The sequence below is a fragment of the Hymenobacter elongatus genome, from assembly GCF_004745955.1.
GTDB classification, from domain to species: domain Bacteria; phylum Bacteroidota; class Bacteroidia; order Cytophagales; family Hymenobacteraceae; genus Hymenobacter; species Hymenobacter elongatus.
Map to the genome: position 1 here is coordinate 1 of NZ_SRLD01000023.1, position 55,517 is coordinate 55,517.

55 protein-coding genes and 1 other RNA gene (1 of these 56 running past the window's edge) are annotated in these 55,517 nt (G+C 58.6%); 28 read left to right on the forward strand and 28 right to left on the reverse strand.

Going from position 1 to position 55,517, the window contains the following annotated elements; all coding sequences use genetic code 11:
• Positions 1-206, reverse strand: a 206-nt coding sequence (locus E5J99_RS12395; RefSeq protein WP_167852107.1) for a transposase, incomplete at its 3' end; no start/stop codon positions are given.
• 330 nt (positions 207-536) lie between these two features.
• Here E5J99_RS12395 and E5J99_RS12400 point away from each other — a divergent pair.
• From E5J99_RS12400 to E5J99_RS12415, 4 genes are all read left to right on the forward strand, one after another.
• Positions 537-1,868, forward strand: coding sequence for a helix-turn-helix domain-containing protein (locus tag E5J99_RS12400; RefSeq protein WP_135498126.1), 1,332 nt, complete (start codon positions 537-539; stop codon positions 1,866-1,868).
• A 114-nt stretch (positions 1,869-1,982) separates the two neighbouring features.
• Positions 1,983-2,369: a hypothetical protein gene (locus tag E5J99_RS12405; RefSeq protein ID WP_135498127.1), complete on the forward strand. Its 387-nt coding sequence runs from the start codon at positions 1,983-1,985 to the stop codon at positions 2,367-2,369.
• A 31-nt stretch (positions 2,370-2,400) separates the two neighbouring features.
• Positions 2,401-3,411 carry a DoxX family protein gene (locus tag E5J99_RS12410; RefSeq protein ID WP_135498128.1) on the forward strand — a complete coding sequence of 337 codons (1,011 nt, stop codon included), beginning with the start codon at positions 2,401-2,403 and terminating at the stop codon, positions 3,409-3,411.
• 365 nt (positions 3,412-3,776) lie between these two features.
• A complete protein-coding gene (locus E5J99_RS12415) occupies positions 3,777-4,520 on the forward strand; it encodes a phenylalanine 4-monooxygenase (RefSeq protein ID WP_135498129.1) in 744 nt (247 codons plus the stop codon).
• 186 nt (positions 4,521-4,706) lie between these two features.
• Here the strand turns inward: E5J99_RS12415 and E5J99_RS12420 are convergent, their stop codons facing one another.
• The 6 genes from E5J99_RS12420 to E5J99_RS12445 all read right to left on the reverse strand — a co-directional run bounded on the left by E5J99_RS12420 (position 4,707) and on the right by E5J99_RS12445 (position 10,514).
• Complete coding sequence (locus E5J99_RS12420) at positions 4,707-5,177, reverse strand: Mpo1 family 2-hydroxy fatty acid dioxygenase (protein ID WP_135498130.1); 471 nt, start codon at positions 5,175-5,177, stop codon at positions 4,707-4,709.
• Between the two features lie 144 nt (positions 5,178-5,321).
• Complete coding sequence (locus E5J99_RS12425) at positions 5,322-6,188, reverse strand: dienelactone hydrolase family protein (protein WP_245318931.1); 867 nt, start codon at positions 6,186-6,188, stop codon at positions 5,322-5,324.
• Between the two features lie 127 nt (positions 6,189-6,315).
• Positions 6,316-7,665: an ABC1 kinase family protein gene (locus tag E5J99_RS12430; protein ID WP_135498131.1), complete on the reverse strand. Its 1,350-nt coding sequence runs from the start codon at positions 7,663-7,665 to the stop codon at positions 6,316-6,318.
• Between the two features lies 1 nt (position 7,666).
• Positions 7,667-8,308: a TetR/AcrR family transcriptional regulator gene (locus E5J99_RS12435; RefSeq protein ID WP_135498132.1), complete on the reverse strand. Its 642-nt coding sequence runs from the start codon at positions 8,306-8,308 to the stop codon at positions 7,667-7,669.
• 117 nt (positions 8,309-8,425) lie between these two features.
• Entirely contained in the window at positions 8,426-9,748 is a 1,323-nt protein-coding gene (locus E5J99_RS12440) for a cryptochrome/photolyase family protein (RefSeq protein ID WP_135498133.1), read from the reverse strand.
• Between the two features lie 49 nt (positions 9,749-9,797).
• Positions 9,798-10,514, reverse strand: coding sequence for an SDR family NAD(P)-dependent oxidoreductase (locus tag E5J99_RS12445; RefSeq protein ID WP_135498134.1), 717 nt, complete (start codon positions 10,512-10,514; stop codon positions 9,798-9,800).
• Positions 10,515-10,724: 210 nt separating this feature from the next.
• Here E5J99_RS12445 and E5J99_RS12450 point away from each other — a divergent pair, with 210 nt between their 5' ends.
• Positions 10,725-14,174 carry a pyruvate carboxylase gene (locus tag E5J99_RS12450; protein WP_135498135.1) on the forward strand — a complete coding sequence of 1,150 codons (3,450 nt, stop codon included), beginning with the start codon at positions 10,725-10,727 and terminating at the stop codon, positions 14,172-14,174.
• Between the two features lie 60 nt (positions 14,175-14,234).
• Here E5J99_RS12450 and E5J99_RS12455 read toward each other — a convergent pair whose 3' ends face one another.
• Together E5J99_RS12455 and E5J99_RS12460 are read right to left on the reverse strand one after the other, a co-directional pair.
• A complete protein-coding gene (locus tag E5J99_RS12455) occupies positions 14,235-16,538 on the reverse strand; it encodes a zinc-dependent metalloprotease (RefSeq protein ID WP_135498136.1) in 2,304 nt (767 codons plus the stop codon).
• A 53-nt stretch (positions 16,539-16,591) separates the two neighbouring features.
• Positions 16,592-17,524 (reverse strand): hypothetical protein, encoded by a 933-nt coding sequence (locus E5J99_RS12460; protein WP_135498137.1) that lies wholly within the window; start codon positions 17,522-17,524, stop codon positions 16,592-16,594.
• 460 nt (positions 17,525-17,984) lie between these two features.
• Here E5J99_RS12460 and E5J99_RS12465 point away from each other — a divergent pair, with 460 nt between their 5' ends.
• Positions 17,985-19,331 carry a M20/M25/M40 family metallo-hydrolase gene (locus tag E5J99_RS12465; RefSeq protein WP_135498138.1) on the forward strand — a complete coding sequence of 449 codons (1,347 nt, stop codon included), beginning with the start codon at positions 17,985-17,987 and terminating at the stop codon, positions 19,329-19,331.
• A gap of 122 nt (positions 19,332-19,453) precedes the next feature.
• Here the strand turns inward: E5J99_RS12465 and E5J99_RS12470 are convergent, their stop codons facing one another.
• The 3 genes from E5J99_RS12470 to E5J99_RS12480 all read right to left on the reverse strand — a co-directional run bounded on the left by E5J99_RS12470 (position 19,454) and on the right by E5J99_RS12480 (position 21,252).
• On the reverse strand, positions 19,454-19,870 hold the full coding sequence (locus E5J99_RS12470) for a hypothetical protein (protein ID WP_135498139.1): 417 nt from the start codon (positions 19,868-19,870) through the stop codon (positions 19,454-19,456).
• 43 nt (positions 19,871-19,913) lie between these two features.
• Entirely contained in the window at positions 19,914-20,759 is an 846-nt protein-coding gene (locus tag E5J99_RS12475; RefSeq protein WP_135498140.1) for a transporter, read from the reverse strand.
• Between the two features lie 154 nt (positions 20,760-20,913).
• Positions 20,914-21,252: a tetratricopeptide repeat protein gene (locus E5J99_RS12480; RefSeq protein WP_135498141.1), complete on the reverse strand. Its 339-nt coding sequence runs from the start codon at positions 21,250-21,252 to the stop codon at positions 20,914-20,916.
• A gap of 78 nt (positions 21,253-21,330) precedes the next feature.
• On the opposite strand from E5J99_RS12480, the gene E5J99_RS12485 reads away from it, so the two are divergent.
• From E5J99_RS12485 to E5J99_RS12500, 4 genes are all read left to right on the forward strand, one after another.
• On the forward strand, positions 21,331-22,071 hold the full coding sequence (locus tag E5J99_RS12485) for an electron transfer flavoprotein subunit beta/FixA family protein (protein WP_135498142.1): 741 nt from the start codon (positions 21,331-21,333) through the stop codon (positions 22,069-22,071).
• A 112-nt stretch (positions 22,072-22,183) separates the two neighbouring features.
• Complete coding sequence (locus E5J99_RS12490) at positions 22,184-23,161, forward strand: electron transfer flavoprotein subunit alpha/FixB family protein (protein WP_135498143.1); 978 nt, start codon at positions 22,184-22,186, stop codon at positions 23,159-23,161.
• Positions 23,162-23,283: 122 nt separating this feature from the next.
• A complete protein-coding gene (locus E5J99_RS12495) occupies positions 23,284-23,907 on the forward strand; it encodes a bifunctional nuclease family protein (RefSeq protein ID WP_135498144.1) in 624 nt (207 codons plus the stop codon).
• A gap of 208 nt (positions 23,908-24,115) precedes the next feature.
• Positions 24,116-24,661 (forward strand): YfiT family bacillithiol transferase, encoded by a 546-nt coding sequence (locus E5J99_RS12500; protein ID WP_135498145.1) that lies wholly within the window; start codon positions 24,116-24,118, stop codon positions 24,659-24,661.
• A 77-nt stretch (positions 24,662-24,738) separates the two neighbouring features.
• Here the strand turns inward: E5J99_RS12500 and E5J99_RS12505 are convergent, their stop codons facing one another.
• Positions 24,739-25,548 (reverse strand): ABC transporter ATP-binding protein, encoded by an 810-nt coding sequence (locus E5J99_RS12505; RefSeq protein WP_135498146.1) that lies wholly within the window; start codon positions 25,546-25,548, stop codon positions 24,739-24,741.
• A gap of 111 nt (positions 25,549-25,659) precedes the next feature.
• Positions 25,660-26,391 (reverse strand): MlaE family ABC transporter permease, encoded by a 732-nt coding sequence (locus E5J99_RS12510; RefSeq protein ID WP_135498147.1) that lies wholly within the window; start codon positions 26,389-26,391, stop codon positions 25,660-25,662.
• 113 nt (positions 26,392-26,504) lie between these two features.
• Between E5J99_RS12510 and E5J99_RS12515 the strand changes: the two genes are divergently transcribed.
• Complete coding sequence (locus E5J99_RS12515; protein WP_135498148.1) at positions 26,505-27,218, forward strand: SDR family oxidoreductase; 714 nt, start codon at positions 26,505-26,507, stop codon at positions 27,216-27,218.
• Between the two features lie 144 nt (positions 27,219-27,362).
• On the opposite strand, the gene E5J99_RS12520 is transcribed toward E5J99_RS12515, so the two are convergent.
• Complete coding sequence (locus tag E5J99_RS12520; protein WP_135498149.1) at positions 27,363-28,145, reverse strand: head GIN domain-containing protein; 783 nt, start codon at positions 28,143-28,145, stop codon at positions 27,363-27,365.
• A gap of 9 nt (positions 28,146-28,154) precedes the next feature.
• Between E5J99_RS12520 and E5J99_RS12525 the strand changes: the two genes are divergently transcribed.
• The 4 genes from E5J99_RS12525 to gldG all read left to right on the forward strand — a co-directional run bounded on the left by E5J99_RS12525 (position 28,155) and on the right by gldG (position 32,544).
• Positions 28,155-28,850: an SDR family oxidoreductase gene (locus tag E5J99_RS12525; protein WP_135498150.1), complete on the forward strand. Its 696-nt coding sequence runs from the start codon at positions 28,155-28,157 to the stop codon at positions 28,848-28,850.
• A 38-nt stretch (positions 28,851-28,888) separates the two neighbouring features.
• A complete protein-coding gene (gene gldA / locus E5J99_RS12530) occupies positions 28,889-29,797 on the forward strand; it encodes a gliding motility-associated ABC transporter ATP-binding subunit GldA (RefSeq protein WP_135498151.1) in 909 nt (302 codons plus the stop codon).
• Positions 29,798-29,946: 149 nt separating this feature from the next.
• On the forward strand, positions 29,947-30,672 hold the full coding sequence (gene gldF / locus E5J99_RS12535) for a gliding motility-associated ABC transporter permease subunit GldF (protein WP_135498152.1): 726 nt from the start codon (positions 29,947-29,949) through the stop codon (positions 30,670-30,672).
• 162 nt (positions 30,673-30,834) lie between these two features.
• Positions 30,835-32,544 carry a gliding motility-associated ABC transporter substrate-binding protein GldG gene (gene gldG / locus E5J99_RS12540; protein ID WP_135498153.1) on the forward strand — a complete coding sequence of 570 codons (1,710 nt, stop codon included), beginning with the start codon at positions 30,835-30,837 and terminating at the stop codon, positions 32,542-32,544.
• Positions 32,545-32,826: 282 nt separating this feature from the next.
• Here the strand turns inward: gldG and E5J99_RS12545 are convergent, their stop codons facing one another.
• Positions 32,827-33,060 (reverse strand): hypothetical protein, encoded by a 234-nt coding sequence (locus E5J99_RS12545; RefSeq protein WP_135498154.1) that lies wholly within the window; start codon positions 33,058-33,060, stop codon positions 32,827-32,829.
• Positions 33,061-33,084: 24 nt separating this feature from the next.
• Positions 33,085-34,050, reverse strand: coding sequence for a sodium-dependent bicarbonate transport family permease (locus E5J99_RS12550; protein ID WP_135498155.1), 966 nt, complete (start codon positions 34,048-34,050; stop codon positions 33,085-33,087).
• A gap of 240 nt (positions 34,051-34,290) precedes the next feature.
• Between E5J99_RS12550 and E5J99_RS12555 the strand changes: the two genes are divergently transcribed.
• Positions 34,291-35,778 (forward strand): NADP-dependent isocitrate dehydrogenase, encoded by a 1,488-nt coding sequence (locus tag E5J99_RS12555; protein ID WP_135498156.1) that lies wholly within the window; start codon positions 34,291-34,293, stop codon positions 35,776-35,778.
• 382 nt (positions 35,779-36,160) lie between these two features.
• On the opposite strand, the gene E5J99_RS12560 is transcribed toward E5J99_RS12555, so the two are convergent.
• Positions 36,161-36,601, reverse strand: coding sequence for a BLUF domain-containing protein (locus tag E5J99_RS12560; protein ID WP_135498157.1), 441 nt, complete (start codon positions 36,599-36,601; stop codon positions 36,161-36,163).
• Positions 36,602-36,805: 204 nt separating this feature from the next.
• Between E5J99_RS12560 and dnaN the strand changes: the two genes are divergently transcribed.
• Together dnaN and gldC are read left to right on the forward strand one after the other, a co-directional pair.
• Positions 36,806-37,930, forward strand: a complete 1,125-nt coding sequence (gene dnaN, locus E5J99_RS12565) for a DNA polymerase III subunit beta (RefSeq protein ID WP_135498158.1) — start codon at positions 36,806-36,808, stop codon at positions 37,928-37,930.
• A gap of 147 nt (positions 37,931-38,077) precedes the next feature.
• The gene (gene gldC / locus E5J99_RS12570) at positions 38,078-38,416 is read left to right on the forward strand and encodes a gliding motility protein GldC (protein ID WP_135498159.1); all 339 of its coding nucleotides are present in this window, start codon (positions 38,078-38,080) and stop codon (positions 38,414-38,416) included.
• Between the two features lie 70 nt (positions 38,417-38,486).
• Here the strand turns inward: gldC and E5J99_RS12575 are convergent, their stop codons facing one another.
• From E5J99_RS12575 to E5J99_RS12595, 5 genes are all read right to left on the reverse strand, one after another.
• Complete coding sequence (locus tag E5J99_RS12575) at positions 38,487-38,999, reverse strand: hypothetical protein (RefSeq protein WP_135498160.1); 513 nt, start codon at positions 38,997-38,999, stop codon at positions 38,487-38,489.
• 396 nt (positions 39,000-39,395) lie between these two features.
• Complete coding sequence (gene dcd / locus E5J99_RS12580) at positions 39,396-39,935, reverse strand: dCTP deaminase (protein ID WP_135498161.1); 540 nt, start codon at positions 39,933-39,935, stop codon at positions 39,396-39,398.
• A 30-nt stretch (positions 39,936-39,965) separates the two neighbouring features.
• Complete coding sequence (locus tag E5J99_RS12585) at positions 39,966-40,832, reverse strand: hypothetical protein (RefSeq protein WP_135498162.1); 867 nt, start codon at positions 40,830-40,832, stop codon at positions 39,966-39,968.
• A 286-nt stretch (positions 40,833-41,118) separates the two neighbouring features.
• Positions 41,119-42,435 (reverse strand): glutamate-1-semialdehyde 2,1-aminomutase, encoded by a 1,317-nt coding sequence (hemL, locus tag E5J99_RS12590; protein ID WP_135498163.1) that lies wholly within the window; start codon positions 42,433-42,435, stop codon positions 41,119-41,121.
• Positions 42,436-42,543: 108 nt separating this feature from the next.
• Positions 42,544-44,565 (reverse strand): ABC transporter substrate-binding protein, encoded by a 2,022-nt coding sequence (locus tag E5J99_RS12595; RefSeq protein ID WP_167852108.1) that lies wholly within the window; start codon positions 44,563-44,565, stop codon positions 42,544-42,546.
• A 197-nt stretch (positions 44,566-44,762) separates the two neighbouring features.
• On the opposite strand from E5J99_RS12595, the gene E5J99_RS12600 reads away from it, so the two are divergent.
• Entirely contained in the window at positions 44,763-45,458 is a 696-nt protein-coding gene (locus E5J99_RS12600) for a DUF1361 domain-containing protein (protein WP_135498165.1), read from the forward strand.
• A 109-nt stretch (positions 45,459-45,567) separates the two neighbouring features.
• Here E5J99_RS12600 and E5J99_RS12605 read toward each other — a convergent pair whose 3' ends face one another.
• The gene (locus tag E5J99_RS12605) at positions 45,568-46,275 is read right to left on the reverse strand and encodes a type 1 glutamine amidotransferase (protein WP_135498166.1); all 708 of its coding nucleotides are present in this window, start codon (positions 46,273-46,275) and stop codon (positions 45,568-45,570) included.
• A 2-nt stretch (positions 46,276-46,277) separates the two neighbouring features.
• On the reverse strand, positions 46,278-47,012 hold the full coding sequence (locus E5J99_RS12610) for a hypothetical protein (RefSeq protein ID WP_135498167.1): 735 nt from the start codon (positions 47,010-47,012) through the stop codon (positions 46,278-46,280).
• Positions 47,013-47,138: 126 nt separating this feature from the next.
• Here E5J99_RS12610 and E5J99_RS21290 point away from each other — a divergent pair, with 126 nt between their 5' ends.
• Genes E5J99_RS21290 through E5J99_RS12620 form a run of 3 tightly spaced genes read left to right on the forward strand, consistent with a single transcriptional unit; the run spans position 47,139 to position 49,035 of the window.
• Complete coding sequence (locus E5J99_RS21290; RefSeq protein WP_167852109.1) at positions 47,139-47,282, forward strand: hypothetical protein; 144 nt, start codon at positions 47,139-47,141, stop codon at positions 47,280-47,282.
• A 16-nt stretch (positions 47,283-47,298) separates the two neighbouring features.
• Positions 47,299-47,799 carry a DUF817 family protein gene (locus E5J99_RS12615; protein ID WP_135498168.1) on the forward strand — a complete coding sequence of 167 codons (501 nt, stop codon included), beginning with the start codon at positions 47,299-47,301 and terminating at the stop codon, positions 47,797-47,799.
• 3 nt (positions 47,800-47,802) lie between these two features.
• A complete protein-coding gene (locus E5J99_RS12620; RefSeq protein WP_262713006.1) occupies positions 47,803-49,035 on the forward strand; it encodes a DUF4153 domain-containing protein in 1,233 nt (410 codons plus the stop codon).
• A 144-nt stretch (positions 49,036-49,179) separates the two neighbouring features.
• On the opposite strand, the gene E5J99_RS22045 is transcribed toward E5J99_RS12620, so the two are convergent.
• Positions 49,180-49,311, reverse strand: a complete 132-nt coding sequence (locus E5J99_RS22045; protein WP_262713004.1) for a hypothetical protein — start codon at positions 49,309-49,311, stop codon at positions 49,180-49,182.
• Positions 49,312-49,656: 345 nt separating this feature from the next.
• The gene (gene guaA / locus E5J99_RS12625; protein WP_135498170.1) at positions 49,657-51,189 is read right to left on the reverse strand and encodes a glutamine-hydrolyzing GMP synthase; all 1,533 of its coding nucleotides are present in this window, start codon (positions 51,187-51,189) and stop codon (positions 49,657-49,659) included.
• 221 nt (positions 51,190-51,410) lie between these two features.
• Between guaA and E5J99_RS12630 the strand changes: the two genes are divergently transcribed.
• From E5J99_RS12630 to E5J99_RS12655, 6 genes are all read left to right on the forward strand, one after another.
• Positions 51,411-51,884 carry a carboxypeptidase-like regulatory domain-containing protein gene (locus E5J99_RS12630; RefSeq protein ID WP_135498171.1) on the forward strand — a complete coding sequence of 158 codons (474 nt, stop codon included), beginning with the start codon at positions 51,411-51,413 and terminating at the stop codon, positions 51,882-51,884.
• 132 nt (positions 51,885-52,016) lie between these two features.
• An RNA gene (gene ffs, locus E5J99_RS12635) (signal recognition particle sRNA small type) lies at positions 52,017-52,113 on the forward strand.
• Positions 52,114-52,198: 85 nt separating this feature from the next.
• On the forward strand, positions 52,199-52,855 hold the full coding sequence (gene fsa / locus E5J99_RS12640; protein WP_135498172.1) for a fructose-6-phosphate aldolase: 657 nt from the start codon (positions 52,199-52,201) through the stop codon (positions 52,853-52,855).
• Between the two features lie 102 nt (positions 52,856-52,957).
• The gene (locus E5J99_RS12645) at positions 52,958-53,164 is read left to right on the forward strand and encodes a fructose-6-phosphate aldolase (protein WP_135498173.1); all 207 of its coding nucleotides are present in this window, start codon (positions 52,958-52,960) and stop codon (positions 53,162-53,164) included.
• An 88-nt stretch (positions 53,165-53,252) separates the two neighbouring features.
• Positions 53,253-53,957, forward strand: a complete 705-nt coding sequence (locus E5J99_RS12650) for a cell division ATP-binding protein FtsE (protein ID WP_135498174.1) — start codon at positions 53,253-53,255, stop codon at positions 53,955-53,957.
• A 4-nt stretch (positions 53,958-53,961) separates the two neighbouring features.
• Positions 53,962-54,861: a glycosyltransferase gene (locus E5J99_RS12655; protein WP_135498175.1), complete on the forward strand. Its 900-nt coding sequence runs from the start codon at positions 53,962-53,964 to the stop codon at positions 54,859-54,861.
• 74 nt (positions 54,862-54,935) lie between these two features.
• Here E5J99_RS12655 and E5J99_RS12660 read toward each other — a convergent pair whose 3' ends face one another.
• A protein-coding gene (locus E5J99_RS12660) for a DUF6565 domain-containing protein (RefSeq protein ID WP_135498176.1) crosses the window boundary here: on the reverse strand, positions 54,936-55,517 show its 3' portion. Its footprint extends 327 nt past the window's final position; 582 of the gene's 909 nt are visible here — the last part of the coding sequence; the start codon falls outside the window, past its right edge; the stop codon is at positions 54,936-54,938.

Here is a 55,517-nt window from a genome sequence, read left to right on the forward strand (position 1 = left end):
GTGAACAGTTTGCGGCGCATCTGGGCATATACGGCTGTGCCGTACTGTTTCAGCCACGCCTGCAGCGACGCGTGGTTGATGCCCAGGCGCTGAATCACTTCGCGCTGCGACAATCCGGATTCGACTAACCGCACGGCCTCCTGGCGGAAGGCAATAGCATAATTCTCATTTTTGGCCCGGCGTGGGGGCCGCTCGGTTTCGGTCATACATCAACTGAGTGATGTATAGCCCTAGCCGGACGAGACACTCAGCATGACGTTCTTTTTGTATGTTCGGATAGGCGCTAAGCGTAGTTCGTCGGTCGCTCGGTCAGGCTTCCGTAGCAGCGCAGGAGCATGGCAGAGTGAAGAGCAGTCTTCGGTTTATTCTGTAAGTTTCATGAAATGAGCAAAGCCCTTTACCATAGTGTGGTAAGGGGCTTTGTGCTTTGGAAAAGCTTCCGAACTTACCACAAGAATGCTCTTCACGCCGCCGCCAGGTGAGGATGAAAGATAGGAACCGCCACTCGCCATAACCCGGAAGCCACCGACTAGCGCATGAGCTTTGACTTTAACCTGTACAGTGGCTTGCTGCTGCCGTTTTTTGTGCAGGGGCTGGTGGTGAGCGGCGTGCTGTGGGTGCGGCGGGGGCGGGAAGAGGTGGCAGCCGACGGCTGGCTGGCGCTGCTGCTGCTGGTCTTCGCGACGCGGCTGGCGCAGTGGATGCTGGGCTTTGGCGGCTGGTATGATGCCCACGATTCCAGCACCACGTTCATGTTTTACTGGCCGTTCAGTAACTGGCTGGCCGTGGGGCCGACGCTCTATTTCTACTTCCGCAGCCTTACCAATCAGGAATTTCGCTTCGGTCGGTGGCACTGGCTTCATTTTGCCCCGGCCCTGACCTACATCGGTGTGCGGCTATTGCTGTTTGCCTACGATATCGGGTGGTGGCATGCGGTGCGGGGCCAGCCGCTACCCGAGCATTTCGGCACGAAGGGTCCGTTGCTGGCCTGGATTGACCAGCAGCCCATCGGCTATTGGGTGGATGCGCTGGGGTATATGCTGGTGCTGGCCTATGCCGTGCGCACCCTGCGGGAATACCGCGCCTACGCTCGTTACCTCAACGACAACTTCTCCGACACTGACCAGATCCGGTTCCGGTGGCTGCGCAATGTGCTGCTGGCTGTGCTGGCAGGGACCGGCGTCACGCTGAGCTTTGGCTTGATTAGCGCCTTTGTGAGCCCCTTGAGCTATTATGAGGAATGGTACGACTATTTGTTTACGGGCCTGCTGATCTACTACCTGAGCATTGCCGGCCTGCTCACCAGCCACCGCCTTGCCGGTCTGCGCTTCCAGCCCGCGCCCGAAACTCCTGACTTAGCCTCCGCGTCGCATGCTCCTTCGGAGCCGGCAGCAATTTCTGCGGCCCTATCAACGTCACTGCTGGTACCAGTTCATGCAGTTGAAACCGGGATATTGGCCGCCGCCGCTACCCCGGCCGAAACACCACTACCCAGTGCGGCCACGGCAGCCCAAACAGAAGCCGATGCCGAGCTGACGCGCTGGACCACACGCCTGCTGCGCCACCTCGAAACCGAGCGGCCCTACCTTGCGCCCGAGCTAACGCTGGGCGAGCTGGCGGCCCAGCTGCGCACCAATACTTCTTGGCTTTCCCGCGTCATCAACGCCGGCTGCGGGCAAAACTTCAACGACTTCATCAACGAGTACCGGGTGCGGGAAGCCGAGCAGCGTCTGCGCGACCCGAAGTTCCGGCACTACACCCTGTTGGCGGTGGCGCTGGAAGCGGGCTTCAACTCCAAGTCCACCTTCAACCGGGTGTTCAAAAAGCTGCGGGGCATTACGCCCAGCGCGGTGGAGCGCGAAGGGTAGGGGCGGGCAGGTGTCAACCTATGTATTGGGACGTCCCAGGCTGTAAATCGGGGCGTTTGCGGGAGTTGTGAGCCGTTTCTTTGGGACATCGGTTCACTTCAACCCCTTGCTGCCATGCGTGCTTCATCCCGCTTCCATTCCGTATCCCTGCTGACGCTCGTTGTCCTGTCCCTACTTGCCACTGCCTGCTGGGCCGGCATTCGCTCCGGTCTGCTCATCGAGCCCGGTAAGCAGTTTGTGCTGGGCGGGGGGCAGCGCGGCGCCTTCAAAGTAGAAGCGCACAATGTGGGCCCGGTGCCCGTCGAAATTAAGGAGCGCCCCCGGGGCGGCGGCATCTTTGGCAAAACCACGCTGGCACCCGGGGCCCGGGGTACGCTGCGCTTCATGGCCGGCTCCACGGCCGTGCTACTGAACCCCTCCGCGGAGCAGGCCAAGGTAGATCTGAAAATCAGCGGCGATACCAAGTTGAGCATGAACTACGAGCCGAGTGGCAAGCTATAAGTCGTCATCTCGTCTGAATGCTTCCTTCGCCATGAAAAAGGTATTGTTCGGCAGCTATGCGCTGCCTTCGCGCCCGGCCGATGTGGCGCTGCTCCTGTTTCGCCTGCATGTGGGGTTGTCCATTGCCATTGGTGCGGGCTGGGGCAAGCTGAGTAGCCTGGCGGGGGCCGGTGGTCCTCCCGAGTGGTTTGTGCAGCAAGTATCCGGCCTGGGCTTCACCCAGCCTTCGCCTTACGTATGGGCGTGGCTGGCTTGCTGGGGCGAGTTTGCCGGCGGCCTGCTGATTGCCGTTGGTCTGCTCACCCGCCTGAGCGCCCTGCAGCTGGCTTTTCAGTTCTTCGTTATCTCCTTTCTATGGTATGAAAAGCCCGAGTTCCTGACCGGTATGTATTACCAGCAGCTGCTCTTCTGGGCTTTCGCGCTCCTGAGTGTGGTTGGTAGTGGCCGCTACTCCCTCGATTATTGGCTAGCACGAAAAGGCCACCACCAAGCATCGGAGCCGCAGCCAGCCGGGGTGACAAAGCCCGCGCTAGCCATGCTGGCCCTGGGGTTGACTCTGACAGCTAGCCCGGCCAAGGCCCAGACTCCACAGGAACCCGCCACGGTGACTATGCGGGAGCTGGCTGATGTGGCCCAGCAGTGGCAGGGCTCCCTCACGTACCGCAATTACTCGGACCAGAAGCTCGTAACGCTCCCGACGGTGCTCAACGGCATGCAGTCTTCGCCTCAGGAGCTGGTGCTGGACTTTATCTATCAGGAACCGGAGGGCGGGCAGGTGAAAGGGTACGACAAAGTGCAGTTCTCCGCCGATGGCACCCGCGTGGTCTGGGACGGAGTTGCAATGCAGGTGCGCAGCAAAACCCAGCTGCCCGATCAGACGCTACAGTTCGTCTTGGAAGGCCAGGGACGAGATGATGATAAAAGCTGCCTCCTCAGGCGAACCGTGTTGTGCAACCCGCACCTGTTCTCGGTGGTGAAGGAGGTGAAATACGACGGCAGCTCGGCCTTTATCATCCGCAATACCTACCGCTTTCAACAGTAGCTTGTCCCAGGAGTCGAGCTGTGGTTGTAATGTGTTAGCAACGTAGTTGTTAGGTCATAATTACATAACATGGCCGAAAATCCGGGCAAACGCCCCTGAAAACCTGGTCGATTAGCGGAATTACATCCTGAGTGCGTGGTATGCACCTGAAAAATAACCTTCTACCCGTAGACTCTATTCCAAGTATTCTATATATTTGCCCTCAGTATGATGAACCAGACCGCGAAATGCTTCACCCTAAATATTCGTCCCGTGGGAGACGGAGTCGGGCTGCATTATCGGTACGGAAGCTAGAAAGCACATGCTACTAACCCTCTGAACAATCGTTAAGGCCCGACTCCTACCCAGGAGCCGGGCCTTTTTTTATGCCCTACGTCATGGTACAACAGCAGTATGATCGGTACACCGCCCAAGACCAGCTGGTGTGGAAGGTATTGTTTGACCGCCAAACGGCTCTGCTGCATAAGCGGGCGGCTACGGCATTTGGGCAGGGGCTGGCCAAAGCCGGCTTGCAGCGTAGCGCACTGCCGCGCTTCGAGGACATAAGCAAGCGTCTGCACAAGGCCACCGGCTGGCAGCTGGAGGCCGTCACTGGCATGCTCGACGACGCGACCTTCTTTGGCCTGCTGGCTGAGCGCAAGTTTCCCGCCACCGTCTGGATCCGGTCTATGGAGCAGTTCGACTTCATCCAGGAGCCCGACTTGTTCCATGGCATATTCGGCCACGTACCGCTGCTGATGGACCGCGCCTTCGCCGACTTCCTGCATTTTCTGGGGCGGGTAGCGGCTCAGCATCTCCACGATGCTCCCGCGCTGGCCCGTATGGAACGCCTGTATGGCTTTACGGTGCAGTTTGGGCTGGTGCAGGAGCAGGGAGCTACGCGTATGTATGGGGCGGGCCTGTTGTCGTCGTCGGGAGAAATCCACCATTGCATAGCCGATGAAACCACGCGCCGGCCTTTCGACCTGGCTACCGTGCTGCATACGCCCTACAGTGAGGCGCATGTGCAGGAGCACTACTTCGTACTCAATAGCTGGGACCAGCTCACGGAAAGCGTCGCCGAATTGGCCGCTTTGCTATCGACTGGCTGGGAATTGAAGCCCGCCTAGCACCAAAGAATTCCAGTTATGTTACAGCAACGCCAGCCTCAGTCCGGGGCTGGCGTTGCGCTGTTCGAGGCGCACAAGGTGGGCAAGACTGGACAGAAAAGCTGGTTTCGTGATGCTGAGTACGACACATACAGCAAGAATCCTACGCATGTACTTACTGCGCCCAGCCTGCGTGTGGCAACGGCACTAGTAGCGCCAGCCCAGGCTGCGGTACACGAAATGCAGCAGCCACAGTGGCCCGATGAGCAAGAACTGCAGGTCCTTCAAAAAGCTCGGCTTCTTGCCCTCCACCTTATGGCCCCAAAACTGCCCTGCCCAGGCCAGCACGAAAATCAGCAGACTCAGCTGCCACAGTGGCAACGGCGCGCGCGTGTCCAGGTGGTACAGGCCCAGAGCCATTAGCACACTAATCAGGACCATACCCAGGGCCAAGGGCACCGACAGCCGCAGATAATACACCACGGCTAGCGCCATGACGATAGTAGCCACGTTCAGCCACGGGCTCAGTTGCCGGATAGCTTCCGGCATGGGTACCGACCACAGTAAGCCCAGTAGTGAGAACATAATCAGGGGCACACAAATCCAGTGTACCAGCTTGTTGGTGGGGTTTTGGTGGCTTTCACCGTATTCGTCTAGCAGGGCGGGCAAAGTAGTCATGTGGGAAAGTAAAATGGATGCTGGGAAGGAAGGCTGCGCCACGCCGGGCTGCTCAGCGGAATAAAGTACTCAATAAACCAAGAAAAGCCATTCCGAATGGAATGGCTTTTCTTACTGATGCCGCAAGGAATCGAGTACCTACTGCTAGCCCTTCAGCTTGAAGTTCTTGCGCAGGTAGTCGAGGGTAGCGGCGTGTGCCTGGGCGGCAAACTCCTTGCTGTATTTGGGGTTAGATGGATTCGCGAAGGCGTGGTCGGCGTCATAGTTTTTGATGGTCACCTTTTCTTTGGCGGCCGCCATATCTTTCTGGAACTGGGCCGCTACTTCCGGGTTGATCCACTTATCCTGGGTCGCAAAAATGCCTAGCACGTCGGTATTGAGGGTTTTGAGCTTGGCGACATCCTTTTCCGGCATGCCGTAGTACATCACGCAGCCCACCGCCTTGGGGCCGGCCAGCAACGCCGTCTGCAACGACCAGCCACCGCCGAAGCACCAGCCCACCGACGATACTTTGGCGTTAGGACCCGCGTGCAGCAACGCCCCTTTGATAATGGCCTCGGCCCGCTCACTTTTCACGGCCTGCATCAGCTTACCCGCTTCGTCGGGCGTGCCCGCTACCTGGCCATCGTACAAGTCGAGGGCAATGATGTTGACGCCCTTCAGCTCGTTGGCAAAAGTGGCGGCTTCCTTTTTGATGTAGTCATTGAGGCCCCACCACTCGTGAATCACGAACAGGTATTTGTCGGAGCGCACGTTGCTCTTGATTTCAAACGCCTTGGCCGTTTGGCCGTCGGTGGTTTTGAACTCAATCATTTCACCCTGACCCTCATAGGTATACGGCAGAGGCGCATCGTGACCACCGGAGAAATCCTCGTTGGTAGCCAGCATCGCAAAGGCCTCGGTGGCACCAGCGCCGACCGTGGGGCGCGAGCAGCAGGTCGTCTTGGTTTGGCCTACGCTCATCGTTGCTACGCTCAGCAGCGCGGCACAAAGGGTCCAGATTTTTTTCATAGGAGCAGAAAGAATGAGTAAAAATGAGAATGCCGATCAGAAACCCGTTAGATGTAGCTACATGATTTGGCTCCTGATCGGCAACAACAGCTGCTAAGAGGCGCAATGGTTTGCGGACTATCGAAAGTTATTTCCTTTCCGTCCGCACTACGGCCCGCAGCTCGGTGAGCAGCGCGTAGAGGCCCACGTAAGTACGGTTGAGGTAGATGAAGTGCTCGGAGCCGCGGGGCTCCCGCTGCTGTCGCAGCTCGGGCTGCTGCATCAAATCGTCGCCTAGGGCATAGAGGGCCGTCATGTAGGCCGGGTCGCCAAAGTCGAAGGTGTGCTGACGGAACGGCCGGCCCACCAGCTCCAGCGAGGCCTGCATGGTATTGATATAGAAGGCCCGCCGCGTCGGGGCGTCGTCGGGGCGCAGCACATCGGCCTGGGTCAGCAGGTCGGCAAGGCGGGTTTCGTCGGCCAAGGCTTCGGCGGTGAGCAAGGCCGTAAACAGCTCGTACACGTCGGCCGGAATTTCCTTCACGCAGCCGAAGTCCAGCACGCCTACGGTGCCGCCCGCATCGGCCCGCAGCAGAAAATTGCCGGGGTGCGGATCGGCATGCACGCGGTGCAGGGTGTGCATCTGGAAGGCGTAAAAATCCCAGAGCGCCTGGCCCAGTTGGTTACGGATTTCCTGGGTTGGGCTGGTGGCCAAGAACTCCTTCAGGTGCTGCCCCGTCAGCCAATCCATCGTCAGCACGCGGTTGGTAGAATATTCGGGGTAATAGCGAGCAAATTCCAGATGAGCAAGGTGGGCACACTGGGCCGCTATTTCGGTGCCGCGCTGGAGCTCCAGCGCGTAGTTGGTTTCTTCCAGCAGCCGCGTTTCCACCTCCTCCAGATAGGGCCGCACCTGCGCCTCATCGAGGCCCATCACCCGCAAGGCAATGGGTTTTACCAACCGAATATCAGAGCGGATGCTGTCCGCTACGCCGGGGTACTGCACTTTCACGGCCAGCGCCTTGCCGTCTTTGCGGGCAAAGTGCACCTGACCAATGCTGGCGGCCTGCCGGGCATTGATATCAAATTCGTCGAATACCTCGAATGGCGAGCGGCCGAAAGCCTCCCGGAATACTTTGGTAACCAGCGGCCCCGAAAGCGGCGGGCTTTGGTACTGGGCCTGGGCAAACTGGTCGGCGTAGGCTGTCGGGAGCATATTCTTCTCCATTGCCAGCATCTGGGCCACTTTCAGCACCGAGCCTTTCATTTCGCTGAGCGTGCCGTATAGCTCGGCTGCATTGGCGGCGTGCAGGTCGTCGGTTTCGCTCGTGACGCCGGCCGCGCGCTTGGCGTAGTGCTTCACGTAGTTGGCCCCCACTTTCAGGCCCGTTTTGGCAAAGCGCGCCGCCCGGGCCACTTTCGTGGTGGGCAGCGATACTAGTATCCGGCTGCCGGTCAGGTTGCCAGCGGCTGGTTCTACTCCAGGTGTTTCTTCCATCTTAGCGACGCTGCACCAGAAAGCGGGCGAAATCCAGGGCCGAGTCGAGCGTGTTGCGACCTACCAGGTCGAAGCTCAGCGTCACGGCTTTCTCCACGGCGGCATCGGTGCGCTCAAAGTTCAGCGACTCGTCTTTGGCAAAGAAGCCCAGCACGAAAAGGGCCTGCTGCCAGAAAAAGCGCGGGTACTGATCCTGCAGCAACGGCCGCACAGCCACTTCATCCTTGCGCTTGCCTTCCTGCAGAATATCCTGCACGAATACTTCGAAATCCTGGCGGAAGTCGTCGAGCACCCGTGGCGTCAGGCCTGGCATGCGCTTCAGCGACTGGCGCAACGACTGCAACGCGTAGCTGCGGTTCTGCTTCAGCATTTCGAGCAGCGTATAGTAGAAGCCGAGCAGCTTTTCGCGGGCGCCGTACTGTTCCCAAACGGGCTCTTTAGCGGCCTGCTGGCGGGCTTCCCGCGCGAAATCGGCCCAGATTTCCCGGTCGATGGCGTCGAAGTTGGGGTAGGAGCGGTAGAAATCCGCCTCCTGAATCTTGAGCTTGCTGGTGAGCTGAAAAACCGAAGCTGGCGGCGTGCCTTTGCGAAGCACGTAGTCGAGGTAGGCCTTCTTAATACGGTCCTTTTCTATATTTTCCATAGTGTAAGTATAACCAACTACCGGTCCCTAAGTTGCCGTCGGGCCCGATTTAAAAGCAACAGGCCAAGCCGAGCAACGCTCACCCCGGCCTCCTGCTTCTAAATTCGTAGCGCCCTGCTACCCGGCGGCCTGATAGGCGGCCCGGAAGGTGGCAATGGCCCGCTCCCGGGCAAACTTATGCTCCACGATGGGCGTGGGGTAGTCGCGGGTGCCAAACTCGGGAATCCATTGCCGCACGTAGTCGAAGGTGGTATCGTATTGCTCCTGCTGACTCTGAGGGCTGTATACGCGGAACCACGGCGCGGCCACGGCCCCGGTGCCGGCCATCCACTGCCAATTGCCCACGTTCTGCGACATGTCGTAGTCGAGTAGCTTATCGGCGAAGTACCGGTCGCCCCAGCGCCAGTCGATGAGCAGGTGTTTCACCAGAAAGCCCGCCGCCGCAATGCGGGCGCGGTTGGGCATATAGCCGGTCTGATTCAGCTCCCGCATGCCCGCATCGACCAGCGGATAGCCCGTGCGGCCCTCGCACCAAGCCCGAAACTCGTCTTCGTTGTTGCGGTAGGGCACCAGGCGCAGGCGCGGGTCGTAGCTCTCAGTGGCCGTGAAGGGATAGTGCCAGAGTATCATCATGAAGAAGTCGCGCCAGATCAACTCATTCAGTAGCTTGGGATTCAGCTCCTTGGCCTGCTGCATCAGCTCCCGGACGCTCAGCGTGCCAAAGCGCAGATGCACCGAGCGGCGGGTGCTGCTGTTGACGAGGCCGGGTTTGTCGCGGGTGTTGTGGTAGTTGCTGACCAGGGCCGCAGCGGGCAGCTCGGCAGCGGGCACAAACTGCTCGTAGCGCTCGAAGCCCATCTGCTCCAGCGTGGGGCGCGGGGCGGCCTCGGCCAGGGGCATCAGGTTGGACTCGACGAAATGCTCGGTCGACGGATAGGGAACCAGATGCTCGTCGCGCAGGGCCGCCAGCCAGGTTTTGCTATAGGCTCCAAACACCCGGGGCGGCGTCCCGGATTTGCTCAAAATCTCATTCTTCGCGAAAATAACCTGGTCCTTGAACACCCGAAATTCCGTGCCGGCCGGTTTAATCAGTTCTGCTATAGCCGCGTCGCGCACGGCGGCATAGGGCTCGTAATCCTCGTTGGTGTACACGCCTGCTACTTCGTAGTGCTGCACCAGCTGCGCGAAAACCTCCAGCGGCCGGCCGTAGAACGCCAGGAAAGTACCGCCCGCCTGTTCCGTTTGCCGGCCCAGTCGCTCTACTTCATCATAGATAAACGTGACGCGCGCATCGCGGCGGCTCGGCAGCTGATCCAGGATTTCCCGGTCGTAGATGAACAGCGGCACTACGGGCAGGCCGCTCTGCAAGGCTACCGCCAAGCCGGCGTTGTCGTGCAGACGCAGGTCGCGCCGGTGCCAGAACAAGACGATTTTACTCATGTGCAGTACGTGTTGAAGCGCGCCAGGGCGCATTTGCGAGCGACCATGGCTATTTCAGCCGCCCCATTCCACCGTCTACGGATACTACCTGACCGGTGATAAACGAACCGTGGTCGGAGAGCAGGAAAGATGCCATGTACGCCAAATCCTGGGGCTGGCCGATGCGCTGCAGCGGGTGGCGCTTGGCGCTGGCTTCTGCTTTTTCGGGCGAGTTCAGCAGGGCGGCGGCCAGGGGCGTATCGGTGAGGGAAGGAGCCACGGCATTCACCCGAACGTTGCTGGCGGCGTATTCGGCGGCCAGGGCACGCGTCAGGCCTTCGAGGCCGGCTTTAGCCGTGGCAATGCTGGCGTGGAAGCTCATGCCCGTAGTAGCCGCCACCGTGCTGAACAATACCACCGACGCGCCTTCGGCCTTTTTCAGCCGCTTCATCACGGCCTGCAACACCTGTACCGCGCCGAGCACGTTCAGCTCAAACTCAGCCCGAAAGTCGTCCAGCGGAATCCGCTCAAAAGGGCGCAGCTTGATGCTGCCGGGGCAGTAGACCACACCATGGAGCACCTCGGGCAAGGTGCTGAGCAGCTCTGCGGGCAAGGGCTGGGTGGCGTCGAAGGGCAGAAAAGTGGTGCCCAAGGCCTCCAGCTCCGGCGACAGATGGCGGGAGGCCGTGAACAGGTGGGCCCCCAGCTTGTGCAGTAGCTGCGCCGTAGCTAGACCGATGCCCGACGAGGCACCAACAATCAGAATATTCTTTTGCGAGAAGTCCATACCGGAACTTGAAAGGAAGTGTGGGCTGACAACTAGGACGCGGGGCCAAGGTTTATATCTTGTGTCCTGAATTCGGTTTTTGTAGTATAAGGAGAAGGCGAATATTTGCTAGAAAGCAAATATTCGCCGCTAAACTCTGCTGCTTGCCCGGCTTTTGCCTAGCTTTCGGCTCTGAATGCCACCCACCCGACCAAACACCCTTTCCGAGGTATGAATATTCACAAACTGCTGGTCGCTAACCGCGGCGAAATTGCCATCCGCGTGCTCCGAGCCGCCACTGAGCTAGGCATTCCCACGGTGGCTATTTACACGTACGAGGACCGCTATTCCCTGCACCGCTACAAGGCCGACGAAGCCTACCAGATTGGCCGCGACGATGATCCGCTGAAGCCCTACCTCGATATTGAAGGCATTCTGAGGGTAGCGAAGGAGAACGGAGCCGATGCTATTCACCCCGGCTACGGCTTTTTGTCGGAGAATGCCACGCTGGCCCGCCGTTGCGCGGAAGAAGGCATTGTATTCATTGGCCCGCGCCCCGAGGTGATGGAAGCCCTCGGCGACAAAGTAGCCGCCAAGCGCGTGGCCGTGCAGTGCCAGGTGCCCATTATTGAGAGCAGCATCGAAGACCTGAACGACCTGGCAACGGCGCAGCGCGAAGCCAACCGCATCGGCTACCCAGTGATGCTGAAGGCTGCTTCCGGCGGCGGTGGGCGTGGCATGCGCGTCATCCGCGACGATGAGCAGCTGGAGCGCGGCTTTTTCGAAGCCCGCAACGAGGCGCTGAAGGCGTTCGGTGATGATACCGTGTTCTTGGAGAAGTTTGTGGAGCGGCCCAAGCACATCGAAGTGCAGATTGTGGCCGACAGCTACGGCAATATCGTGCACCTCTACGAGCGGGACTGCTCGGTGCAGCGCCGCTTCCAGAAAGTGGTGGAAGTAGCGCCCTCCCTGGATCTGGCCGACCACCAGCGCCACCTCTTATATGAGTACGCGCTACGCATCTGCCGGGCCGTGAACTACAACAACGTCGGCACCGTCGAATTTCTGGTCAACCCCGAGCTGGACCGTATTTACTTCATTGAGGTAAATCCCCGGATTCAGGTGGAGCACACCGTCACGGAGATGATAACGGGCATCGACCTGATCAAAACCCAGATTCATATTGCCTCGGGCGCCCGCCTTTCTGACCCCGTGATTGGGCTGGAAGTAGGAGGGAGGCCGCTCAAAACAGGGTACGCCATTCAATGTCGCATCACCACCGAAGACCCCGAAAACGACTTTAAGCCCGATTACGGGACCATTGTAGCCTACCGCTCGGCGGGCGGCTTCGGCATTCGCCTCGACCAGGGCTCGGTCTATCAGGGTGCCAAGATTTCGCCCTTCTTCGATTCGTTGCTGGTGAAAGTGTCGGCCCACGCGCCCACGCTGGAAGGCGCGGCCTCGAAAATGGCCCGCACCCTGGACGAGTTCCGCATCCGTGGCGTGCGCACCAACATCCAGTTCCTGCAAAACATCATTGCGCACCCCGAATTCGTGAGCGGGAAAGCCAATGTGGACTTTATCAAAGACTACACGGAGCTGTTCAAGTTCAAGGCCCGCCAGGACCGGGGCACGAAGGTGCTGGGCTTTGTGGGTGACATCATCGTGAACGGCAACCCCGATGTGAAGGGCCTCGTGGACCCCAAGCGTGAGCTGCGCAAGCCCACGCTGCCGCACTTCGACCCTATGGCCCCGTACCAGCCCGGCACCAAGGACAAGCTCACCGAGCTGGGGCCGGAGGGCTTTGCCAAGTGGCTGCGCGAGGACCCGCTGATTCACTACACCGACACCACTTTCCGCGACGCGCACCAAAGCCTGCTGGCCACGCGCATGCGCACTTTCGACATGCTGAAGGTGGCGGAGGGCTACGCTAAAATGCACCCCCAGACCTTCTCAATGGAGGTGTGGGGCGGTGCTACCTTCGACGTGGCCCTGCGCTTTCTGCACGAGGACCCGTGGGAGCGGCTGGCCAAAATCAGGGCGGCGGTGCCCAATATTCTGCTCCAGATGCTGATCCGCGGGGCCAACGGCGTGGGCTACAAGGCCTATCCGGACAACCTCACCGAGCGGTTTGTGCAGCAGGCCTGGGAAACCGGCGTCGATGTGTTCCGCATCTTTGACTCGCTGAACTGGATGCCGGGCATGGAGTCCTGCATCAACTTCGTGCGCAAGAAAACCAAGGGCCTCGCCGAAGCCAGCATCTGCTACACCGGCGACATTCTGGACCCCAAGCGCAACCAGAAGTACTCGCTCGACTACTATTTGCGCCTGGCCAAGCAGGTCGAAGATGCCGGGGCGCACATTCTTTGCATCAAAGACATGGCCGGCCTGCTGAAGCCCTACGCGGCCACCGAGCTGATTACGGCCCTGCGCGATACGGTCAAAATTCCGATTCATCTGCATACCCACGATACGTCGTCGCTGCAGCCGGCTACCTACCTGAAGGCGGTGGAAGCGGGCGTCAACGTCATCGATGTGGCGCTGGGTTCCTTGTCGGGCCTTACCTCACAGCCCAATTTCAACTCGGTGGTGGAGATGTTTCGTGGTACGCCGCGCCACCGCGAGTTCAACCAGGAAAGCCTCAACGACTTCTCCAATTACTGGGAAACGGTACGCGAGTACTACTATCCGTTTGAGTCGGGCCTGAAAGCCGGCACTTCGGAAGTCTTCCAGCACGAAATTCCCGGCGGGCAATACTCTAACCTGCGCCCCCAGGCGGCGGCGCTGGGCCTGGGCGACAAGTTTGAGCAGGTCAAAACGACCTTTGCCGACGTGAACGAGCTATTCGGTGACATCGTGAAGGTGACGCCCTCGTCGAAAGTAGTCGGCGACATGGCCTTGTTCATGGTTTCCAATAACCTGACGACGGCCGACGTGCTGGAGAAAGGCCACACCCTGAGCTTCCCCGAATCAGTGCAGAGCCTCTTTCGGGGCGACATCGGGCAGCCGGAGGGTGGCTGGCCCAAGGAACTCCAAAAGCTGATTCTGAAGGACGAAAAGCCCTTCACCGACCGGCCCAACGAGCACCTCAAGCCCATCGACTTCAAAAAGGAGTGGAAGAAATTTGAGGAGAAGTTCGGAACCGGGGTCAAGTTCACCGACCTGCTGTCCTATTTGCTCTACCCCAAAGTATTTGAGCAGTATTGGGCCCACTTCCAGGAATTCGGGGATGTGTCGCTGGTGCCCACGCGGGTGTTTTTCTACGGCCTCAAGCCCGGCGAGGAAACCATTATCGACATTGCCCGTGGCAAATCGGTGATTGTGAAGCTGCGCTCGGTGGGCGAGGTGAACGACGACGGCTGCCGCACGATCTTTTTCTCCTTCAACGGCCAGACCCGCAACCTGGAGGTGCGCGACCGGTCGGTGGAAGTCAAGACCATCCGCAACCAGAAAGCAGACAAGGCTAATCCGCGCCAGATTGGAGCCCCCTTGCAGGGCATGCTTTCCAAAGTATTGGTCCAGAATGGGCAGCCCGTGAAGCGCAATACGCCGCTGTTCATCATTGAGGCCATGAAAATGGAAACGACCATCACGGCCACCGACGATACGACGGTGCAGGGCATCCAGCTCACGGAAGGCACGCTGGTAAATGCCGACGACTTGGTGCTGACGCTGGGCTAGAAGCCGTGCCGTGCAAGAAGAAGGGGAGCCCCGCACCGACTGGTGCGGGGCTCCCCTTTTTTATGGCGCTTTCATCAGTTTCATGGTTCGGATGGCACCTTGCTGGCGCACACTCAGGAAGTAGATGCCGACGGCCCAGGTGGGCTGTGCCGGAATAGTGAGCAGCGTGAGGCCCGCCGCCAGCTTCAGCGGCGTCCGGACCAGAATATGCCCCAGCGCATTGTGCACAACCACCTCCCCGATACCGGCCCGAGAGCTTACAACTTGCACCTGAATGGTCGCCTGAAACGGATTGGGCGCTGCCTGCAGCGCAAACGTATTGCCCAACGCCACTCGCAGCCCCAAGGTGGCCAGCGTAGTCGTTTGCGCGGCCCGATTGATGCCACGTAGGCGGTAATACACCGAATCGGCTTGGTACAGTAGGAAAGCGGGGTCCTCCAGGGCGTACTCATGCGGTTTGCTGGGCATGCCCGGCGTGGCCTCCAAGCGACTTAGCAGCCGGTAAGGGCCACCCGCAGGCCGCACGTCCACTTCAAACTGCGTAGTGCCGAATTCCTCACCGGTAACCCAGCGGAGGGCGGCTATATTCCGGCCGGTCTCATACTGGCCCGTCAGCCCCCGGAAGTCTATTTTCCGAACAGGTACGGCTTTGGTGGTCAGAACACTGGTTTTGCCCGCCGCCGTGGTGCCGCTTACCCGGTAATAGGCCGTGTCGGTGGCATAAAACAACAGCTGGCGGTCGGCCAGCGCATAATTCTGTATGGCGTTAGGCCCATTGAGCGGCAGGGAGTTGATTTTGGCCAGCGGCTTGAATGTGCCTTGCCGGGGCCGCACCTCCACTTCGAAATACGCATTGCCGTATTCTTCCCCCGTGGTCCAGCTTAATGTCGCCTGGTCGTCCTGATGTTCGCCTTTGAAGGTCAGAAACTGTAGCGTTTTGGGGCGCAAGGTCTGCACGGCCAGCTGCGTAACTAACCCGGTGCCGCCGACACCCAACAGACGATAGTGCACCGAGTCGGCGTTGTAAGTCAGAAATTGCGGGTCGGCCAGTGCGTAGGTACGCTGGGCTGGGGTGGTTGTAGTGGGGGCCGTGACGCGGCCCAGGGAGCGGGCAGCGCCGCCGGCGGGCGTGGCTTCCACCTCAAAATACACGTTGTCGCGCTCCACCAGCGTCGACCAGCTAAGCTGCGCCTGTGTGCCCTGGTGGGTAGCCCCAAAGTTGCCCAACGCCAGCGGTAGCATCGTGGCCGACACCACATTGCTGAACGATGCTTCCGCATTCACGGGCTTCACGCGGTAAAACGCCACCGTGGTTAGGGGTTTAGTGTCCGTGAAGGTGGTCGTTGTTGGTGGCGCCATCCCAATGGAGGCAAATTCGCCGGTGGGGGAGCTGGCCCGCTCTATATAATAGCCCAGCACCGGCGTTGGCGAGGCCGCCCAGCGTAGCTCTATCGACGATACGGTAGCAGTGGCCAGCAGCGCCGTAGGGGCGCCGGGCGAAACCGCGCCGCAACTCAGCCCGGCATACGAAGCGGCCCGGGCGGCCCGCATGCGGGCATATTGCTCGGGCGTGAACTCCAACCCACACCAATATGACATAGTATTGGTTGTCGGGGGAAGGTACAGGTCGCCGAGGGCGTCGGTGATGGTGCCCGTGTAGTGGCAGCCGCTGCTGGTAGCTCCCGGACGGTCATACGGGTCGGCGGCGGTATCACAGATCAGGTCGCCAGTAGTAGCGCAGTTGGTGCGGCGCACTAGCTCCCGCAGCGCTGTATTCGGGTTATTACTATCCTGCTGGGTATGCGGCAAACCAAAAATATGGCCCATCTCATGCTCATAGACTCCCACTCCGGCTCCACTACCATAGGTGATAATCAACCGGCGAGGCCCGCCCGGAAAGTATGCGTAGCCGCCTGCCTGAAAATTGCCGATCCGGGCTTTGTTTACCATGTACATGTTGAGCACTGTGGCGCCGTCATTCTGCGGACAGATCAACGGCTCGATACTGGGGTTGAAGTCATCGAAGAACCGCGTGGAGTTGATTTCATTCACGGTTCCGCAGAAGTAGAACTGGATTCCGCTCGCAATAAATGACCGGTTACATTCCGCTATGCGACTCATGACCTGCAGGGCCGTCAGGCCGCCGGTGCCATCGTCGCGCCGCACCATATGGAGCTTGATGGGTACGTAATTAACAGTGCCGGCGGGCCGGCTAGCCAGCTGCTGCTGCACCGGTAGGATGCGCTGCAGAATCACCTGCCGCTCCGCCTCCGTTAAGGGTGGGGTGCCGCAGGAAAAGTGCTGCGCCTGCATTGGAACGGTTCGGAGCAGGCAACAGAGCAGCAGGAGTAGATATTTTGCCATATACGTGGTTGCTGAGATGAAAAAAGACCTCCGTTGCGGGTTCGGGCAGCGAATCAGAAAGTGAAGCCCAGACTGAGCTGGCGCATGTGCTGCCGATACCGGGCCGCATCAGCAGTGAAAGCACTGCGATATAGCTCGGCCCCCAGCACCAGCCCGAAGCAAGGGCGTATGCGGCTGAAGGGGACGGCTACTGAAAGCCCCAGCAGTTGACTGCCGCCGCCAAAAAATAGATTGTCGTAGCGCAGCTTCCGCTCAAATGGGTCATAGGCCGGGGTCCGTACCACGCGGCCCGGCGACAGCCCCAGCCGCCCCACCACGTAAACACCGCTCCCCAGGCGCTGACGCCAGCTGGCAGTCAGAAAAGGCAGCACATGGGATTCGGCCAGCAGTGCTGCCGGCCGCAAAGAATCGACGGTGGGCTGGGGCGGCCGGTGCGCCAGCAGCAGCATGCCTAGATGCAAGGAGCGGGTCAGGTCCTTGGTGGCATACACGGGCCATTCGGCCGCGCCCCGCAGCCCGAACGAAGCCGGAGCCGACCCCATAGTCGTAACCAGGCCTACTTCCAGTCGCCACAAATGGTGCAGCCCCGGAGCCCGCATAGGTCGGTACACCGTCGAAGCCGGAGCAACCGCAGGGCGCGCTGCAACTGCTGGCACTACCGCTATGGAGCGCGGCGCCAGCGCCACGACCGAGGCAGGCCGCTGCAGGAAGGCCGGCAGCTCCCCGTTGGGTAGCGGAAAGGGTTGGAGCGGCCCAGTTGCGAACTGCACAAAGCGCACCCGGCTAACGGACACTGCCCGCACGCTGGCCAAGGTATCATCGGTGAAGCGGTAGCGAATTTCCTGCGGCGTGATATCCACCACGTATGCCCGGATGCCAAAACTGTCGCGCACCTGAATCAGGTCCTGCCCTTGGCTTACTTGCGTCAAAAGAAGTCCCCACAGCAGCAACAGCAGTTGATGCGCCCGGCCAGCTAGGTTTGTCATGACGCTTTTTTTAATTACAAATATTATATTAATTGTAATATAAATTATAAAATCAGGATAAACAACAGGTTGCGTGACTATGCATGGGAGTATTGAACTCGCTCAAGTGTGTCCAACTGCTGCCTTATTCCGTGGATCTACCGGCTGCTCGGATTGACTTTTGGCGCGCCAGAATGCTATAAAACCGCACCATTTAGTGGCTTGCCGTTGCGTGATATGCTAGTGACGAGCCACAAAACGGTGCAGCTCTACAGCGTTGTGTTATTGTTAGAGGCGTCTACCCACTGTGATGTTACAGTCAGCGGCAGCTTATCTGCCTTGGGCTCGGCGGATCTGGAGCAGCCATAATCAAGGATATAATCACGCGGAAAAAGCGGGATAACCGCTGGAAAAAGTAGAATAATCACGCAAAATTGGCCTGTGTTTCATCGAAAGCTTATCAAAAGGCTTAATTTGCGTTATGCAAAAAATCCCGCTCATCATCTTATTCCTCGCTCTGCTTTCCACTACTCTTGTTGCGCAAAAAAAAGCTTCCCCACTGGTTTCTGCACCAGGCGTTTCTGCCGCTACCGTAGAGCGGGTGGCCCGCGTACTAGCCGCCGACGACATGGAAGGCCGTGCCTCCACGCAGCCCGGCGGTCTGAAGGCCGCGCAATTTCTGGCCAGCGAGTTTCAGCGGTTGGGATTAAGCTCGTTGCCGGGCATCACGGGCTACGAGCAGGTATTTTCCGTCTACGAAAGCAAAACCGCAGCTCTATATGTCACCGTTAATGGAGTAAATATTCCGGCCGACAAGTCGCTGCTGGTCTCCGGGCAGCCTCACCTGAACTGGACCAGTGAGGATGACCCTGCCGCGCGCGTTATGGTTCTCGGGCCCCAAACGCTGCCCGCGCAGGTATATCGGCAGATTATGGAGCCGAGCGAAAACCTAATCGTTATTCTGGACCCGGCGCACGTCGAGGAGTTTCAGCGCTTAGCCAGCTATGCCAAGCGGGGCCGAATACAAGCCGAAAAACCTGGTCCCTACTCCTGCGTGGCTGTTCTGACGGCTACGCCAAACGCGGGTATTAAATTTCGGGTAGCGGCCAACTGCACCGTTCGTCCACTCGAAATCCGCAACGTAGTGGGCGTACTGCCGGGCCATGACAAAGCCAAAGCCGCTGAAATGATTGTTTTCTCCGCTCATTACGACCATCTTGGCTTGGTTGAGCCCGTCGACGGCGACAAAGTGGCCAATGGGGCCGACGATGATGCCAGCGGTACAACGGCCGTGGTGGCTCTAGCCGAGTATTTCAAGAACAAAGCCGACAACGCCCGGACGCTTATCTTCTCGGCCTTCACTGCGGAGGAAATCGGTGGGTTTGGCTCCCAGTATTTTGCCCGCCAGCTCGATGCCAAGCAGATCGTGGCTATGTTCAACATCGAGATGATTGGGAAACAGGCCAAATTTGGCCCTAATACCGCCTTCATTACAGGCTACGACAAATCGGATTTTGGCAAGTTGCTGCAGCGTAACCTGACCGGCACGCCTTTCCGTTTCGAGCCTGACCCGTATCCCGAGCAGAACCTTTTCTACCGTTCCGATAATGCCACCCTGGCCCGCTTGGGCGTTCCGGCCCATACCATCAGCACCGACCAGATTCCGACTGATAAGCGCTACCACACCGTGGATGACGAGATTGAAAGTTTGGACTTGCCCAACATGACGGCCGTTATAACGGCTATTGCGCGTAGTGCCTCGGGCATCGTATCGGGCCAGCAAACTCCCACGCGCATCAGTTCCGAACCTGCCGGCCAGCGGCCTTAGCCTACAGCTAAAGTATAGCCCAAAGCAAAGCCCTACTCATTGACCTGAGTAGGGCTTTGCTTTGGGCTACAATAAGCATAACCACACTTGCTAACAATCAAAAAGCGTAGGATAAGGCTGCTTTATAGCTTCCTGATAGATATAACAGAGTTAGGTAACGTCTTGGCTGGTGGCGGCCCCGTCATCCGGACCAGACGCTCCAAAGCGTGTAATCTGTCCGCCTGGATATTATGCTGTTCCACCAGGCGGCTATATGCATCGGTAAGAATCTGGACCTTCTCTTTCAATTCGTTCACTTCCACTGCTCCGGCATACCGTGGATCTGGCAGTTCGGGGTCGCTGAGCCCTCTATCTGGCCGGTACTGCACATTGATAACCGATTGCGCTGTAGCCCCCGAATAACTCAGAAGCAACAAACCGAAGGAGAGCAAGAAGGTGGAATAGCTTTTCATGGCCACAGTAGTTGATGTCTGTTTTATAAGACAAGTATAAATAAATCTTTTATTAATACCAAAATAAATTCCAATGATTTTCACCATCACTACGGTATGCTTACCTTATTTCGTTGCGCCACCTCCCGATTCAGCGCGGCAGGCGAAGACTGAGTCCGCCGCCAAACGTGGCACCACTTGTAGCCCCCGAAAAGGTACGGCCCATGTTTGCATCAAGCCGCACGCCAGGCCATGGCCGCCAGTACAGCCCCGAGGTAACGCCCGGCTGCGCATGCGTTTGCTGCTGCCAGGTAGCATAGGTTTCGGCAAAAAAGCCGAAAGAATTGCCCAACGGCCCATTCAGGGCCAGCGTGCCCAGATAGGTGCCCCGCTTCGTATCGGCCGCTGTAAAGCCTTGCTGGCGAAAGCCAAAGTTCGCCTCCAGGCCAAACCGTTCCCCTAGCTGCTGCGATACCAGCAAGCGCGCAGCCGGCTCCATGACCTTCCTCTGATATGATTTGTCGCCGTTGCGCAGCGTCATTTCGGCCAGCACTACCACTTGGGAGCGGGCATTGAGAGTAGTAGAAGCCAGAAACTTTGCTCCAACCGTAAGCGGCATGAAGCCTGAAGCCAATCGGGTGCCGCCGCCACTGCCTGGTTCGCTGCCAATAGCTACCGGGATCGGCGACCTGTAGCTCTGCGAAGCCCGCAGCTCAATTGTGTTGAAGAACCCAATGCGCAGCAAGCCAGTAGCAACCGCGCGGTTGCGGGCGCTACCTGGGCTAAACGGGTCGGGTTGGCTCACGCCGGCGTCGAGCTGAAACTGGCCGGGAACCAGCATGCTGGTAGTAATGGTTTGCCCGGGCCGGTCGGGGCGGATATTGCGCACGAAAGGCGTGTCTTCGTTCCCGAGGGTTGGGTCGGTGGTCTGAGCCAAGATGCGGGCAGAGCCGCCGAGCAACAGCGCGGCAGTGGTCAGCAGAGTGGTCTTACGCATGCCTCCCGACACTACGTAGCGCCAGATAGTTCGGTTTGAGGGGTGAAGCCCGTTTTAAACGCACTTTCTCCCTTTAGGTTACAATTGAGAAGCGCCAGGCTGTGTGCTTGCGGCAGATTCATATACGCCAGTAAACCAACAGGTGCCACACAGCCTATTCATCTTCGTAATCAAGGCCCAGGAGTTGGTTGAGGGCCTGCTGAATTTCACTGGCCGCGTGCATCTGTCCGGCCTTGCGGCTTACTTGCAGACCCCGGCGGTAAACTTTTTCGGCCTCTTCCGGATTTTGTAAGTACTCCAGCATCTTGCCGGCGTGATAATACGTGCCCACGTAGTCAGGATGCTCATCGAGGAGCTTCTGATAGTACTCCATCGCCCGTTGGGGCTCCGTCGTCCGATATTCAGTAGCCAGGGCGTAGATGATGAACGCGTCGTTCGGATCTTCGGCATAAAAGCCTAGCAGTTGCTGTAAGCGGGTGGGCGTAGTATCCATCGGGAGGGAGTTTTCTGTATCTTCGCCCGAAATTAGGGGCTTTCCCGTAGTTTATCTCCCATCCACAAGCAGCCGTCGATGAAGTTTCTCGTTTGCATCAGCAACGTCCCCGACACGACCACCAAAATTACCTTCACGCCCGATAATAAGGAGTTCAACAAGGCCGGGGTGCAGTTCGTGATTAATCCTTGGGATGAATATGCCCTCACGCGTGCCATTGAGCTCAAAGAAGCACAGGGTGCTGGCACCGTTACCGTGCTCAACGTTGGTGAAGCCGACACCGAGCCGAATATCCGTAAAGCGCTGGCTATTGGGGCCGACGATGCTATTCGCGTAAATGCCGCGCCGAAAGACGCCTACTTTGTAGCCCAGCAGATTGCCGCCGTAGCCAAAGAAGGCGCTTACGACGTGATTTTGATGGGCAAGGAGAGCATTGACTACAATGGCTTTCAGGTGCACGGCATGGTAGGCGAAATGCTCGGCATCCCGACTGTAGCGCCGGCCATGAAGCTCGATATGAGCGGCTCGACGGCCACGTTGGAGCGCGAAATCGAAGGCGGCAAGGAAATCGTGGAAGTAAGCGCCCCGTTTGTGGCCTCGTGCCAGCAGCCGATGTGCGAGCCCCGCATTCCGAACATGCGCGGCATTATGACGGCCCGCACCAAGCCGCTGAAAGTCGTAGAAGCCGTGGGTGAAGGTGCCCGCACCGAGGTGGCCGAATTTGCGCTGCCGCCCAAAAAGCAGGGTGTAAAACTAATTCCCGCCGAAAGCGCCGGCGAGTTGATCAGGCTGCTGCGCAACGAAGCCAAAGTGATTTAAAAATCAATTAATAATTAAGAATTAAGAATGAATAATTGGCTGATTGACAGGGTTGTCTGTTGCAGTCGAAACATTTCTTAATTGCTGATTATTAATTCTTACTTGAAAAAATATGTCCGTTCTAGTTGTAGTTGAATGTGATAACGGCGAGGTAAAGAAATCTTCGCTGGAAGTGGCTTCCTATGGCAGCCAGGTGGCCCAGATGCTCGGCACTACGGCCACGGCCGTAGCCGTAGGGGAGGCCACCGAAGCCAACCTAGCCAAGCTCGGCGAGCAGGGCATCAGCAAAGTGCTCTACGACGCTGAGCCCCGCCTGAAAGACTTCGTAAACGGAGCCTACACCAAGCTTATTGCTGGTGCGGCCGAGAAAGAAAGCTCGCTGGTTATTGTGTTGGCTAATTCCAACATCGGGGCGTCTGTGGGTTCCCGCTTGTCGGTGCGCCTGCAGGCCAGCTTGGCTACCAACGTAGTGGAGCTGCCGAAAAATAACGGTGGTCAGTTCACGGTGAAGCGCGGAGCTTTCTCGGGCAAAGCCTTTGCCGATGTGGTACTGATGGGCGAGCGGAAAATTCTGGCCGTCAAGAAGAACTCCATCGAAGCCCTGCACAACGCGGGCCAAGTGGCGCAGGTAGAGCGCTTCTCTGCCAGCCTCACCGATGCCGATTTCGTGGACGCGCCTAAGCAGGTGGTTATGCAGGATCAGGCCGGCGGCGTGCTGCTGCCCGAGGCTGACCTCGTGGTATCGGGTGGTCGGGGCATGAAAGGCCCCGAGAACTGGCACCTCATTGAAGACCTGGCCAAAGCGCTAGGGGCGGCTACGGCTTGCTCCAAGCCGGTTTCCGACGTCGACTGGCGTCCCCACCACGAGCACGTGGGTCAGACGGGTATCACCGTGTCGCCGAATCTGTATATCGCCTGCGGTATTTCGGGCGCTATTCAGCACTTGGCCGGAGTGAACTCCTCGAAAGTAATTGTCGTAATCAACAAAGACCCGGAAGCCCCCTTCTTCAAGGCCGCTGATTACGGCATTGTGGGAGACGTTTTTGAGGTATTGCCCAAACTTACTCAAGCCATTAAGGAATTGAATTAGAGTCTTGGACGCCTCGTGCGCAGGGGCTTACTTGTCGTTTGAATAGGAGTTTATTAAAACGATAAGTAAGTTTCCCCGCCTCAGGGCCCCCAAGCTCCCAAGACCCTAAGCTCCTAGATACCTTGAAAAAAATTCAGCTCGAAATTCTGGGCCTTTCGTCCAGCCAGTCACAGTCCGGCTCTTTTGCCCTGATTTTGGGGGAAAAGACCGGCAACCGGCGTCTGCCAATCATCATTGGCATGTTCGAAGCTCAAAGCATTGCTATCCAGATTGAAAAAATCAATCCGAACCGGCCGCTTACCCACGACTTGTTCAAGTCGTTTGCCGAGCATGTGCACGTTGCGGTGCTGGAGGTGCTGATTTCTGACTTGAAGGAGGGCGTATTCTATTCCAAGATAGTATGCACCGATGGCGCTACTACCTTCGAGTTAGACGCCCGCCCCAGTGATGCCATCGCCATTGGGCTGCGCTTCGGCGTGCCTATCTTCACCGTTGAAAGCGTGTTGAGCGAAGCCGGTATCATCCTCAGCGACCTGGATGAAACCACCGAGGACGATGCGGACGAAGACGATGACGAGGACGAGGATGACGCTTCGGGCGCGCCCAAGCCCGAACCCGCGCCTCGCGACCCCAGCGGGCAGGTTTCATTGGATGAGCTAACTAAAATGCTGGCCCAGGCCCTCGAAAAAGAAGATTACGAGAAAGCCGCTAAAATCCGGGACGAACTCAACAAGCGCAACGGCTAACGGCTTCGCCCCCTAAGAGAAAAGGCTTCCCTGCAGCAGGGAAGCCTTTTCTCTTAGTTTTCTTGTGGTAGAAGCCAGCGCCTGTGAAGAAGCCCCTTCGATTCTCTCTAGCTGAGCATTCCAATGCTCACTGATATCTGTATCGCCGAGCCCTAAAGCGGACTAAACTGCTTTCAGCACCTTGCCACCTCTACCCAAACTGCCTTCAATGGAATCTTCTTCTACGCCAGATCTGCGCTATCCAATTGGTCACGCTTCCTTGCCCGACGAGCCGTTGAGCCAGGGTGCCCGGTTGGCTTTGATTGCCAAAATTGCCGTGTTGCCCGACCAAGTACGCGCCGCCGTAGCGGGGCTCACGCCCGCGCAGCTCGACACGCCCTACCGCCCCGATGGCTGGACAGTGCGCCAGGTTCTGCACCACCTGCCCGATTCGCACCTGAATTGTTACACCCGCTTTCGGCTGGCTCTCACGGAGGAAAACCCCACCGTGCGGCCCTACGACGAGCAGGCCTGGGCCGAGCTGCCCGATGTAGCGGCGACGCCCGTAGCGGTGTCGTTGGCGCTGCTGGAGGCTCTCCACATCCGCTGGACCATTCTGCTGCGCCAGCTTACCGATGCGCAGTGGCAACGCACCTTTTATCATCCCGGTACGCAGCGTAGCTTTTCGCTGGATCAGGCGCTGGCTATGTACGCCTGGCACGGGCAGCACCATTTGGCGCATATTACGACGCTACGCCAGCGGGCAGGGTTTTAAAATCTATAGCGTACAAGCAGTAAAAAAGCCTCATCAAATTCTTGATGAGGCTTTTTTAGTATTGAGTAGGAGCGGGGCTATATATTGATGGCCTCGTCGGTAGTAGCGGCAGCCAAGCCGCCCTGGGCTTCTTCGTCTACCTTTTTGGCGGCCCGCACCAAGCTGCTGCTGAAGATGAATTCCTTCAGCTCAGGCACCGTCGTATTCAGGATTTCGTCCTTGTTGCCATCCCAGAGCTTCTGGCCTTTGTGCAGATAGATGATATGGTCGCCGATTTCGATAACGGAGTTCATATCGTGGGTGATGACGACGGTGGTAATGCCGTACTCGTGGGTGATTTCGTAGATCAGCTCATCGATTTTGATGCTGGTCTGGGGGTCGAGGCCGGAGTTGGGCTCGTCGCAGAACAGGTAGGTACAGTTGGGCGCAATGGCGCGGGCAATACCGACACGCTTCTTCATGCCGCCCGATATTTCGGAGGGCATTTTGGTGCCCGCGTTTTCGAGGCCCACGCGCTTCAGGCAAAACTCCACTCGGTCGCGGCGCTCCTCCTTGCTCATCTCGGGCGTGAGCATCTTGAGCGGAAATTCGGTGTTTTCGTACACCGTCATCGAGTCGAACAGCGCCCCGCCCTGGAAGAGCATTCCTATTTTACGCCGGATTTCCTGCTTGATATCCACCTTGTTATTAGTGAACACCAGACCATCGAAGGTAATGCTGCCCAGGTCCGGCTTCATGAGCCCGACAATGCACTGCAGCAGCACGCTTTTGCCGGTGCCGGAGCCGCCCAGCAACAGATTACACTTGCCCGTTTCGAAGGTGCAGGTGATTCCCTTCAGCACGGGGTTGCCATTGAAGGCTTTCTGAATGTTATGAACTTCAATCATGTGAGGTCTTAGAAACGAAGAACAGCCGGCCGAGGATTGCAACGCCGGGGAGCTGTGCCCCTAGCAACAGAATACTCGTGCGACCTTGAACCGCCTAACTTCAGTGCTCTTTTACAACAGAACCGCAGCCAAAACGTAGTCGGCCAGCAGGATAGCAATAATGGAGTTGGTAACGGCCCCGGTGCTGGCCGCGCCTACTTCCAGCGCGCCGCCTTTGGTGTAGTAGCCTTTATACGACGATATTGCCGACACCAAAAACGCAAATACGACCGATTTGATGAGAGCGAAGACAATATTATAAGGCACGAAGTCGGTGCGGATGCCCTCGATATACTCCTGCGCCGACATGGCCCCGGACAGCGTGCCGGCCAAGTAGCCGCCCATAATGGAAAGCACCATCGCCAGAATAACCAGCAGCGGAAACATCAGCATGGCGGCCACAATCTTGGGTAGCACCAGGTAGGAAGCAGAGTTGATGCCCATCACTTCCAGCGCATCGACCTGTTCGGTGATGCGCATGGTGCCCAGCCCCCCGGCAATGCTGGAGCCTACCTTGCCGGCCAGTACAATGCTGGTGATGGTAGGAGCCAGCTCCAGAATCGTCATCTCGCGCACCATAAAGCCGATAGTCGACTTCGGAATCAGGGGATTGATGAGGTTGTAGGCAATCTGGACGCAGGTAACGGCCCCGATAAAGGCACTGACGATGGCGACAATGAATACCGAGTCGATGCCGATCAGGATGGCTTCGTCGAGCATGCGTTGCCACAGCACTTTGAAGCGCTCTTTCCGAACCAGCATGCTTTGCATGAAGATCAGGAATTCACCGAAGGTTTTGACCATAAAAAGAAAACGGAAAGGATAAAAGCAGAAACTTGCGGTGCTGGAGCTAGGCGGCCAAAGCGCAGCGTAGGGCCAGCTCCCCATACGTAAAAACCAAAACCACAAGCAAAGGAATGCAAAAATATATCGTTGTCACGGGAGGTACGAAAGGAATTGGCCGCGCCATCGTCGAACGCTTCGCCCGGGCTGGCTTTGGCGTCGTCACCTGCGCCCGGTCGGCGGCCGACCTGGCCACGCTCACAACCTCACTGGGCCAGGAAATTCCCGGCGCAGTGCTGCACACGCTGGCCGCCGACCTGAGCCGCCCGGAAGAAACCAGGCGCTTCACCGATTTCGTGCAGGCGCTGGGCGTAGCGGTTGAGGTGCTGGTGAACAATACCGGCGCGTTTACTCCCGGCCGGCTGCAGGATGAGCCCGCCGACGGCTCGCAGCTGCGGCAGATGATCGACGTGAACCTCTACAGCGCCTACGACGTAACCCGCGCCCTGCTGCCCGGCCTGATAGCGCGTCGGCAGGGCCACATCTTTAATATGTGCTCTACGGCCAGCATTATGGCGTATCCCAACGGCGGCTCCTACAGCATCGCCAAATTCGCGCTCTACGGCATGACCAAGAGTCTGCGGGAGGAGCTAAAGGAGCACAACCTGCGCGTGACGGCCATTTTGCCCGGCGCTACGCTCACGGCCAGCTGGGAAGGCGTGGAGCTGCCTGCCGAACGATTTATTAAAGCCGAGGACGTCGCTGAAGCGGTTTTTGGCGCGTATTCCTTGTCGCCACAGGCCGTGATTGAGGAACTGCTCATCCGCCCGCAGCTCGGCGACTTATAGGAGCCTATTGGGGAGGTTATTGTTCTGTCCGGCTTCGGCTGCGCGGCCGCCAGATCAAGCAGGACGTTCGACAGACTTCCTAAACAGCTTCATAATCTTAAACGTGCTTTAAGCCGAAAACCGGTGAACGTTCGCAGTCCGACGTTATTTCTGCTGCACTACCTGGCCTTTGCCGGTCACTTTGATGTCGGTTTTGAGTGGGGCACCCTGGTAAAATAACGTACCCACGCCCGCGTTGATGCCACCCAGAAATTCGGTGGCGCGTACGCGGGCATTGCCCTCACTATCAGCATTGAAGCGAAAAAAACAGCGCTTGGTTTGCAGGCCATCGGCGTATAAGGTGCCACTGCCCCCCACCAGCATCGTGAATTCGTCGGCCTCGCCTCGTAGGTTGATGTTGCCCAACTCGTACATATCCAGGTTCACGTACTGGCTGGTGATGTCGAGGTCGTAGTCGCCGGCGCCCACGAGGTGGCAGAAGAGCGAATCGGCACGGAAGTTACTGGCAGTGCTGATGTTGCCCTGGCCGCGCAGAAATATATCGTGGAGCTTAGGCAGATGCACCGTAACCTCGCGGGGCGTGTCGTAGGTCCGGACCCAGTTGCAGCGGCTGGTATTGTGAATAACCAGCGCGCCGTTCTCCACCCTGAGCTCAATATCTTCCTGTAGGTTTTTGCCGGCCCGCACTTCGGCGTAGGTTGCCGCGTCCTGCACCAACGTTACATCCACGTTGTCGTAGGCTAGTATTACCTGAAACGCCGCCAGGTCGCGCCGCTCGGTCACTACCTTGCCGGTACTTTTCAGGCAATCCATCTCGTGGCCGTCGCCGCAGCCAGCCACGCCCAGCGCTGCGGCCGCCAGGCCGGTGCCAGCACTATAAACCCGCGCCGTGCGCTTAACTTGCGACCAAATGCTACTCCGAAACATCTCTACACTATGGACCTGACGGGCAAGATAGCCATTCTGACGGGCGTCAGCAAAGGAATTGGCCGGGCTACGGCCGAGGCCTTGCTGGCCCACGGAGCCATTGTGGCGGGCTGGGGCCGCACCGCCCCCACCGGATTGCGGCACGAGCGGTTTCATTTTTTCGCCTGCGACGTGCGCGACGAGGTGGCCGTGCAGGAAGCCTACGTGAATACGCGCCGGGAGCTGGGCGAGGAAATTCACGTGTTGGTCAATAACGCCGGACTCGGTATTTCCGGTGAAGTCGACGGGTTCTCATCCGACGACTGGAAGCTGATGTTCGACACCAATGTGCACGGGCTGTTCTACTGCACGAAGGCGGTGTTGGCCCAGATGAAAAAGCAGCAGCTGGGTCATATTATCAACATCTGCTCCATTGCCGGCACCACGGGCATCGAGAAAATGAGTGGCTACTGCGCCACGAAGTTCGCGGTGCGGGGCTTCTCGCAGTCATTGTACAAAGAGGTGCGGGCCGATGGTATCAAGGTGACGTGCCTGTATCCGGGCTCCACCGAAACTAACTTCTTTGACGAAATTCCCGGCACTGCGGCCAATGCTTCGATGATGCAACCCCAGGATATTGCCGCTACTATTATCTACGCCCTGCAAACACCTTTCAACTTCCATCTGGTGGATATTGAAATGCGGCCGTTGCAGCCGAAAAAATAACTCCCGGGCACCACCCGGCTTCAGGACACGCTTACTCCATGGTCGAAGTACAACAGCTTAGTAAACTTTTTGGGACGCAGGCGGCCGTCAATGGTATTTCATTTTCGGTGGGCAAAGGCGAAATTCTGGGCTTTCTGGGGCCGAATGGTGCGGGCAAATCCACGACGATGAAGATAGCCACGGGCTACTTGCCGCCCAGCAGCGGCACCGTGACGCTCGACGGCTACGACGTGCAGACCGATGCCCTAGAAGTACGCCGTCGCGTGGGGTATCTGCCCGAGCACAACCCGCTATATCTGGATATGTACGTGCACGAGTACCTCGAATTTATCGGCTCGGTGCACGGCCTCACCGGTGCACGGTGCCGGAGCCGGGTGCGCGAAATGGTAGACCGCGTGGGCTTGGGCCGCGAGCAGAACAAGCTCATTGGGGCCTTGTCGAAAGGCTACCGGCAGCGCGTAGGTTTGGCGCAGGCCCTCATTCACGACCCCGGCGTACTGATTCTGGACGAGCCCACCACCGGCCTCGACCCGAATCAGATTGGCGAAATCCGGACCCTGATCCGGGAGCTGGGCCAGGACAAAACCGTTATTTTCAGCACTCATATTCTGCCCGAAGTCACGGCCTTGTGCAGCCGGGTGGTCATCATCAACCGGGGCCAGCTGGTGGCCGACAGCCCGGTTTCGGCGCTGGGGAGCCGGGCGGCGGGCGAAACTATCATCCGCGCCGAGTTTGAGCAGCCCATCGATACTGCGCCGCTGCGGGCCTTGCCCGGAATACTGGGCGTAGAAGCCGAAGCGGGCAACCGCTACCGCATTCGGGCGGCGGGCGGGGCCGATCTGCGCGGGGCCATTTCGCGCCTGGCGGCGCAGCAAGAGTGGGTACTGCTCGGGCTGCGGCAGGAAGAGCAGTCGTTGGAGCAGGTGTTTCAGGAGCTGACGAAATAAATAATGCGTGACTACAACAGGCTGTCCTGTCGAGCCCAGGCGAGACCCCTCGCGTGCTGACGTTACCCCGGTCTCGATTGCCAGTGCAAGCGCGATGCTTCGGCTTCGCCGCTGCACGACAGACAAGCTTCACATCTATTCCATACCTGATGTTTGCCATTCTCCGCAAAGAATTCAACGCCTTCCTTAGCTCGCCGGTGGCCTATGTGGTTATCGGGGTGTTTCTGGTGGCCACCGGCCTGTTCGTATGGGTATTTCCGGATAGTAGCGTGCTGGAATATGGCTACGCCGACCTGCAAACCCTTTTCAACATGGCTCCCTGGATTTTTCTGTTCCTGATTCCGGCCATTACCATGCGCACTTTTGCCGAGGAGAAAAAGGCTGGTACCATCGAGCTGCTGCTCACCCGGCCGCTTACCGACGGGCAAATTATTGGGGGCAAGTACTTGGCTTGCCTGCTCTTGGCGCTGCTGGCTCTGGTGCCCACGCTGCTGTACTATTACTCGGTGTATCAGCTCGGCAACCCCGTCGGCAACATCGACTCGGCCGCGACGGTCGGCTCCTACCTGGGGCTGGCGCTGCTGGCGGCGGTTTTCGCGGCTATCGGCATTTTCGCCTCCGCTATTACCCGCGACCAGATCATTGCGTTTCTCGTGGCCGTGGTGGGGTGCTTTCTGGTGTATTCCGGCTTCGATTCCCTGGCTTCTGTTTTCGACGGTTCCCCGGCTTACTACATCGGGCAGCTCGGTATTGCCGCCCACTACCGCGACATCAGCAAAGGCCTGATTGACTCCCGCGACCTGACCTATTTTCTCAGCCTGATTGTGGGGCTGCTGCTGGCTACCAGGCTGGTGCTGCAAAGCCGCAACTGGTAACCCCACCCCAACCCCTCCCCTCCGCGAGAGGGGCTCTAGCTTTAGATTTTAAATAGTATTTGTCCGCCGCAAGTCTCCTGAAACTCCTTGCTCTAGCCTCCGCTTTAGAACTAGAGCTCCTCTCCCGAAGGGGAGGGGTTGGGGTGGGGCCCACGAAAGAATATGCCCGAACAACCCGCCACAACGCCCCAAACCCGCAAAAGCCGCGACCTGATCCACTTTCTAGTAGTGATAGGTGGGCTGCTCTTGCTCAACTTCCTGGGCCAGCAGTTCTTCTTTCGCCTCGACCTGACCCAGGAAAAGCGCTACACTATGTCTGGGGCTACCAAGCAGCTGCTCGAAAATCTGCCGCAGCCCGTCACGGTTACGGTGTATCTGGATGGCGACTTTCCGCCCGGCTTCCGCCGCCTGCAGCAGGCCGTGCGCGAAACCCTGAACGAAATGCAGGTGTACGGCGGCTCCAACCTGCACTACGTGTTCGTCGACCCCTCAGCGGCCGGCACCGAAAAGGCCCGCAACGAGTACTATGCCGCACTGCTGAAAAAAGGCCTGCGCCCCACCAACCTCGGGGCCAATGAAAACGGCAAGCGCGTCGAAAAAATTATTTTTCCCTGGGCCACCGTGGCCGGCGGCGGCAAGGAGCAGCAGGTACTGCTGCTGCGCGGCAACCAGGCGGCCCCCTCCGACGTGCGCCTCAACCAAAGCATCGAAGGCCTCGAATATGAAGTGGCCAGCGCCATCCGGAAGCTCAACCCCGGCCAGCGCCAGCGCATCGGGGTGCTGGAAGGCCACGGCGAGCTGAGCAACGCCGAAGCTGGCGACATCATTGGCTCGTTACAGCAGTTCTACGACGTATTTCGGGTAGACCTCAGCAAAACGCGGCCCCAGGACCTACGCACGCTCAGCGCCATCATCGTGGCCAAGCCCTCCACGGCCTATTCCGAAGCCGAGAAGTTCCGGCTCGACCAGTTCATCACGCACGGCGGCCACGCGCTGTTTTTCGTGGATGCCATGCGGGTGAATCTGGATAGCGCCAACCGGGGCGGCATGCTGTCTTTCCCGTTGCAACTCAACCTGGATGATCTGCTCTTCAAATACGGCGCGCGCATCAACCCCGATCTGCTGCTCGACCTCAATTCCGGCGTGATTCCCCTGGTAACGGGCACCGAGGGCAACAAGCCCAAAGTAGAGGCCATGCCGTGGCAGTTTTACCCACTCATCAACAACTTCAGCAAGCACCCCATCACCCGCAACCTCGACGCGGTGTACACCAAGTTCGTCAGCACCATCGACACGGTGAAGGCCGCCGGTATCCGCAAAACGCCGTTGCTCTTCACTTCGCGCTACACCCGCGTGCTGCCCGCGCCAGTGCCCGTCAACTTCAACGATGCCCGCCTGGAGCCCAACCAAAAGCTCTACCAGGAACGCTTCAAGCCAGTGGGCTATCTGCTCGAAGGCCAGTTTGCCTCCCTCTACGCCAACCGGGCCGAGCCCGGCACCAGTAACTTTCAGCCCGCTGTTTCTCCCGGCAGCAAGCCCGCGAAAGTGCTCGTCTTGTCCGACGGTGACTTCGTGCGCTCGGAGCTGGACCCCAAAACCGGCAACCCCTACCGCCTGGGCTTCGACCGCCTCGCCAACACCGAATTCGCCAACCGCGAGCTGGTCCTCAATGCCGTTGATTACATGCTCGACGAAAGCGGCCTAATCAGTGTGCGCGGCAAGCAAATTACCCTGCGCCCCCTGGATAAGCTCAAGGTCATCGAGCAAAAAAGCCGCTGGCAGCTCCTGAACCTGGTAGCGCCGCTGGTGCTGCTGGGCGTGTTCGGCGCTGTGCGGACGTGGCGGAGAAAGCAGCGGTATGCCCGGTTTTAAAACCGCCTGCTTTGCTACTAGCCATGAGGAGGCTATGAAGCTATTTAGGAAGTCGGTATAATCACTTCAGAACGTCATGCTGAGCGCAGTCGCAGCATCTCTACCGCTTCGTTGAGTCGGCATTGATTACTAATGCGGTAGAGATGCTTCGACTGCGCTCAGCATGACGTTCGACAAGCTGCATGACGTTCGACAGACTTCTTAAATAGCCTCTACATGTCATCTAAATTGGGAAGGTATAAATCCGAAAATTCTGAGGATGAAGTAGCCACCAAGTTCGCACTACGCGCTACTGCTTTCTGGCAGGCCCTCCAGCAGCTCCTGTAGCACCGCCGCTTCCCGCTCCAGGCCCGCAATGCGGGCCTCCAGCGGCTTTTGTGGCCCGGTGCCGCAGTCGTAGAGCAGGCCACCTACAGCTTCGCCTTCGAACAGGGCCAGCCCGTTTTCTTCGCGGGCGGGGTTCGCTACCGGGCCGGTCCAGGCGCGCCGGGCATTTATGACAGGACTGGCGCCCAATACGCTCCTCCCCGCAGAGCGGCCCTAGTAATGCTGAACGATGGCAAAATACAGCGGTATGCCCACTGTGATATTGAAAGGGAACGTAACACCCAGTGCCATTGGTAAATACAGGCCCGGGTCAGCTGTGGGAGCAGCCAGGCGCATCGCTGCCGGTACGGCAATGTAAGAAGCGCTAGCTGCCAGAATAGCGAAGATGAAACGGTCGCCTACACTGTCGGTTACCAAGTGGCTGAGAGCCGCTACTAGGCAGCCATTTACCAAGGGTACCAGCACGGCAAACCCCGTAACGAAGCGCCCATAACGCAGGAAGGTGGCAAAGCGACGGGCCGTAACCATACCCATTTCAAGTAGAAAGATTGCCAGGAACCCTTTAAAGATATCGGTGGTGAAAGGCTTGATCCCGTCGGCCTGCTTGGTATCGGCAATGAGGCCGATAACGAGACTGCCAAGCACCATGAGCACGCTGCCGTTGGTGAAGGAGTGTTGCACGATGGGACCCAGCCGAGGTGCCGCTTCAGCCGAGGGAGCCTCGTAGCGCATCATGAGAATAACTCCCACAATGATGGCCGGCGCTTCCATTAAGGCCATCACGGCTACCATGTGCCCGCCAAAGTGCAGCTTCTGACCATCGAGAAACGATACGGCCGATACAAAGGTGACGGCGCTTACCGAGCCATAAGCCGCCGCCACGGCTCCGGCGTCGGCGATACTTAGCCGTCCCTTCAGCAGGAAGAAAGTATACAGGGGAATCAAGCCTGCCAGCAGCAGCCCAAAGCCCAAAGAGTAGAGTATTTCGGCGCTGAAAGTACTATGGGCCAGTTCCTGACCGCCCTTGAAGCCGATGGAAAATAGCAGGTAGAGAGAAATGAACTTGATAGTAGATGGTGGAATCTCCAGGTCGCTTTTAACGACCGTGGCCACTATGCCGAGCACGAAAAAGAGTAGCGTGGGATTGGTTAGGTTCGAAATCAGTAGGGGTATGTCCATAAGGAGAACAAGAAAAAAGGCAGGAAAAAGGGATATGTACACTACTTCGCCACAGGCTGGCACCACCGGCCACCTGTTGCGCACAGTGCTAAAATGGCTGCAAAGGTAACTTTTGTGCTAGTAAAACAATCACGAAAAATAAAACTGATATCTGTAATGATGGTAATGCTATTAAAAAAAGGGGTCCATACATTTGTGCCGGTGCTCACCCGCCTCTTTCCTTCCTATTTAGTAGAACATATGAACCCTAGTGTTCCTATCACGGTCGCCGTCGGCGACGGCATCGGCCCGGAGATTATGAGCCAGACTCTGCGCATCCTAGAGGCAGCCGGTGCCGCATTGGTGCCAGAATTCATTGAAGTGGGAGAGGCAACATATCGGGCCGGGAACACGTCGGGCATTGGTCCGGAGGCATGGGAGTCGCTGCGGCGCACCAAAGTGTTGCTCAAGGCCCCCATCACCACGCCGCTGGGCGGGGGCTATAAAAGCCTGAACGTGACGCTACGCAAAATGCTAGGCCTGTATGCTAACGTGCGCCCCAACCGCTCACTACACCCGGCCGTAGCCACGCGCTTTCCCACCTTAGACGTAGTTATTATCCGGGAGAATGAGGAGGACCTCTACGCTGGCATCGAGCACCAGCAGACGCCCGATGTGGTGCAGTGCCTAAAGCTGGTAAGCCGTACCGGATGCGAGAAAATCGTGCGTTACGCTTTCGAGTACTGTCGGCAACACAGCCGCGGCAAGCTCACCTGCATGACCAAGGACAATATTATGAAGCTCACCGACGGGTTGTTTCACCGCGTGTTCATGGAAATCGGGCAGGAGTACCCCGACATTGCGCAAGACCATCAGATCATCGACATTGGGGCAGCACGCCTGGCCGACACACCCGAGCGCTACGATGTGGTAGTGACCCTGAACCTGTATGGCGACATTATTTCCGATATTGTGGCCCAGGTAGCTGGCTCAGTAGGCCTGGCTGGCTCGTCCAATGTGGGTGACCACGGTGCCCTGTTTGAGGCCATCCACGGTTCGGCTCCCGACATTGCTGGCCAGGACGTGGCCAACCCCAGTGGGCTGTTGCAAGCCGCTGTGCTCATGTTGAAACATCTGGGCCAGCACGACGTGGCCGCCCGCGTACACAACGCCTGGCTGTGCGCCCTGGAAGAGGGACAGCATACGGCCGACATTTACCGCCCCGAAACCAGCCGGGCCAAGGTCGGGACGACTGCTTTTGCCGATGCCGTCATTGCCCGCCTGGGACGTTTGCCGCAGCAGCTAGCACCAATGATGGTTCCAACTGTCCAAGCTAGGCCGGTGCGCACGGCCAGAACGATACAGCGCTATGGCCCCGCCATGGTGCAGCAGCAACTGGTAGGCATTGACATATTTTTGCGCTGGGATGGTACCAATGCCCACGAATTGGGCACCATGCTGGAAGAACTGACCGGTCACCGGATGCAGCTCAAACTTATTACGAACCGCGGGGTGAAAGTATACCCTCAGGGCCACCCCGAAACCTTTTGCACCGACCATTGGCGTTGCCGCTTTGTGTCGGCGCAGGCCCGAACAGTCAGTGAAAAGCCTGCCTTCGTCCCTGTTGCGTTTCTGGACGTGCTGGCGCTGTTGCACCGGCTCTGTGACTGCGGACTCTACATCATCAAAATTGAGCACTTATACCTGATGAACGGTCAGCGGGCGTTTTCGCTGGGCCAAGGCGAATAAGGCAACCCGTAGAGAAGCATACATTCTTAACGACAGGCAGGTCAGCCATCTGTGGCCGTTGCGGCTAAAACCGGCTTCGGACAAATTAGATCCAAGAGGCTAGGGCAGTACCCGCTACCTGGTGCGACTTGCATAGCTCATGTACCAGAGGCAATCAACATGGGTTATGCGAACTACAAAGTACGCCCTACTGTGTCCCAACGAGCATTTCCTCATCTGGCGTCGGGGTAGGGCAGCGTAGCGCGTGCCGCCCGACTGCATAAAGTAAGGAATATAGGCTGCCACGTAGCAGCATAGTCGAGCCGTACCATTTGTTGTACGGTGCCGACCTTCAGATACTGATGATTCCGCTCGGCCAAGGCCAGGCTGGCCCGCGGTTACCTCAGAACCGAATCACGTCTTCGCGTACGAAGGTGGCCAGCAAGTCGTATAGGGCGGCGTCTTCGGAGGTGGCCGTGGAGAGAAGCCGGGGGGCGCGGGCCGGATTGAGGTAGCCTTTCAGATGCTTGAAATCGGCGGGGTTCACGGCTTTGAAGCCCATGGACCACTGCGAGAAATTACGCTGCTGAATGGGGCCATCGGCGAGCTTTAGCACGTCGTGGTGGCGGAAGTCACGCTCGATTTTCTCGAAGATGAAATACACTTCTTCCTGGCTGCCCTCCAGCACCTGCATGATTTCGCCCTGGCTGTAGAGCAGTACGCCGGTGAGGCCGTGGGCAGTGTTCCAGGCGCGCGACTGGGCAAGGATGGCTTGCAGCTCCGGTTCCTGCAAGGAAGCCGTAGCCGAGCTTTGATACACCAGATGATAGAGGGGAACCGGCATGCGGGAAGGTAGAGATACTATAGAGAGAAGCAGTCAATTAAATCCCTTAATTAGACTATTGCAACAGATGAGGTGGAAATCTATTTCCGTTGTACAAGGCAGCAGCGCCTACTGCCCAAAACCACCTGGGGCGGCACTAGAAAACCCCGCCGGGGTTTCCTATCTTTGTCCTCTTCCACAAAAACGCCAGCCAACCCCGCCTATATGAAGTTTATCGTATCATCTTCTGCCTTGCTTAAGCAGCTCCAGAGCATCAACGGCGTGGTGACCAACAACCCCGTGGTGCCGATTCTGGAGAACTTTCTCTTCGAAATCGAGGATGGCAAGCTGACGATTACGGCCTCCGATCTGGAGACCAGCATGATTACGGAGCTGCCCGTGGAAGCTCGCGAAAGTGGCCGCATTGCCGCGCCCGCCCGTATTCTGCTCGATACGCTGAAGAACCTCCCCGACCAGCCCGTGACCTTCACTCTGGACGAGGAAACCTACACCATCGAAATCAGCTCGGCCAATGGCCGCTACAAGCTAGCCGGCGAAAACGCCACCGATTTCCCCCGCGTGCCGGTCGTGAAGGGCTCGGCCCCGCTTGAGATTCCCTCCTCGTCGTTGTCGCGCGCTATCAACAAGACCATCTTCGCCGTGAGCACCGACGAGCTGCGCCCCGCCATGACCGGCATCTTGGTGCAGCTGGCCGACAGCCAGATAACCTTTGTGGCCACCGATGGCCACCGCCTGCTACGCTACCGCCGCTCCGACGTGGGCGCGGGCCAGACGGCTAACCTGATTATTCCGCGCAAAGCGTTTAATCTGCTCAAAGGGGCGTTGCCTTCGGAGGCAACCACGGTGCGCGTCGAGTTCAACAACTCCAATGCCTTCTTCAGCTTCAACCAGATGCGCCTCGTGTGCCGTCTGATTGATGAGCGCTACCCCGATTACGAAAACGTAATTCCGGTGAGCAACCCCAACAAGCTCATCATCAGCCGCGCCGAGCTGCTGAACTCGGTGAAGCGCATCATGATCTACTCGAACAAAACCACCCACCAGGTGCGCCTGCGCCTGGCCGGTTCCGAGCTGACCATTTCGGCCGAAGACCTCGACTTCTCGAACGAAGCCAACGAGCGCCTAGCCTGCCAGTACGAGGGCGAAGACATGGAAATAGGCTTCAACGCCCGTTTCCTGGCTGAAATGCTCTCCAATATCGACTCCGAGGAAATCACGCTGGAGCTGAGCACGCCCAACCGCGCCGGCCTGCTCATGCCAACCGTGGCCGATGACAACGAGAGCATCCTGATGCTAGTAATGCCGGTGATGCTGAACAACTACGTGTAACGACGGTTGGCCTGCCTGCACAACAACAATGTAGAACGTCATGCTGAGCCTGTCGAAGCATCTCTCCCGCAGTGGTAATCAGACGACCATTGCACGCGAGATGCTTCAACAAGCTCGGCATGACGTTCTTTTAAAATTCCTTTACCGATGAAAAAATCCGAAATCCGCTTCAGCATTGCCCTCGACGACAAAAAAGTACCCGAGGCCATCAGCTGGACGGCTACCGATGCGGGTCCCGATATCCATTTTGCCAAGGCCATTAATATTGCCCTCTGGGACCGGGACGAGCGGGGCACGATGAAAATTGACCTCTGGACCAAGGAGATGCCCGTCGATGAAATGAAGCGCTTCTGCGTGGATACAATGGGTGCCATGGCCGAAAGCCTGGAAACAGCAACCAGCGACAAAGAAATGGCCACCAAAATGCGTAATCTATGCCGTGAGCTGACCGACTACTTAAATAAGCAGGAAGCCGAGCAGCGCTAAGCAACACTACTACGAAAAAGCCCCACCGGATGATTCCGGCGGGGCTTTTTCTTTCTGCGGGCTAGGCGTATTAGCGGGTCTGCTCCGGGGCGGCCGGTCGGCCCTGGCCGATAACCGCGCCTTTGCTACTGGCCGGCAGTGGGTTCTGCACCGATTTCACGAAAACGGCATTCGTCTGCTTGGCGTAGGTCTTGTCGTATTGGTAGAACTCCTCGCGGGAATCGTAGTAGGCGCTGTATTGCGAGTTGCTCAGTACGCCACGGAGCTCCTGGTCCCGCTCCCGGCATACGGCCCCGCACTGCTCGTCAATCAGCCGGGTGTTGCCAGCATTCTTCTGCTCGATGGCAGCCATCTTGGCTACTTTATCTTCATTGATGGAGCGCAGGCGCGTGGCCTGGTAGCCGTTTAGACGCAGGTCACGAGCCATCTGGTCGGAGAGGCGCTTAGCGCGCTCCTGCACCGGGTTCAGGCGGGGAGTGGCCTTGGTTTTGTCCTGGGGTTGTATGATAGAGGGCTTCTGCTGAGCCTGCGCGCCCAGCGTGGCGGCCAGAATCAGCGCGGCGGTGGCAAGTTGATTTCTCATTGTATAGAAGCGTTGGAGTAGAAGTGGAAGACTACCAACAGGCGGAAGCAAAGCTTTCGACGCCGGGCGGTTGTCTTTATCTAACGAAAAACTGTGCCAGGGAGTTCGTGTAACTTTTAGGGGACGCTGGTGCTGGGCCGGGCTCCTGGAGGAAAAAATGCAGCCATACAGTCTATTATTGCGAGCAGCTCGAAGTACTACACCCTATGAGACGCCGAAAGCCGCTCATGCGAAAAACCCTTTACCGCACAAGCAGTAAAGGGCTTTCTGATATAAGGGAATATTGTGCTCGGCAGAGTACGAATGGACGCCATTGACTGCGCGGAACCCGCTACTCGCAGTGCAATGACAGGAAGTACACATGAGCACACATTGCTCACAGTAGCACGCCACGCTCTACCAGGTGTTTTTCCACATCATCGACTCTACCGGCTTGTCGGTGCGGTCGTTGTATTTGGCGTTGGCCTTGCGGTTGTAAAAGGTCTGCACGTCGCCCTGCACGGCGAAGTAGATAAGCTGGCCGATGGGCATGCCAGGATAGATGCGCACACGCTGGGTGACGGAAATTTCCAGCGTCCAGGTGTTGCAGAATCCTACGTCACCTTTGCCGGCGGTGGCGTGAATATCAATGCCCAGCCGGCCCACGCTCGATTTGCCTTCCAGAAACGGAACCTGGGCATGGCTTTCGGTATACTCTTCCGTTACACCCAGATACAGCACACCGGGTTCCAGCACGAAGCCTTCAGCCGCTGATATCTCAAACACATCGATTTCATTATGCTTGCGGGCGTCCAGCACGGCGTCGCGGTAGGTAGCCAGGTAGCGGCCCAGGTGAACATCGTACGAGTTGGTGCCCAGGCAGGTGGGGTCGTAGGGCTCGATGACGATGTTGCCGCGCTCAATTTCGGCCAGAATCTGTTGATCGGTAAGAATCATAGGGGGAGAGTAGGAATGCTCTAATCGGGGTTACTCGGGGTCGTCTTCATCGCCGTAGCGGTCTTCGGGCAGGGAGTTGGCCGGGCGCTTGCGGGGGCGGCTGGCCTCGGGCTGCTGCTGTTCCAGCTCCTCGGCCAGCCCATCGAGGCGGGCGCGCAGGTCGGGCAGCACGGTGGTTATGACGTAGGCCAGCAGTAGGGTGGAGGTGGCCGCCAACAGCAGCGTTAGGTAGTCGACCCAATCGTGCTGCACTGCTCCGTCGAGTGCCCGGCCGGCTGAGGTGGGGGAGGCCAACGAGTTGGTTTCAGTCCGCTCGGGCTGGGGCGCGGGGTCTTCCACGGGCGCGCTGGTGGTGGGCACGGCGTCCACATCAGCCGGTGGCACGGCGGCTTCATCGACGGCTACGTCTTCCGGACTGGGGTCCTCGGAGGCGTTGAACTGGGCGGAGGCCTGCTTGCCGGCGCGCTGCAACGAGCGAATCAGGGCTACCCGCTCATCGCGGGGCAACACCCGGATAAAGAACTCGAAGTTCTTGTCGATCAGGAGTTTGTTAAGCTGCTTCTCAAACTCGGCCAGGTCAGTGCGGCCTTTGCCAAAACGACTCTTGAAGCGCTCCGAGACGTCGTTGTAATTCAGGAATAGCTTTTTCAGGCTGGTATTAGCCCCAAAGCCGTCAAACTGCTTGCGGGCTTGGTGGCTGCGTAGCGTAACGGGAAACTTGTTGCGGGTGAACGACTTATCGTAGACCGTTTCCATTGTCCGGAAATTGAGCTCGTCTACGGTGCGGTCGAACAGGCGCTTGTTAGCGGCGGCCGGCGCTTCTACCTGGGCATGCAAGGGGCCTGGGGCGGCAACCAGCAGGAAAACAAAGCAGAACAGAAAGCGAAATTGGCGCATGGCAACAAAGCAGATTGGCCGCAAAGGTAACCAGTTGCCGTCGTGGTTCAGAAAAGGAGCGAAAAAACAGTTTTTCCTGTTTCTGTCACCTCTCATCCTGAGCTTGCGAAGGATCTTCCTTGCCTACGCCACCGAAGTTCAATAAACGCAGAAAGCCCTTTCCTACCGCAGCAGGAAAGGGCTCTGTAGGTTGCATAGCGTTTGCCGTCAAGCCGAGGAAAGTTCTTCGCCAGCTCAGAATGACAGACGGTAAGTGTGACTGCCGCAAACCATTCAGCCCGGAGTCTTACAAGCCGTGGGCTTCGCGCATCGACTCGCGGCAGGCCGTCAGATACATATCCACCAAGTCATCGGTCATGGCCGTTGAAACGAAGAGCGCTTCGTATTGAGCCGGAGCCAGATAGATGCCACGGTTCAGCATGGCGCGGAAATAGCGCCCGAATGCTTCCGTGTCGGATTTCTTGGCGTCCTCCAGGTTGTGCACCGGCTCGGCGGTGAAAAACACGCTGAACATGGAGCCCACCTGATTCACGGTGTAGTGCAGGCCCAACTCGGCCGCAATTTGGCGGGTGCCATCGGCAATGCGGGTCGTGATGCGGTCCAGGTCGGTGTAGAGTTCCGGATGCTCCTGCAGGTAGGTGAGCTGGGCAATGCCGGCGGCGGTGGCAATCGGGTTGCCGGAGAGCGTGCCGGCCTGGTACACTTTGCCGGCCGGTGCCACACACTCCATGATGTCGCGGCGGCCCCCGTAAGCCCCCACCGGCATGCCGCCGCCAATGATTTTGCCCAGGGTCGTCATGTCGGGCGTGATGCCGTAGAGCTCTTGTGCGCCGCCACGGGCCAGGCGGAAGCCGGTCATCACTTCGTCGAAGATCAGCACGATGCCGTGCTCGGTGCACAGGTCGCGCAGCCCTTGCAGGTAGCCTGCGGCAGGAGCCACGAGGCCCATGTTGCCGACTACCGGCTCCAGAATCAGGGCCGCTACCTGGTCTTTGTTGGCTTCAATAACTTGTTTCACCGCTGCCAGGTCGTTGTAGGGAACCGTGAGGGTATCCTGGGCCACGCCTGCCGTAACGCCGGGCGAATCGGGAGTGCCCAGGGTGAGGGCCCCGCTACCGGCCGCAATCAGAAAGGCGTCGCCGTGGCCGTGGTAGCAGCCTTCGAACTTAATCATCTTGTTGCGGCCCGTGTAGCCCCGCGCCACCCGAATAGCCGACATGGTGGCCTCGGTGCCGGAGTTTACTAGTCGTACTTTTTCAATGCTGGGCACCATGAGCTTAATCAGCTCGGCCATTTCGACTTCGCGCCGGGTGGGCGCGCCAAAGGAAAGGGAGCTGGGAATAGCCTTGTGGACGGCTTCAAGCACGATTTCCGGGGCGTGCCCCAAAATCATCGGGCCCCAGGAATTGATGAAATCCAGGTAGCGGTTGCCGTCGACATCCGTCAGCCAGGCTCCTTTAGCCGATTGCATGAAAACCGGATGGCCGCCCACGGCCCGGAAAGCCCGTACCGGAGAGTTGACGCCGCCCGGAATGTGTTCCTTGGCGCGGGTGAAAAGGGTGTCGGAGGTAGAAAGATTGAGCTCGGGAGTGGAAGTTGACATATACAAAAAGGTAGAGCAAAGCCTCGCTTCGCGCATCGGTGAACAGGAACTGATGAAAAACGCCCGGCTGGCACGACTCGCAGCCAGTACGTGTGGCTACGCGTAAGGCTACCGCACGCCCACCGGGTTTTGGACTTCTATTTCCAGTCGTTCCAGCTTGGTGACGGGTACGTACTGGTTGTCGTGGGCGCCGCTGGGGTAGCCGATGCCCTGAAAAGCCGAACCAGAAACCGGCCCGGAGGCGGCAAGGTTTTGCTGAAAGCCGGGGCCGTGCAAATGAAGCTGGGAAGCGAAATAATACAGCAGCTCAAAGCCGGTGAAGGCAAACACCGACGGCGGCAGATTCTGCCGCTGGATGTAGAGCTGGCGGAAGCGGCGCACGCCCGGTGCGGCTTTGTCGAGGTACTTGGGATGAATAAAAAATATGTCGCGCGAGTCGAGCTGCCCCAGACTCACCCGGTTGTTTTCGAGCCAGGAGGCGTACGTCAGCAGGGGGAGGCGCGCGCCCTGGCTTTGCAGCACGCCCAGGGTGTAGGGCCCGGCCTTGCGGTGGTCGGAGGCAACGACCAAGTGGCCCACGGTTTTCAGGTCGAGGCCCGCGAAACCGGCCCCGATGGATTCCTCCACGTCGGAATTGATGCGGCGCAATTGTAGTACTTTGCCACCCAAAGCTTCGTAGGCCGTTTTGTAGGCCTGGCCAAACGCGGCTTCATCCTTGGTGTCCTCGTGGAGTACCACGGCTGTACGGCTCGTGAAGCGGGAAATGGCAAACTGCGCCGCCTGCCGGGCCTGGGTCGTCATGCTGGGCTCGAACAGGTAGTGCCAACCATTATCGAGCACCAGATCCGCGTCCTGCGACAACGGGTTGATGCAGACAATCTGCTTTTGCTGGGCGTAGCGGGCCAGAATCTTACTGCCCGACTTGTACACCGGCCCGATAATCATATCCATCGACGCCAACTCGGGCAGCGCCAGTACCTGCTTCAGCTGGAGAGTATCGGCTCCGGTATCGTAGGAAAACAGCTGCACGGGGTGGCCCTCGCGCTGCAGCGAGTCCTGGGCCAGCCGCATGCCCGCGTACAGGTCGGTCACGAACTGGTTTTTGCGCTGCTTCTCCCAACTAGGGTCATTGAACTCGAAGGGCAGCAGCACGGCCACGTTGTAGCTGCTTTTTCTGGCCGCTTTGGGGCGTGGCGTGTAGCGGGTCCGGTCGAGGCTGAACTGGGTGATGAGCTGGTCGAGCAGAGCTTTGTCGGCGTCGGTATACCAGCCACTGGCCACCAGCTTGTCGGCGTAGGCGCGGGCCAGGGCCGCATCCTGGGGGTAGCGCGGCAGCAGGCTCTGAAACACGAGTTTGTCTTTGATGCGCGGTAGATAGACCGTCTTCATGGCTTCCCGCTCGGTTTCGAGGCGGCCGGCGGGCAGCTGGCCCAGCATTTTCAGCGCATTGTCGGCTTCGCCCAACTCAAAGGAAACCTGAGCCTGCAGAAAAAATGCCTCGGCCAGGTTCGGCCAGCTGGGGTACTCGTTGCGCAGCAGGTTCAGCATTTGTTCCGCCTCCGACCATCTCTTGGCGCGGGTAGCGGCCACGGCATACAGATATGCCGCCTCCGGGCCCCGGTCAAACTTTGCCGTGGGCGGTGTGAGCGGCTCCAATTCCTGCATGGCCAGCTCGTAGCGGGTCTGCGCAAGCAGCGTTTTTCCATTCTGATACCGCACGGCTGGAGTACTGGAGCCCATATTGGCCGGTAACGGCACCTGGGGCTTGGCCGCAACGGCAGGAGCAGGGGCTTTAACCGGAGCTGTTCCGGCCGAGCTGCTGCTGGCCGGGAGCGGCTTCGCAGCGGTGGCAGAAGCGGCAGGCGTGGCAGTGCTCTTGCTGCCAGCGGCGGGCTTGGTGGCGGGCATGGCACTTTTGCCCGGCGCCGTAACTCCTTTGCCGGGAGTCGTTGGGCTGGCTGTGGTGGGCTTTGCCGGCGTGGCGGTCGGCTTTTTGGTCGTGGCAGGTACGGCCGTGCCAGCTGGCCGCGTTGCCGCAGGCCTGGAGGTCGGCTGCTGGGCCCGAAGCGCACGGGGAGAAGCAGCAGCCAGCAGCAAGACTGCCAGCTGAAAAGTAAAGAAATGCCTCATAGCCGAGGGCGGGAATAATTGGTTCACAAGCAGAAAATCGCGGCAGATGCCACCTGCCTTATTCGGGCAAAGGTACGCAGGATCGGTGGGGAAGATTGTGGTGCTTTCTGCTCCTGTACTAGTAGGCTGAAGCTGTCGTTGGGGCATTGACCACTGCAAGGCTATGCGCTGCCCGCCAAATTTCCGTAATTGAACCCATGCACACGTCCGTCGCCGCCTTTTCCCTACCCCAAATGCGCCAGCGGCTCCAGCTGCTGCTCGTGCTCGGGGCCTCGCTCACGTTGAGCGTGGCCTTGATCATCGGCCGCGTATTGCTGACCCAGCAGATGACGTTCATATTTCTGCTCTGGAATCTGTTTCTGGCCTTGGTGCCGTTTGGGCTGAGTACGATGCTGGGTATGGCAGCCGGCCCCATTCGGGCCCGGCTGCTGCTGCCCGTTGGCGTAGTGTGGCTGCTGTTTTTTCCCAACGCGCCCTATATTCTCACCGACCTCTTTCATCTGGAGCCCCGCGCCGGCGTGCCCTACTGGTATGATCTGGCCCTGATTCTGACCTGCGCCTGGAATGGCTTGATGCTGGCGTACGCCTCGCTGCTGGATATGCAGACGCTGGTGCGGCGGCGGCTGGGCCCGGCCGCCGGGTGGGCATTTGCCGTGGTGGCGCTGCTCCTTAGTAGCTTCGGTATTTACCTGGGCCGGTTTCTGCGCTTCAATAGCTGGGATGTGCTGACCAATCCGCTTACGCTGTTCTACGATATTCTGAACCGGGTGCTGCACCCGGCCGCGCACCCGCGCACCTGGGGCGTAACGCTGCTGTTCGGCGTGTTTCTGCTGCTGGGCTATAGCACCGTGCGGTTGCTGGGCCGCATGGACGACGCCCGAGTACGGGAGTAGCCTGCCCCGAAAGCGGAATTCCGTGTGCCCACAGGTACAAGCATCGGCGAAATACACTCCTTAGAGCCTAGCTGAATATATGAGTATGACGTTCTATTTGGCTAGGCTCTCAATACGCCGCTCCGCGCTGAGCCAGCTGATCTAATAACCCGAACAGAAACGCCTTTCCCGCTGCCAGCTCAGCGGCGCGCTGCCGCAGCTCGGTAGCCGTTTGTACCCACGGGCCGGGCACCAGCTCGTGGCCATCGTGGTGCAGCATCTCGCCCAGTATTTCCGCCGTCAGCTCAGGGTGAAACTGTAGGCCTACTATCCGATTATCAACCACAAAGCCCTGGTGCGCACATGCCTGAGAAGAGGCTATCGGCACTGCTCCCGCCGGTAGCCCAAACGTGTCGCCGTGCCAGTGCAGCACCGTAATGGCCTCGGTGAAATGCCGCAGCAGCGGGTGCGTTGCTGCTTCTGGGGCCGGTTGAATAGCCCAAAAGCCAATTTCCAGTGCCGGATTTCGATATACCCTGGCCCCCAGCGCATCGGCCAGCAACTGGGCTCCTAAGCAAATGCCCAGGACCATCTTGCCCGCCTTCATAGCTGCCCGGATAAACGCCTTCTCCGGGGCGAGCCAGCCGTACCGGTTTTCCTCGTCTACGCCCATCACGCCTCCCAGAACTACGAGCCAATCGAAGTCCTGAAGTGCCGGAAAACTAGGCTCCGGCGCATACAGGTGCGTGAACGACCACTCGTGGCCATGTGCGGCGGCCCACTCCAACAGTAAGCCAGGGGTTTCGAAAGCTGCATGTTGTAAGCAGTGAATTTGCATCGTCAGCGTAGGTCAGCGTGTTCCAGATACAGACTGCGCACCACCGTGAGGCGTATGGGCGGCTGGCCGGCTCCGGGCGTCGCCGTCAGGAGCTGCTTTGCGTGCAAGGGCCGGGCAGCAGCAGCAGTAGCCAGCAGCAGTGCCGACGGTTGCAGGTTCATAGCGGTTCCGGCGTTTGCCGCCAGCCGCACCGAAACGATTTGGTCGAAATCGGGCTGGCTGGCAATGCGGTGCGCTACAAACTGCTCGTCGGCATTGCCAACCAGTAGTAGCAGCGGCGTAGCGGTGGTGTTGGGTACTAGCTCCTGAAAATACAGCACCAGTTTGATCTGCACCGGAATCTGGCGGGCAATAGCAGTGCCGCCCCGCTCAAAATGGCCCCGATACAACGTACCGCGGAAGGGCTGGGGGCGCCGCAGCATATCGGGTAGTACAAATGTTTCGGGCTCCAGCGTATACACGGTTTCCATCGGAAACTGCTGCCGGCTGGCTTGGTAGGCCGTCCGCGCCGAGTCGCTGAGCGTCAGCTCCAGCAGCACTTGGTAGTGGTGCGGACTGTGAAACATGGGCAGGTGCGAGGCATAGATGTGCCGGTCACCAAAAACCAGCATGCCGTGCGTGCTGGGTCGGTCGGCGGAGTGCGCCGCCGGGTGCTGGCCCAGCGTTGGAAGCCCGCTAAGAAGCAGCAGCGCGGCAAACAGCGCGCGTGACAGAGCCCGCGCAGGGAAAAGAAGCATGTGTCGGAACGGACAGCTTGGGATTGCCAATAAGCGGCACCGAGGCAAAGGTAGCCGGGAAGCGTGCTTTTCTGCTATAACTCTCCCATAAAGCCGTTTATTGATGCTCTTTTTCATTCGTGTTTTATGAAACTTTCTCCCCTGCAGCATGTGGTGGCCCAGGCCAGGCAGGTAGTGCGTCGCTTTCCTCTCACGCTGCTGTGCAGCTTCATTTTATGTGCGGCCGGCATCTATCAGCAGCGACTCAGCCCCGCCATGGAGCAAAAATGACTGGCTATTTCCGGTCTTGTCCACGGCCGCACTCGGACTGACCCTGACGCTAGCGGTAACCCTGGCTGCCGAGCGCTACCACTGGCCGCTGTGGAGGAAGCTGGCTGCCAACGCCGTGGCTGTCGGTCTGCTCAGCGGCTGGTACGTGGCCTGCCCCGCCGAGCCTGCCACCGTGTGGGCGCTCCGGCTGCTGGTGCTGCTGGTGGTGCTGCATTTGCTGGTGGCTGTGGTGCCCTACCTCGGTGAGCTGCGCCGCACGGCCGATACACCGGGCTTCTGGCGCTACAACGAAACCCTGTTTCTGCGCATCCTCACGGCTGGCCTCTACTCCGGGGTGCTGTTTGCGGGCTGCGGGCTAGCCTTATTGACGATAGGAAACCTGTTCGACATAAAGTTCGCCTCGTATGTCTATGCCCATCTGTTCCTGGTGCTGGGAACAGTATTCAATACCTGGTTTTTTCTGGCCAGCGTGCCAGCCAACGTTGCCACCCTGGAGCAGGAAGCGCCTTATCAGTAGGGGCTGAAAGCCTTTACCCAATTCGCTCTGTTACCCCTGATGCTGCTGTATGGCGGTATTTTGTACGCCTACATGGGGCGCATTCTGGTGCAATGGGAGTTGCCCAAAGGCTGGGTGTCCTTCCTGATTCTGGCTTTTTCGGTAGCAGGAATCTTTGCGTTGCTGCTCATTCATCCCATCCGGGAAGCGGCCGAAAACACCTGGATTCGCACCTTCGCGCGCTGGTTTTACCGGGCGCTTTTTCCGTTGTTGGGGCTGCTGGCGGTGGCCATTTACACGCGTGTTCAGCAGTATGGCATCACCGAAGAGCGCTACTCTGTGCTGGTGTTGGCCGCTTGGCTTGCCCTGATTGCCACCTACTTTCTGCTGCGGCAGGGGCGGGGCATCATCTGGATTCCGGCGTCGCTGGCGGTGGTGGCGCTGCTCAGCGTTGTGGGACCCTGGAGCGCCTTCGCCGTGGCGCAGCGCAGCCAGCACCGGCAGCTGCTGGCCCTGAGCCAGCAGTATCAGCTACTACAGAACGGCAAGCTCGACAATGCTGGTAAGCACCAGACCAAGCTGCCATGGGAAGTGCGCAAGCGTACCTCGTCCATCTTCGATTTTTTTGCCGACCGTAACGCTTTGGCGCAGCTGCAGCCGCAATTCAGCGCTTCCCTGCAACTACCGGATTCTATTCGGCAGCAGCCCCGCTGGAAGCAGCAGCAGTGGGTGTCCGACCGGCTGTTTGCTGCCAGCCAGCTGTTTCGTGTCGACCGTGCCGATGAGCATTCAGGTACTGTACCGCAGGTATCCACCACCTTTCGCACCGAAGAGCCCAAAGTGCAACCATTGGGCCGAGGCCGCTATTGGCTGCCTACTATCGCTACGCTGGATTATCGAAATCTATCCGACGATACTACCGAGCATTTACTCCTGCGCGAGGGCACGTTTCGGCTCCGTAGTACGCAGTACCGGCGCCGGCTGGTGCTCGAACAGCTCCGACCCGATGGCCAGTGGCAACCCGTACTGGCCGCCGAGCCCGGCGCTTTCGTCGACTCCCTGGCCCGTCAGCATCCGGGCGAAAACAAGGAGGAAGAAAATGAGAGTATCCGGCTGCCGGCCACGGGCATGACTTTGACAGCCAGTGGTAAAGGTGCTACGTTACGGCTGTTTGTTCGGTATATCAATCGCACCGACCGCCAGGATACCGTGAAGTATGAATATGATGGAAACGGCCTGCTCGAGTTTGTCGAGTAGTTGATAGAAGGCGCTGCTGCACAGAGTTCTTATCAAAGAAGCTGTGGGTTCGGTTCCACGGTTGATTGTTTCAACGTGGCGAAGCAGTACGGGTGCCAGCACCAGCATCATGGCTAATGCCGTAATATAACGACCCACGCGAGGCTACACCATTTCGGCGTGCCGAAACAGAATGACTACCAGCGCCGCCATAACCACCACGGCCAACCCAACGAAAAATAAAGCCCAGAAAGCCAGCCCGGTACCTAGCACCCCCCAGAGGCTTGAATAGGTCATCTGATGCATTTTCCTGTATGCCCACAGCGCAAACAAGCAGTACGGACCCGCCAGGAAGTAGAACTTCGGATAAGTCAGCAAAAACTCCATCATCCGCTTAGTATCTGTTTGAGTCAGTTTCTGGAGTCGTCCCAACCATGTAGAGACGCATAGTTGCGTCTCATCGTTGAACGGTGCGGGCCAATCGTTCAACGATGTAGAGACGCAACTATGCGTCTCTACATCGTTGGGACGCTTTAATTGCTAACCCAAACAGCTTCTTAATAAATAGAGTGTAGTACCGGCTACTACGCAAACTGCCGCTCCGGTCACCCGAAGCGGCAGTTTAGCCATGCACCAGAGTGTTTATTCCCACTCAATCGTCGCCGGCGGCTTCGACGAAATATCATACACCACGCGGTTGATGCCGCGCACTTGGTTGATGATTTTGTTCGAAACGTGAGCCAGGAAGTCGTAGGGGAGGTGGGCCCAGTCGGCCGTCATGCCATCTACGCTCGTCACGGCGCGCAAGGCCACTACCTGCTCGTAGGTGCGCTCGTCGCCCATCACGCCCACGCTCTGAATGGGCAGCAGCATCACGCCGGCCTGCCATACCTGGTCGTAGAGGCCGAACTCGCGCAGCCCGTCGATGAAAATAGCGTCGGCGCGCTGCAGCAAGTCCACTTTGTGCGGGGTGATGTCGCCCAGAATGCGGATGCCCAGGCCGGGGCCGGGGAAAGGGTGACGGTGCAAAATATTGTGGGGCAGCGCCAGCGCGTCGCCCACCTGGCGCACTTCATCCTTGAACAGCGTGCGGAGCGGCTCCACGATTTTCAGGTTCATCTTCTCCGGCAGCCCGCCCACGTTGTGGTGGCTCTTGATGGTGACGGCCGGCCCGTTCACCGACACCGACTCGATTACATCCGGATAAATGGTGCCCTGGGCCAGCCAGCGGGCACCTTCCACCTTCTGGGCTTCCTGGTCAAATATCTCCACGAAGGTGCGCCCGATGGCCTTGCGCTTCTGCTCGGGGTCGGTGAGGCCAACCAGCGCCGCATAAAACTCCCGCGACGCATCTACGCCGCGCACGTTCAGCCCCAGATCTTTGTAGGAATGCAGCACGCTCTCGTACTCATCTTTGCGCAGCAGCCCATTATTCACAAAAATGCCGTGCAGGCGCGGCCCGATGGCGCGGTGCAGCAGCAAGGCCGCCACCGAGGAGTCGACGCCACCCGAAAGGCCCAGAATCACCTTGTCGTCGGGGCCGATGGTGTTTTGCAGGGCCAGCACCATGCTGTCCACGAAGTGCTCGGGCGTCCAGTTTTGGTCGCAGCCGCAGATATCGACCACAAAATTGCGCATCAGCAGCTTGCCTTCCGTGGAGTGCGTCACCTCGGGGTGAAACTGGATGCCGTACGTCGGCTGCCCTTCCATCTGGTAAGCAGCCACTGCCACTTCCGGCGTGCTGGCAATGATGTCGAAGCCCGGTGGCAGGGTTTTAATCGTGTCGCCGTGCGACATCCACACCTGCGAATCTAGGGTCAGCTCGCGCATCAGCGGGTTGGCGTGGTCCACGTGGTGGAGGCGGGCGCGGCCGTATTCACGAATAGTAGCGGGCAGCACCTCGCCGCCGTGCTGCTGGGCCAGCAGCTGCGCGCCGTAGCATACGCCCAGCACCGGCACCTGGGCCAGGTAGCGGCTCAGGTCGGGATTAGGCGCTGCAGGGTCGCGCACCGAGCACGGCGAGCCTGAAAGCACCACGCCCCGGATATCCTCAGTGAGGTCCGGGGCGTGCGTATACGGATGAATCTCGCAGTAAACGTTCAGTTCCCGAATGCGTCGGGCAATGAGCTGCGTGTACTGGGAGCCGAAATCGAGAATTAAAATCTGTTGGGGCATGGGCAAAGGTAAGCAGCCCAAGCAGCCACGCAAAATTTCCCGGCACTGCCAACATTCTTCCATACCTGCCGTTTAGCGGAATGCTTCAGGAATAAAACGCGTAGTGAATGAATTTTTCATAATATTTATGCGTATAATTCAAAATATATTGCCCGACTCCGGTCATTCATCCCAAGTCGTCCTGCTTTCGTCTAGCAGCTTTCATTCTCTTAACAGTTCGCATGAAACACCTGACCTCTTCTGTTTGTGCCCTAGCACTGGCCTTGCTGCCGCTCGTAGCAGCGGCCCAGTCGCCGGCTAAGCCCGCCGCATCCCGCCAAAAGGTGGGCGCCGAATCCGTAGCCGTACTCGAACCAGCCACTGCTCCGGCAGCGCCGACCAAAAAAGCAGCAGCAAGGAATATGCCCAAGGTGCTGACTGGCTACGTGCTTAACGAGGAAGGCGAGCCGTTGGCCGGTGCCACCGTTACTGCCGAAAAAGGCGAAACCATTACCACTAACGCCGACGGCCAGTACGTGATACAGTCGATGGCCGCTACGCCAGTGCTGCGGGTGAGCTACGCGGGCTACCAGGAGATGCAAATGCCCATCAATACTTTGCATCCCACCACGTTCCGCCTCGACCCAATCGAAGATTACGAGCGGCAGCTGAAAAAACGCAGCAAAGCGGCCAGCAAAGCCTACCGCAAGCCCTAGCCGGTCTGAAATAGTCGCGCTACCGGCCGGCCGGCGAAAACAAAGCGGCTGATACTCTGCATCTAATTGGCGTTAGGACGAAAATCTTAGCGCCACTTGTGCGTTCTGCCAAATAAGCAACGTATATTTGCAACGGCGAGTCAGAACGACCAGCTCCTGCTGAACTCCCCCAGGACCGGAAGGTAGCAAGGGTAGGTGGTTGAGCGGTGCGATTCTGGCTCGCTATTTTTTTGTCCTGTCCCCAACGCTTCTCCGCGCCATGTTTGCTGGCAATGGGTTAGCTTTGGGGCATTCTTTTTTAATCCCATTCCCGCATGAAATTCTTCATCGACACTGCCAACCTCAACGATATTCAGGAAGCCGTAGACCTAGGCGTGCTCGATGGCGTGACTACCAACCCTTCACTGATGGCCAAAGAAGGCATCAAGGGTCTGGATAACGTGATGGCCCACTACAAGCAAATCTGCGAAATGGTGGATGGCGACGTATCGGCCGAGGTTATTGCCGTCGATTTCGAGGAAATGGTGCGGGAAGGCGAGATGCTGGCCGATCTGCATCCCAACATCGTGGTGAAGGTGCCCATGACGCGCGACGGCGTGAAGGCCATCAAATATTTCGCCGAGAAAGGCATCAAAACCAATTGCACGCTGATTTTCTCGGCCGGGCAGGCGCTGCTGGCCGCCAAAGCCGGCGCTACCTACGTGTCGCCCTTCGTGGGCCGGCTCGATGATATCGGGCACGACGGCCTGCTGCTCGTGCAGCAAATTGTGGAGATTTTCAGCAACTATGGCTACCCTACGCAGGTACTGGCCGCCTCGGTGCGCCACGTGCCCCACCTGATTCAGTGCGCCGAAATCGGAGCTGATGTGGTGACGTGCCCACTGAGCGTAATTACGGGCCTGCTGAAGCACCCCCTCACCGACAGCGGGCTAGCCACCTTTCTGGCCGACCACAAAAAGGTGAACAGCTAACCGACGATTGGTGGAGCAGCGACGTGGGGGAATAGATTGTTGTTCTGCAATAAGACTCAAAAAGCCCCTCCGCCGAGCCCGTAAGACCCCAACACATCAGGTATGTATATTATCAAGGTAAAAGGCAAGGCCAAGATTCCGGACTACATCCAGTTGCGCGATGAGAACTTCGTGCTTATTGCCTACTTCCGGGCCGACCGACCGCTGAAGGACCTGCACCGCTACGGGCTGGAAGGCAAGGAAACGGAACTAGCTGCCGTCATTGAGGGACTGGCGTTTGGTAAACTGCAGAAGCTGGAGCTGGTGTAGTAGAGACCCAGTCGGACGTGAGCACCGGTTTTGCGATGCTCCGATGGTCCAGGTTCTAAGTTCTATTCTCTAAGCTCTAATCAACAGAATGCCCACATCTTCCGCGCCGGTAATTGAGCTGCACGACGTGTACGTGATGCAGGATGTGAACACCATCCTGCAGAAAGTGTCTTTCACGCTCGAAAAAGGCGAGTTTGCCTACTTGGTGGGCCGTACGGGCTCCGGCAAAAGCTCCTTGCTGAAAACGCTGTACGCCGACCTGCCGATGGGCGGCGGCGTGGGTACTGTGGCGGGCTACGGCCTGCAAAAGCTGGGCTTGGGCAAAGTGCCGTACCTGCGCCGTAAGCTGGGTATCATCTTTCAGGACTTTCAGCTGCTATTCGACCGCACGGTGGCCGAAAATCTGCTGTTTGTGCTCAAAGCAACCGGGTGGAGCGGCAAGGCCAAAATTCAGCAGCGCATTTCGGAAGTTCTGATGCGGGTGGGCCTGTCGGGTTCGGCCAGTAAGATGCCCCACCAGCTTTCGGGTGGCGAGCAGCAGCGCGTCGTTATTGCCCGGGCCTTGCTCAACGAGCCGGTGCTGCTGCTGGCCGACGAGCCTACCGGCAACCTTGACCCCGACGTGGCCGACAGCATCATGCGTTTGTTCGTGGAAATCAACAACTCGGGCACGGCCGTGCTGATGGCCACGCACAACTACCAGATCATCCGGCAGTATCCGAAGCGGATTCTGAAGTGCGACTCCGGCCAGCTGCTGGACTCGACCCGCACCACGGTTTCGTTGCCCGAATAGCGCTATGCCCGCGCCCGGCCTTTCGATCCTGATTCCGGTCTATAATCGCGACGTGACCATTCTGGTCAGCGACTTGCTCGAACAACTGCCTGATTGGGGCGGGCCAGCGGAAATTCTGTGTCTCGACGATGCCTCCGCTCCGGAATTTCGAGAGCTCAATGGCTTGCTGCGCGTCTGGCCCAGCGTGTGCTACCAAGAGCTGCCGCGCAATGTGGGCCGCTCAGCTATTCGCAACCAGCTGGCCGCCGCCGCGCGCTACCCCTGGCTGCTGCTGCTCGACAACGACAGCCTGCTTCCCGACGACCAGTTTCTGGCCCGCTACGCCCAGGCACGGCAGCTGGCTTCCGTGCTCATCGGGGGCACTACCTACGATGTAGCCCCTCCGGCTGATGCCTCGCTACGCCTGCGTTGGCACTATGGGCGCGCGCGGGAGGCACGCCCGGCGCGGCAGCGGCAGCTGGAGCCCCACGCCCAGCTTACGCTCAACAATATCCTGATCGAAGGAGCGGTGTTCCGGCGATTCGGGCTGGATGAAAATCTAACCCGCTATGGGCACGAAGACACCAAATTTGGCTGGCTGTTGCGGCAGGCGCATATTCCGGTGCGCCACGTTGATAACCCGGTCATACACGACGGGCTGGAGCCAGCCGCCCTATTTCTGGACAAAACTCGGGCCGCCGTGCAAAATCTGGCCTTGCTCTACCGGCACGAGCAGCTAGGCACCGATACCCGTCTGCTGCGCATGGCGTTGCGGCTGCGGCAGCTGGGCCTAAGTCGGCCGGCACGAGCTATGCTGGGGCTGCTGCAGCACAAGCTGCGGGCCACTCTGCTTTCGGCCGCCACCCCCGACCTGCGCCAGCTGGATGTGCTGAAACTCTACTGGCTGTTGCGGGAGCTGCACTAAATTGTAGCAAGCAAAAAGCCCGCTGGATAATTTCCAGCGGGCTTTTTGCGAAATATAGAAGATAAAGGCACTCGTTAGTCGTTGTCGGTATTCTTGACCTCCGACTTCACTTCCTTGTAGCCTTCCTTGGTTTTCTCGCCTACTTTCTGGGCCGCATCCCCGATTTTGCGACCTACCGAGCGGGTAGCTGCTTTGACATCGGAGCCCGTGTTGGAAGCGGCGTTGCTCACGTCCTGCCGCTCATCGCGGGTTTCGTTGGCTACGTTTTGGGCGCCGGCACCAACGGCATCGGCACCTTGCGCCACGCGGGCCTCAGTTTTGTCATACGATTTGAAGGCAGCATACTTCAGCTTCTCCTTGGCAATTTCGGCCCGATCAGCGGTGCTTACTTCGCTCTTAATTTGGTCGTAGCGCTCGTCGAGAGCCCGCCAATCGGCGTTTACGGCGCGCCAGTCTTCGATACCATACCGGTTTTCGTTTTCGTTGACGCGGGCGGTAAACGCCTCATAAGTGCCACGAATAGTACCGGCCGTCAGGCCGCTGTACTGCGGGGCTTCCGACTGGTAAATCCGGGCGGTGCTACCGCTACCCATGCTGGTGCCCTCTACCGAAGTAGGACGGCTCTTCCAGGCCATGTCGCGCTTGTCGTAGGCCGT

Coding starts and splice junctions, on each gene's coding strand:
- E5J99_RS12595 (WP_167852108.1), bottom strand. CDS start 44,565: ATGAGGCATTTCTTTACTTTTCAGCTGGCAGTCTTGCTGCTGGCTGCT.
- E5J99_RS12585 (WP_135498162.1), bottom strand. CDS start 40,832: ATGCGCCAATTTCGCTTTCTGTTCTGCTTTGTTTTCCTGCTGGTTGCC.
- E5J99_RS12405 (WP_135498127.1), top strand. CDS start 1,983: ATGCGTGCTTCATCCCGCTTCCATTCCGTATCCCTGCTGACGCTCGTT.
- E5J99_RS12445 (WP_135498134.1), bottom strand. CDS start 10,514: ATGGACTTCTCGCAAAAGAATATTCTGATTGTTGGTGCCTCGTCGGGC.
- E5J99_RS12515 (WP_135498148.1), top strand. CDS start 26,505: ATGCAAAAATATATCGTTGTCACGGGAGGTACGAAAGGAATTGGCCGC.
- E5J99_RS12415 (WP_135498129.1), top strand. CDS start 3,777: ATGCCCTACGTCATGGTACAACAGCAGTATGATCGGTACACCGCCCAA.
- E5J99_RS12465 (WP_135498138.1), top strand. CDS start 17,985: ATGCAAAAAATCCCGCTCATCATCTTATTCCTCGCTCTGCTTTCCACT.
- E5J99_RS12645 (WP_135498173.1), top strand. CDS start 52,958: ATGTATATTATCAAGGTAAAAGGCAAGGCCAAGATTCCGGACTACATC.
- E5J99_RS12420 (WP_135498130.1), bottom strand. CDS start 5,177: ATGACTACTTTGCCCGCCCTGCTAGACGAATACGGTGAAAGCCACCAA.
- E5J99_RS12650 (WP_135498174.1), top strand. CDS start 53,253: ATGCCCACATCTTCCGCGCCGGTAATTGAGCTGCACGACGTGTACGTG.
- E5J99_RS12600 (WP_135498165.1), top strand. CDS start 44,763: ATGCACACGTCCGTCGCCGCCTTTTCCCTACCCCAAATGCGCCAGCGG.
- E5J99_RS12525 (WP_135498150.1), top strand. CDS start 28,155: ATGGACCTGACGGGCAAGATAGCCATTCTGACGGGCGTCAGCAAAGGA.
- E5J99_RS12425 (WP_245318931.1), bottom strand. CDS start 6,188: ATGAAAAAAATCTGGACCCTTTGTGCCGCGCTGCTGAGCGTAGCAACG.
- E5J99_RS12510 (WP_135498147.1), bottom strand. CDS start 26,391: ATGGTCAAAACCTTCGGTGAATTCCTGATCTTCATGCAAAGCATGCTG.
- E5J99_RS12450 (WP_135498135.1), top strand. CDS start 10,725: ATGAATATTCACAAACTGCTGGTCGCTAACCGCGGCGAAATTGCCATC.
- E5J99_RS12605 (WP_135498166.1), bottom strand. CDS start 46,275: ATGCAAATTCACTGCTTACAACATGCAGCTTTCGAAACCCCTGGCTTA.
- E5J99_RS12455 (WP_135498136.1), bottom strand. CDS start 16,538: ATGGCAAAATATCTACTCCTGCTGCTCTGTTGCCTGCTCCGAACCGTT.
- E5J99_RS12655 (WP_135498175.1), top strand. CDS start 53,962: ATGCCCGCGCCCGGCCTTTCGATCCTGATTCCGGTCTATAATCGCGAC.
- E5J99_RS21290 (WP_167852109.1), top strand. CDS start 47,139: ATGAAACTTTCTCCCCTGCAGCATGTGGTGGCCCAGGCCAGGCAGGTA.
- E5J99_RS12490 (WP_135498143.1), top strand. CDS start 22,184: ATGTCCGTTCTAGTTGTAGTTGAATGTGATAACGGCGAGGTAAAGAAA.
- E5J99_RS12475 (WP_135498140.1), bottom strand. CDS start 20,759: ATGCGTAAGACCACTCTGCTGACCACTGCCGCGCTGTTGCTCGGCGGC.
- gldC (WP_135498159.1), top strand. CDS start 38,078: ATGAAAAAATCCGAAATCCGCTTCAGCATTGCCCTCGACGACAAAAAA.
- fsa (WP_135498172.1), top strand. CDS start 52,199: ATGAAATTCTTCATCGACACTGCCAACCTCAACGATATTCAGGAAGCC.
- E5J99_RS12460 (WP_135498137.1), bottom strand. CDS start 17,524: ATGACAAACCTAGCTGGCCGGGCGCATCAACTGCTGTTGCTGCTGTGG.
- E5J99_RS12520 (WP_135498149.1), bottom strand. CDS start 28,145: ATGTTTCGGAGTAGCATTTGGTCGCAAGTTAAGCGCACGGCGCGGGTT.
- E5J99_RS12470 (WP_135498139.1), bottom strand. CDS start 19,870: ATGGTGAAAATCATTGGAATTTATTTTGGTATTAATAAAAGATTTATT.
- E5J99_RS12435 (WP_135498132.1), bottom strand. CDS start 8,308: ATGGAAAATATAGAAAAGGACCGTATTAAGAAGGCCTACCTCGACTAC.
- E5J99_RS12550 (WP_135498155.1), bottom strand. CDS start 34,050: ATGGACATACCCCTACTGATTTCGAACCTAACCAATCCCACGCTACTC.
- gldG (WP_135498153.1), top strand. CDS start 30,835: ATGCCCGAACAACCCGCCACAACGCCCCAAACCCGCAAAAGCCGCGAC.
- E5J99_RS12480 (WP_135498141.1), bottom strand. CDS start 21,252: ATGGATACTACGCCCACCCGCTTACAGCAACTGCTAGGCTTTTATGCC.
- E5J99_RS12430 (WP_135498131.1), bottom strand. CDS start 7,665: ATGGAAGAAACACCTGGAGTAGAACCAGCCGCTGGCAACCTGACCGGC.
- E5J99_RS12560 (WP_135498157.1), bottom strand. CDS start 36,601: ATGCCGGTTCCCCTCTATCATCTGGTGTATCAAAGCTCGGCTACGGCT.
- E5J99_RS12505 (WP_135498146.1), bottom strand. CDS start 25,548: ATGATTGAAGTTCATAACATTCAGAAAGCCTTCAATGGCAACCCCGTG.
- E5J99_RS12440 (WP_135498133.1), bottom strand. CDS start 9,748: ATGAGTAAAATCGTCTTGTTCTGGCACCGGCGCGACCTGCGTCTGCAC.
- dcd (WP_135498161.1), bottom strand. CDS start 39,935: ATGATTCTTACCGATCAACAGATTCTGGCCGAAATTGAGCGCGGCAAC.
- hemL (WP_135498163.1), bottom strand. CDS start 42,435: ATGTCAACTTCCACTCCCGAGCTCAATCTTTCTACCTCCGACACCCTT.
- E5J99_RS22045 (WP_262713004.1), bottom strand. CDS start 49,311: ATGACCTATTCAAGCCTCTGGGGGGTGCTAGGTACCGGGCTGGCTTTC.
- E5J99_RS12630 (WP_135498171.1), top strand. CDS start 51,411: ATGAAACACCTGACCTCTTCTGTTTGTGCCCTAGCACTGGCCTTGCTG.
- E5J99_RS12575 (WP_135498160.1), bottom strand. CDS start 38,999: ATGAGAAATCAACTTGCCACCGCCGCGCTGATTCTGGCCGCCACGCTG.
- E5J99_RS12485 (WP_135498142.1), top strand. CDS start 21,331: ATGAAGTTTCTCGTTTGCATCAGCAACGTCCCCGACACGACCACCAAA.
- dnaN (WP_135498158.1), top strand. CDS start 36,806: ATGAAGTTTATCGTATCATCTTCTGCCTTGCTTAAGCAGCTCCAGAGC.
- E5J99_RS12610 (WP_135498167.1), bottom strand. CDS start 47,012: ATGCTTCTTTTCCCTGCGCGGGCTCTGTCACGCGCGCTGTTTGCCGCG.
- E5J99_RS12500 (WP_135498145.1), top strand. CDS start 24,116: ATGGAATCTTCTTCTACGCCAGATCTGCGCTATCCAATTGGTCACGCT.
- gldA (WP_135498151.1), top strand. CDS start 28,889: ATGGTCGAAGTACAACAGCTTAGTAAACTTTTTGGGACGCAGGCGGCC.
- guaA (WP_135498170.1), bottom strand. CDS start 51,189: ATGCCCCAACAGATTTTAATTCTCGATTTCGGCTCCCAGTACACGCAG.
- E5J99_RS12555 (WP_135498156.1), top strand. CDS start 34,291: ATGAACCCTAGTGTTCCTATCACGGTCGCCGTCGGCGACGGCATCGGC.
- gldF (WP_135498152.1), top strand. CDS start 29,947: ATGTTTGCCATTCTCCGCAAAGAATTCAACGCCTTCCTTAGCTCGCCG.
- E5J99_RS12410 (WP_135498128.1), top strand. CDS start 2,401: ATGAAAAAGGTATTGTTCGGCAGCTATGCGCTGCCTTCGCGCCCGGCC.
- E5J99_RS12400 (WP_135498126.1), top strand. CDS start 537: ATGAGCTTTGACTTTAACCTGTACAGTGGCTTGCTGCTGCCGTTTTTT.